Source organism: Pseudomonas sp. S4_EA_1b, assembly GCF_016307435.1.
GTDB lineage: Bacteria > Pseudomonadota > Gammaproteobacteria > Pseudomonadales > Pseudomonadaceae > Aquipseudomonas > Aquipseudomonas rhodesiae.
The window spans coordinates 1-56,834 of record NZ_JAEILC010000012.1 but is presented as its reverse complement, the minus strand read 5'-3'; the positions used below and the strand labels follow the sequence as shown (position 1 = coordinate 56,834).

Sequence of the window (56,834 nt, the reverse complement as noted above, 5' to 3'; positions counted from 1 at the left end):
TACACTATGAGCCGCGCGATTCGCCTGCGCGAACATGCCAACGCACAGCGGCGGGTGCCGATCATTGCCCTGACCGGCAACCTGGTGCATGACGACCCACAGCGTTGTCGCGACGCCGGCATGGACGCCTGGCTGGTCAAACCGTTGACCCTTGAACAACTGCATGGGGTGTTGGCGTGCTGGTTACCGGGGCCGTCCGATGTGGTGCCGGTGCTGCCCAAGACCACGGGCTGGCCGACCCGTGCGGGTCTGATCGAAGCCTTCGGGGATGCGCGGGTTGTCGACCAGATGCTCGTCAGCCTGCTGCGCGAAGCGCGGGAAGACACCCTGATGCTCGACCATGCACGCAAAATCCGCGACGCGTCGTTGACTGCCGAAAGCCTGCACCGCTTGGTGGGTAGCCTGGCTTTTCTGGGCATGGCCGAGCTGGAGCTACGCGGCATGAGCCTGATCGAGCGGGTGCATGCCGAGGGCGTGGTGTTGAATGAGGCGCACCTGGACGCCTTCCAGGCCGACCTACGTGCTTACCTCACTTACTTGGGCTCATTGTGATGCCCGCAGACATTTGTAGGGAAAGGGAAGGCTGTGTTGAGGGTAATAGCTGTAGGTATTTTCTTTTTATTTTGTAGGTCCAAAAGCGGCGGCTATCAAACATTGATCGTGAGGAAAAACGCCGAGACTTCTGCGGTTGTTGAGGGATGGCGGCGGGGGTATTTTGCGCGGAATCTAGTGGCCATCATCTGTGGGTATTTATGCTTCGCGTAATCATTGCTGACGATCATCCCATCGTACGCATCGGGCAGAGAGTGGTGATCGAGGCGAATGGACGGTGCAAAGTGGTGGGCGAGGCCGACGGTCCCGATCAACTGCTGCGTGTGCTGGCGACCACACCCTGCGATGTGCTGGTGACCGATTTCGCCATGCCTGGTGGCCAGCAGGCGGACGGCTACGGTTTGTTGAGCCTGCTGCACCGCCAGTACCCGACGTTGCCGGTGATCCTGGTGACCATGTTTGCCAATATCGCCACGTTGCGAGCCTCCTTTGCCCACGGCGCGCGAGCTATCGTGGCCAAAAGTGCGTCGGCCAAGGAGCTGCCGCTGGCGATCAAGACCGTAAGCGCGGGCCAGACCTTTGTCAGTGAATGCCTGCGGGCCCAACTGGTGGAAGCCGGGCCGGGTGACCAATCGCGACAGCCGCAATTGTCCGAAAAAGAGCGTGAGGTGGTACGCATGCTGGCCAGCGGCATGACCGTCAGCCAGATCGCGGCGCGGGTCAATCGCAGTGTGTCCACCATCAGCAAGCAGAAGAGCACTGCCATGAACCGGCTTTGCATTTCCACCGACGTAGACCTCTTCGCCTATGCCCGCAGTTGCGGCATGGTGCCCTGAGGCGGGCTACTATTGGCGCGGTGAATGTCAGTAGCCTTGGCGGCGCGGGCGGCTTATCGTGCGCCTATCTTTTTCGCCGTCGACGGAGCCTGCCCATGAGTGATGCCCACAACGCCCTGATCACCGAGTTCTATCGCGCGTTCCAACGTCTGGACGCCGACGCCATGAGCGCCTGTTACGGCGACGACGTGATCTTCAGCGACCCGGCGTTCGGTGAGCTGCGCGGTCGGGACGTCGGCGATATGTGGCGCATGCTCACCACCCGCGCCAAGGACTTCTCGCTGACCTTCGACCAAGTGCGCAGCGACGACACCCGCGGCAGCGCCCATTGGGTGGCGACCTACCTGTTCAGCGCCACCGGCAACACAGTGGTCAATGATATCCAGGCGCGTTTTGTGTTCCGTGACGGCAAGATCTGCGAGCACCACGACCACTTCGATCTGTGGCGTTGGTCGCGTCAGGCCCTGGGCACCAAAGGTCTGTTGCTGGGCTGGACGCCGCTGGTGAAAAACGCCGTACGCGCCCAGGCACGCAAAGGTCTCAAGGCATTCCAGGCCAGTCGTTGATAAGCTGGGCGCTCTTCTGGTTGACCGACTCGATCCGTGACGACTCCCACCGACCCCAAACCCTGGTTCGTTTACCTGGTGCGCGCCGCCAACGGCGCGCTGTATTGCGGCATCAGCAATGACCCGATGCGCCGCTTCGCTCAGCATCAAAGCGGCAAGGGCGCGCGGTTTTTCCAGTCCAGCCCGGCGGTGGCGCTGGTGTACACCGAGCAATGTGCAAGCAAAGGCGACGCCTTGCGTCAGGAACGGCTGATCAAAAAACTCAAGAAGAGCGCCAAGGAGTGCCTGGCCGCCAGTGGTGCATAGATTCGACTGATGGGTTCCCATCACGGCATCGCCACCCATTGCGCGCTAAGCTGGCAGCTCAACCTGACAACTGGACCCTGGCATGTCTGAGCTCATTCTTCACCACTACCCCACCTCTCCCTTTGCAGAAAAAGCTCGGCTGCTGCTGGGCTTCAAAGGCCTGTCCTGGCAGTCCGTGCTGATCTCGCCGGTGATGCCCAAACCGGACCTGACCGCGCTCACCGGCGGCTACCGCAAAACTCCGGTGTTGCAGGTCGGCGCCGATATCTACTGTGACACCGCGCTGATCGCCCTACGCCTGGAGCAGGAAAAAGCCGCGCCGGCGCTGTTCCCCCTCGGCCAGGAAATGATCACCCAGACTTTCGCCACCTGGGCCGACAGCGTGGTGTTCGCTCACGCGGTGAGCCTGGTGTTCCAGCCGGAATCGGTGGCGGTGCGCTTCGGCAAATTGCCGCCGGAAGCGATCAAAGCTTTTATGGCCGACCGCGCCGCGTTGTTCAGCGGCGGTTCGGCGAGCAAGCTGAGCGCCGACGTGGCCAAGCATCAATGGCCAGCGATCATGACGCGCCTGGAGCAACAGTTGCAGCGCGAGGCGGGGGATTTTCTGTTTGGCGAGCCGTCGATTGCCGACTTCTCCCTGGCCCACTCGCTGTGGTTCCTCAAAGCCACGCCAGTCACAGCACCCCTGGTGGACGCCTACCCGGCAGTGTGCGCGTGGCTGGGGCGCGTGCTTGGTTTCGGCCACGGCACGCCCAGCCAGATGACCGCCGAACAAGCGCTGGAGATTGCGCGCAACGCCACCCCGGCGGCGTTGCCGGACGAAGCGTTTGAAGACTTGAACGGCTTCCATCCCGGCCAGGCGGTGACCATCAGCGCGATCGACTACGGCGTCGACCCAGTGGCCGGCGAGCTGCTGTTTGCCGGGCGCGAGGAGCTGATCCTGCGCCGTAGCGACGAGCGCGCAGGCACTGTGCATGTGCACTTCCCGCGCTTCGGTTTCCGTATCCAGGCGCAGTGAATGAAATTATTTATCCACAACAGGTGAGGTAAACCATCCGCCCATCCGTGTAGTGCTTGAAACTGCGATCAATTCGCATTAACAGCGTTTTCTACACGGGTTCTCACAGCATGAAGTCGATGGCGGGCGGTTGGGTAAAACAGTGGCTGGGAGCCTCGGTACTGGCGGTGTCAGCGGTGGCTTTGCTGCCGTTGAGCGTGGCGCGGGCGCAGGAGCAGCAAAGCGCGCAGTTCGACTTTGCCCTGGCGGCCAAACCATTGCCACAGGCTCTCAGCGATTTCAGCCGGGTCACCGGAATCAGTGTGATCTACACCGATGAAGCGCCCTATGGGTTCAGCGCCCCGGCAGTGCGCGGGCAGATGAGCGCGACCCAGGCCCTGCAACGCCTGTTGGGCAACACCGGCATGACCTTCCGCCAGATCGACGCCCGTACCCTGGCCCTGGAACCCGTACCCACCGAAGGCGCGCTCAACTTGGGTGCCACCACCATCAGCGGCATTGGCCAACTTGACGACAGCACCAGCTACCAGCCGCCGCCCACCAGCTCGGTGATGCGCTCGCGCGGTCTATTGCTGGAAACCCCGCAAACCGTCAACGTGGTGCCGGCCCAGGCGCTGCGCGATCAGACCCCGCGCAACCTGGATGACGCCCTGGCCAATATCAGCGGTATCACCCAGGCCAACACCCTGGCCAGCACCCAGGACGCGGTGATGTTGCGCGGCTTTGGCGACAACCGTAACGGCTCGATCATGCGCGACGGCATGCCGGTGGTGCAGGGCCGCGCGTTGAACGCCACGGCCGAACGGGTTGAAGTGCTCAAGGGCCCGTCGTCGCTGCTATACGGCATACAAGACCCGGGCGGCGTGGTGAACATCGTCAGCAAAAAGCCTGAATTGACCCCATCCACCGCCCTGACCGTGCGCGGCTCCACCTTCGGCGACGGCAAGAACGGCAGCGGCGGCAACCTCGACACCACCGGGCCGTTGGGCGATTCAGGGCTGGCCTACCGGTTGATCGTTGATCACGAAGACGAAGATTACTGGCGCAACTTCGGCACTCACCGCGAATCGCTGGTGGCGCCGTCCCTGGCGTGGTACGGCGATTCCACTCAACTGCTGTTCGCTTATGAGCATCGTGAATTTCTCTCACCGTTCGACCGCGGCACGGCCATCGATCCCAAGACCAACCATCCGTTGGATATCCCGGCGACGCGGCGCCTGGACGAGCCGTTCAACAATATGGAAGGCCGCTCCGACCTGTACCGCTTCGAAGCCGATCACGATCTGAACGACGATTGGAAAGCTCACTTCGGCTACAGCTGGAACCGTGAAACCTACGACGCCAGCCAAGTACGCGTCAGCGCGGTGAACGCCAATGGCACCCTGACCCGCCGAATGGACGGCACCCAGGGCGCCATCACCACCGACCGGTTCGCCACCGCCAGCCTCGAAGGCAAGGTTAACGTGCTGGGCATGCAACATGATCTGGTGTTCGGCCTGGATGACGAGTACCGCAAAATCTACCGCGCCGACCTGATCCGCCAGGCCTCGCGGGGCACGTTCAATTACAACAATCCGGTATACGGCAACGAAGTGGCGGGCAGCACCTTCAGCGCCGCCGACAGCGCCCAGACCGACCTGCTGCGCAGCGACTCGCTGTTCTTCCAGGATTCGATTCACCTGACCGACCAATGGATTTTCGTAGCCGGTGCGCGCTACCAGATGTACGACCAATACGCCGGCAAAGGCGTGCCGTTCAAAGCCAACACCGATGGCAACGGCCAGGCCTGGGTGCCGCGTGCCGGGCTGGTGTATCGCTATACCGATCAACTGTCGTTCTATGGCAGTTACACCGAGTCGTTCAAACCCAACTCCACCATCGCCGCCTTGGCCGATGGCAGTACGCTCACCGGCGATCTTACGCCCGAGCAGGCCAAGTCCTGGGAACTGGGGGCCAAGCTCGACATTCCCGGGCGCATCACCGCCAGCGCGGCGTTGTTCACCATCGACAAGCGCAATGTGCTGGTCTCGGTGGGGTCCGGCGCGAACACGATCTACAGCATCGCCGGCCAGGTGCGTTCCCGTGGCCTGGAACTGGACGCCACCGGCCAGTTGAGCGACCAATGGAGCGTGATCGGCAGCTATGCCTACACCGACGCCGAGGACATCAAGGACAACGACCCGACCCTGGAAGGCAACCGCTTGCAGAACGTCGCCAAACACACCGGCTCGCTGGCGCTGGCCTACGACTTCGGCAGCCTGTTCGGTGGCGATCAACTGCGCATTGGCGCAGGCGCGCGCTACGTGGGCGAGCGGGCAGGGGACGCCGCCAACGACTTCACATTGCCGGGCTACACCGTGGCCGATGCTTTCGCCACCTACGACACCAAACTCGACGGGCAGAAGGTCAAGTTCCAGCTCAACGTGAAAAACCTGTTCGACCGCACCTACTACACCTCGGCGGCCAGCCGCTTCTTTGTATCGCTGGGGGACGCACGGCAGGTGTCGGTGTCGAGCACGCTGGAGTTCTAAGGCTGGTGGTGGGCGCGTTGGCTGCGACGATTCGACAACCCGGCTCACCACCAAGACAATTCCATGTCCCCCAGCAGCTTGCTCCACCGGCCCGCTCGCCACGGGCAGGTGGAGCTGTTAGCGTTGCCGCCACTGAAGATTTTGCGGAATTTGACACTGATGCATGTTGGACGATGGCTACCCCTGCTGTGCTTGAGCGTTTTCATGGGCGGTTGCGCGAGCGTTTCGCCAACCTCCACCCCGGCCATCCTTGACCATCTCATGGCCGACCCGGCCTTCAATGGCGCCACGGTCTCCTTGATGGTGCGCGACGCCCGCAGCGGCAGCACCCTCTACCAGCACAACCCGCGCACGCGCCTGGTGCCGGCCTCCAACCTCAAGTTGTTGACCACTGCGGCGGCGATGGATGTGCTGGGGCCGCAATACCGGTTTTCCACTCAGGTACTGAGCACCGGCAGCCGCCAGGGCGAGCGGCTGGCGGGCAATCTGTACGTGCGCGGCTTGGGCGATCCCACCGTGCAGTTCGCCGATTACCAGGCGCTGGCGGCACAGTTGGCCAGCGATGGCGTGCGAGAAGTGCAGGGCGATCTGGTGTTCGACGACACCTGGTTCGATGCCGAGCGCCTGGGCGTCGATTGGGCCCAGGATGACGAAAGCACCTACTACGGCGCGCAGATCTCCGCGTTGACGGTGTCGCCCAACACGGATTTCGACGCGGGTACCTTGATCGTCACCGCGAAAGCGCCCGTGGCCGTCGGCCAACCGGTGAGCGTTACCGTGAGCCCGGCCACCGACTACGTGCAACTGAGCAATCGCGCCATCAGCGGCCCCGGCAACACGTACGGCATTACCCGCCAGCACGGCACCAACCTGCTGCAACTGAGCGGTGCGCTGGCCCCCGGCAAGCAGAGCCGGCAGTGGGTGAGTGTGTGGGAACCAACCCAGCTGGTGGCGAACCTGTTTGAACAGGCGCTGGCTCAGCAGGGCATCAAGGTGCAGGGCCGGCGTGTGATTGGTGGCGCTACGCCAGCGACGGCTACATTGTTGGCCGAACATCAGTCGGCGCCGTTGCAGGAATTGATCACGCCGCTGCTCAAACTCTCGAACAACAATATGTCCGAGGCCCTGCTCAAGGCCATGGGCCGCAAGACTGCGAACGCAGGCACCGCGGCGGCCGGCGTGGCGGCAGTGGCGGGTTTTATGACACGCCAGGGGCTGGACCCGGCCAGCCTGAGCCAGGTAGACGGTTCGGGCTTGTCGCGGCGCAATCTGGTGTCGTCCCTGACCTTCACCGATCTGCTGTTGGCCAGCGTCAGACAACCCTGGTTCGACGCTTGGTATAACGCACTGCCGATTGCCGGTAATGCGGACCGCATGGTGGGTGGCAGCCTGCGCTATCGCCTGCGCGGGACGGCGGCGCAAAACAACCTGCATGCCAAGACCGGCTCCATGGCCGGCGTGTCGTCATTGAGTGGCTATATCACCGACGCCGACGGCCGGCGCCTGGTGTTCTCGATGGTCAGCAACAACTACCTGGGCAACGCCGCGCCGGTGCGCGCCGTGGAAAATCGCGTGGCCCAGGCCCTGGCCCAGTGGCGGGACTAGTTCAGGGCTGGTAGCCCATGCGCCAGCTTACGGCCCGGGTCGCCGCCAGTAATTGCTGGGCCGCCGGGCCGTCTTCATCGGCGTGGAACAGTGAGGTAGGGCCGACCACGGTCATTACCGCCGCCACCTGGCCGATGGCGTTGAACACCGGTGCCGACAAGGCGTCCACCCCCGGCATCAACAAGCCGTGCACAAAGTGCAGGCCACGCTGGCGGATCTGTTCGCAGGCCGTGGCGTAGGCTTGGTCGTCCGCCAGGGCGTGGGCGATGCCCGCCTCGATCTCCTGCTGGCGCAGCTCCACGGTTTCCCGCGAGGGTAGGTACGCACTGAACACCAGCCCGGTGGACGAACTGAGCAGCGGCAACACCGAGCCCAGTTGTGTCACCACCGTCACCGCGCGCACCGCCGGCTCGATCTGCACCACGGTCGCGCCCTGATTGCCCCACACCGCCAGAAAGCACGTCTCGTTCAGTTGGTCGCGCAGTTCCGCCAGGGGCAGCGCGCCGACTTTCAGCACGTCCATGCTGCCCAACGCAGCCAGACCCACGCGCAACGCTTCGCGGCCCAGTCCGTAATGGTTGGTGGCGTTGTTCTGTTCGGCGAACCCCGACGCGATCAATGCTTGCAGGTAGCGATGCACTTTGCTCGCCGGCATCTGCACATGCTCGGCCAGGCGCGACAGCGACGTGGCCGGGGATAGTTCGGCCAGGGCCTTGAGAATATCGGTGCCCACTTCGGCCGAACGGACTTTTTGTTTACCGGTGTCGCGGGGCTTTTCCATGGAGGGGCGGGGTTCCGAAAGATGAATGGGCGTCTTTATAGCTTGACGCTCGATAGTGATCAAATTACGTTATGCGTAACTGGATTACGATAAAAACAACTTCCGCTCAGAGGACGATCCATGACCCTCGAATACCTGTCGGGCTTCGGCAATGAATTCGCCAGCGAAGCCCTGCCCGGCGCCTTGCCGGTCGGCCAGAACTCCCCGCAAAAAGCACCCTACGGCCTGTACACCGAGCTGTTCTCCGGCACCGCGTTCACCATGACCCGCAGCGAAGCCCGGCGTACCTGGTTGTACCGCATCCAGCCGTCGGCCAATCACCCGGCGTTCGCCAAATTGGAACGGCAATTGGCCGGCGGTCCGTTGGGTGCGGTGACGCCCAACCGGCTGCGCTGGAACCCACTGGATATGCCTAGCGAGCCGACCGATTTTATTGACGGTCTGGTCGCAATGGTCGCCAATTCGGCGTCGGAAAAACCCTCGGGTATCAGCATCCACCACTATCGCGCCAATCGCTCCATGGAGCGGGTGTTCTTCAACGCCGACGGCGAATGGTTGATCGTCCCCGAGCAGGGGCGCCTGCGTCTTGTCACTGAACTGGGCGTGCTGGAAGTGGAGCCGCTGGAAATCGTCGTGCTGCCCCGTGGCCTTAAATTCCGCGTCGAACTGCTGGACGCTCAGGCCCGCGGCTACATCGCCGAGAACCACGGCGCGCCGCTGCGCCTGCCGGACCTGGGGCCCATCGGCAGCAACGGCCTGGCCAATCCACGGGACTTCCTCAGCCCCGTCGCCCATTACGAAGACTTAAGGCAACCGACGACGTTGGTGCAGAAGTTTCTCGGCGAACTGTGGGCCTGCGAGCTCGACCATTCACCGCTGAACGTGGTGGCCTGGCACGGCAACAACGTGCCGTACAAATACGACCTGCGCCGCTTCAACACCATCGGCACCGTCAGTTTCGATCACCCGGACCCGTCGATTTTCACCGTGTTGACCTCGCCCACCAGCGTGCACGGCCTGGCCAACCTCGACTTCGTGATTTTCCCGCCGCGCTGGATGGTGGCCGAGAACACCTTCCGTCCGCCGTGGTTCCACCGCAACCTGATGAACGAATACATGGGCTTGATCCAAGGCGCCTACGACGCCAAGGCCGAGGGTTTCCTGCCCGGCGGTGCGTCGCTGCACAGCTGCATGAGCGCCCACGGCCCGGATGGCGAAACCTGCACCAAGGCTATCAATGTGGAACTGGCGCCGCACAAGATCGATAACACCATGGCGTTCATGTTCGAGACCAGCCAAGTGCTGCGTCCCACCCAGTTCGCCCTGGACTGTCCGCACCTGCAACCTGCTTACGACGCGTGCTGGGCCTCGCTGCCCGTCACCTTCAACCCGAATCGGAGATAACCCATGACTCAGCCCACCCCTGCCCGTAGTTGGGTAGCGTCCGCCAACGGTCACGCGGATTTCCCGCTGCAGAACCTGCCGCTGGGCATCTTCAGTCGCAATGGCGAGCCCCCGCGCAGCGGCGTGGCGATTGGGGATTTCATCCTGGATCTTCACGCGACATTGGACGCATTCGACGGCGAAGCCCGTCGTGCCGTGGAGGCGACTGCCGGCGGTCAATTGAACGGGTTGTTCGCCCTGGGCCGTGGCCCACGCGTGGCCCTGCGTGAGCGCCTGCTGGAGCTGCTTGCCGAGGGCAGCCCGCTGCAAGCCCGCGAGGCGCAGGTGCTGCACCGCGCGGCTGATTGCCAACTGCACCTGCCAGCCAAAATCGGCGACTACACCGACTTCTACGTTGGTATCGAACACGCGCAGAACGTCGGCAAGCTATTCCGCCCCGACAACCCGTTGCTGCCCAACTACAAGTATGTGCCGATCGGCTATCACGGCCGCGCCTCCACCGTGCGCCCCTCGGGCATGGATGTGCGTCGCCCCAAAGGCCAGACCCTGCCTGCCGGCCAATCCGAACCCACCTTCGGTCCCTGTGCGCGGTTGGACTACGAGTTGGAACTGGGCATCTGGATCGGCCAGGGCAACGCCATGGGCGAAGCGATCGCCATCGGTGACGCGGCCGAGCATATCGCCGGTTTTTGCCTGCTCAACGACTGGTCGGCGCGGGATATCCAGGCGTGGGAATACCAGCCGCTGGGGCCGTTCCTGTCCAAGAGCTTTATTACCACAGTCTCGCCCTGGGTGGTCACGGCTGAAGCGTTGGCGCCGTTCCGCAAGGCTCAACCGGCACGCCCCGAAGGCGATCCGCAGCCGCTGCCGTACTTGCTGGATCAACGCGATCAGGCCGGCGGTGCTCTGGATATCGAACTGGAAGTGCTGCTGACCACGGCCGCCATGCGCGAACAAAACCTGCCGGCCCATCGCCTGGCCCTGAGCAACAGCCTGCATATGTACTGGACCGCCGCGCAGTTGGTGGCCCATCACAGCGTTAACGGTTGCCAACTGCAGCCCGGCGATCTGTTCGGTTCAGGCACCTTGTCCGGGCCGCAAGCCAGCCAACTCGGCAGCCTGTTGGAGATCACCGAGGGCGGTAAAAAAGTGATCGAGCTGCCGTCCGGCGAAGTGCGTAAATTCCTCGAAGACGGCGACGAAATCATTCTGCGTGCGCGCTGCAACCGTGAAGGCTATGCCTCCATCGGTTTTGGCGAATGCCGTGGCACTGTGGTCGCAGCGCGCTGAGGAGGGCGGGGGATGGAACTCTATACCTATTACCGCTCTACTTCGTCGTATCGCGTGCGCATCGCTTTGGCGCTCAAGGGGCTGGCGTTCACGGCGGTGCCGGTCAACCTGCTGGTGCCGGCAGGGGGCGCCAACCGCCAGCCGGCGTACCTGGCCATCAACCCGCAGGGCCGCGTGCCGGCCCTGCGCACTGACGACGGCGACCTGTTGATCCAGTCGCCGGCGATCATCGAATACCTCGACGAACGTTATCCACAGGTGCCGCTGCTGAGCCAAGACCTGGCGACCCGCGCCCACGAGCGTGCGGTGGCATCGATCATCGGTTGTGACATCCACCCGTTGCACAACTCCAGCACTCAGAACCTGTTGCGCCAATGGGGGCATGACGACACGCAGGTGCTGGCGTGGGTCGGGCACTGGATCAGCCAGGGCCTCGGCGCGGTGGAGCAGTTGATCGGTGATCAAGGGTTCTGTTTTGGCGACCAGCCGGGCATGGCCGATGTGTTTTTGATCCCACAGTTATACGCAGCCGAGCGGTTCAAAGTGTCGCTGGCCGATTACCCGCGTATCGGCCGTGTTGCGGCCTTGGCCAAGCAGCATCCGGCGTTTATTCAAGCCCATCCCGCTAATCAACCGGATACCCCTGAGGCCCCGTAAATCCGCTGTGCGACACCCATAAAAATAAAACAGGTACCTTGCGATGCACACTCAGATTGCCAGCTTTCGCGCGGCACTCGACGCCCGTCCGGTGTCGCGCTTCCAGTGGTTGATCCTCTTGTTGCTGGCGTTGCTGCTGGTGACCGATGGCTACGATGCCCAAGTGCTGGGCTACGTAGTGCCGGCGCTGGCCGCGGACTGGGGGCTGGAAAAAGCCGCGTTCGGCCCGGTGTTCAGTGCCAACTTGCTGGGGTTGACCCTTGGCTCACTGCTGGTGACGCCACTGGCGGACCGCTTTGGCGTACGCCGGATTCTGTTGGCCTGCGTGCTGATCTACGCCAGCCTCACGGTGCTGATGGTGTTCGCCGACTCGCTAACCACGCTGATGGCCGCACGGTTTATCTGCGGGATCGGCATGGGTGGGGCGATGCCAAGCGCCATGGCCTTGATGTCGGACTATTCGCCACCGCGCCTGCGCACCCTGATGGTGACCTTGGCCGCGTGCGGCTTTTCGTTTGGTGGCGCGGCGGGTGGGTTCGTGGCCGCAGGATTTATTGAGCATTACGGGTGGGAGGCGGTGTTCCTGGCAGGCGGTGTTACGCCGCTGCTGTTGTTTCCGTTTCTGGTGTGGCTGCTGCCCGAATCCTTGCCGCGACTATTGCGGGACGCGCCGCCTTACTGGCGTCTGCAGCGGGTCACGGCGCGCCTGTTGCCCGACTGGCAACCGCCGTTGGCAAGCACCGCCGATGACCAGCAGGCGCGGGGCAGCCAATTGACTGTGGTTGAGTTGTTTCGCAACGGTTACGCCCGCCCGACCTTGCTGATCTGGGCAACCTTTTTCGTCAGCCTGATCCTGCTGTATTTCATGATCAGCTGGCTGCCGTCGTTGCTGTTGGAAAGTGGCCTGGCACTCAAGCAGGCCAACCTGGTGACGTCGATGTTCCTGTTTGCCGGCACCTTGGGTGCCATCGGCATGGCCTGGTTTGCCGACCGCCTGAAAAATAAAGTCCGCCTGCTGTGCGGGGTGTTGTTCGCGGCCGGGCTGTGCACCGTGCTGTTGGGCTTGAACCACGATAATCCGCGCTACTTGGTGGCGTGCGTGTTTGCCGCCGGCTTCTGCATCATCGGTGGGCAACTGACGTTGAATGCCTTCGCCAGCAACTTCTACCCGGCCCACGTGCGCGCCACCGGCACGGGCTGGGCACTGGGAGTAGGGCGCTTCGGCTCGATCCTCGGGCCGTTGCTGGGCAGTCTGCTGCTGGCAATGCAGGTACCGGTGCAGCAGATTTTTTTCTACTGCGCGATTCCGGCGGTGATGGCTGCGTTGTTGATCATTCAGGTGCGCTCGCCACAAAAAACTTCGCGCCTTAACTAGAACCCAAGGTGTTGGTCAATGCACCACCGTGTTGGGCGGCAGATGCCCCAACCGCTCGGTCAGGCGCAGGCGTTGGATCGGGTCTTCGCTGAGCAGCAGCGCATGTTCCAGATCGAAGCGTTCGGCGTTGGGGCAGTCCAGGCGTTGATACAGGCTGGCCCGTGCCAGGTAATCGGCGGCGCTGGCATTGCCCAGTTCCAGCACGCGCTCGGCGTCGATCAGCGCCGCCAGTGGATCGTCATTGGCCAAGTGCAATTGGCGCAGGTTGCGCGACAAGCGTTGGAGCATCGAGCGCGGTTCGGCGGTATGCAGGTGTTCGGCCTGCAACTTGAGGTTGGGGCCATATTGGCGTTGCAGCAGTTCGCGGCAATCGTTGGTGTAGAGGCGCCGACCGCCGCAGGGGTCCAACAAGTGATCAGCGCCGGGGACGCGTAGCAGGAAATGCCCTGGGAAGTTCACGCCGACCATGGGAATGTGCAGGCGCCGCGCCAGTTCCATGGCAATCAAGCCCATGGCCAGGGGCTGCCCGCGTTTGCGCAGCAGGACTTTATCCAACAGCGCAGCGGCGGGGCGTAGGGGCGTGAAGTCATCCTGGGCAAACCCCAGATCGTTCAGGCGCCGCAGCAGCGGTTGGCCCAGTTCATCCGCCGGCAGCACGGGCATGCCTGCGCTCACCTGTTGTTGCAGCAACCCCAGTTCTTGCAGGATCTGCAACGGTTGCACCGTCGCGTCATGTTCGGCGGCAATCCACAGCGCGGCCTCGAACAGTGCAGGGGGCGAGCGTTCCAGGCAGGCGAAAAAGGCTTGGCGGGGCTTCATTGCATTCTCCGGCGGATGCCCCGTTTTAGCCTTGCTGGGAATTTTCGTCCAGTGACTTAAGAAAGATCCTGCGCGCTTATGTCGCAGAACCTACAAAATCGGACGACTTATTCCAGCGTACTTCGGCAGTTTTCTGCCGCAAGCCTATACTTGGCGACACAAGAAGTGATTCGGGAGCTCGACGATGTTTGCTCTCATGCACCGCACCCGCCTTGAATCGCTGCACCTGAGCATCGACCCGGTGACAGGCTTGAAGGCGGTCATAGCCATTCACAACAGCCGCCTGGGGCCCGCCCTGGGCGGCTGTCGTTACCTTGCCTACCCCGACGACGAAACGGCCGTGGCCGATGCCGCGCGCCTGGCCCAAGGCATGAGCTACAAAGCCGCCCTGGCCGGGTTGCCGGTTGGTGGTGGCACCGCGGTGATCCTGCGGCCCGCCCATGTTGAAAGCCGCGCGGCGCTGTTCGAAGCCTTTGGGCGTTGCGTGGAACAACTGCATGGCCGCTACATCACGGCCATCGACAGCGGCACCTCGGTGGCCGACATGGATTGCATCGCTCAACAAACCCGTTTCGTCACCAGCACCACCGCCGCCGGCGACCCTGCGCCCCACGCCGCCATGGGCGTGTTTACCGGCATCCGCGCCACGGCCATGGCGCGCTTGGGCAGCGACAACCTCGAAAGCCTGCGGGTGGCCATACAAGGCCTGGGCAACGTCGGCTACGCCCTCGCCGAACAGCTGCACGCCGCCGGCGCCGAATTGCTGGTGAGCGATATCGACCATGGCAAGGTGCAACTGGCCATGGAGCAGTTCGGCGCACACCCCATCGCCAACGACGCCTTGCTCAGCACCCCCTGCGACATTCTTGCGCCCTGCGGCCTGGGTGCGGTGTTCAACCGTACCAGCGTGGGCCAACTGCGTTGCGCCGCCGTGGCCGGTTCCGCCAGCGCCCAACTGACCAACCTGCAAGTGGCCGATCAGTTGGAGGGGCGCGGCATTCTTTATGCGCCCGACTATGTGATCAATTCCGGCGGCCTGATCTACGTCGCGCTCAAACACAGCGGCGCCGAGCTGCCCACCATCACCGCGCACCTGTCGAACATTGGCTCACGCCTGACCGAAATCTATGCCCATGCCCAAGCCGAAAAACGCTCGCCCGCACGGGTAGCGGACGAATTGGCCGAGCGCCTGCTCTACCAATGAGCGGCGATTAAAAAGGCCCTGAATCAAAGATTCAGGGCCTGTTCAATTCGGGCTTTATTCCGCCGGCGGGTTGAGCAACTCGGACAACGCGTCCGGCTGACTCTTGAATGCCTTGGCAAATACATCGCGGTTCTTCGCCATGTAGATCCCGGCTTCCTCGACCTGCTGCTCGCTCAAGGACGGCACGGCTTTTTGCAACACTTCTGCCAGCAACTCAGCGAGTTCAAGCATTTTGTCATGACGGTCAGCTTCGGCTTTATCCATGAACAAACGCTCCAGATCTCGGCTGCTGCGGTATACCACTTCGACGGCCATTCACCACCTCACATGCCTTCACGATAGTTGTCTTTTGCGACTACTGTATTTATATACAGCGAAAAGGGTAAGCCAAACCGTGGGGTTTGGGTAGCAGTTTTTTAATGTAGTTGGGAAATGGACCGTGTGGGGCGACGCATCAAGCTATCAGGCTGCCGGTGTGCCTCATGTCATGCTGACATCATCTTACTTTCCACGCTCTGGCCTTTTTTCTGCATGCAGAACAACCGTCACGTCCAACCCGCATTATCCGGTCGAACCGACCTAAGGAAGCATCATCGTGAAAATCAACTGGGCCGAAAAGTTGCGCCACCAGGTCCATGGCCTGGCCGAGTCGCTGGGGAACCTGTTTGTGGAGTCGTTCCACTACCTGGCGCTGTTCGCCATTGGCGCGGTCACGGCCTGGGCGGCGGTGATGGAGTTTCTGGGGATGCTGGAGAACGGGCACATCAAGATCGATGACATCTTGCTGCTGTTCATCTACTTGGAATTGGGCGCGATGGTCGGGATTTACTTCAAGACCAACCACATGCCCGTGCGCTTCCTGATTTACGTGGCGATCACCGCGCTGACACGCCTGTTGATCTCCAACGTGTCCCATCACAACCCGCCGGACCTGGGCATCATCTACCTGTGCGGCGGGATTCTGCTGTTGGCGTTCGCAATCCTGGTGGTGCGTTACGCATCGTCGTCGTTCCCTTCGGTGAAGGTCGAAAGCCCGCGGCGCAAGGGCGAGGCGAGCCTGGAGACCGAGAAGGGTGAGCTTTAAAGACCGACGCTGAACGGCAGGTCACGGGCCGGCGGTGGCTGCATAAGTTTGTGGTTGTCGCCGTCGGTCATGATCGCCAGGATTTCCATGGCGCTGTGGCCCTGCTCGATGGCGATGCCGAACTGGATGCTCTGCACCAGGCGCTTGAGCCGTTCGGGGTCGTTGCGTTGCTCGGCGCTGATCATGCGCTTGGCCACCACGCCCGTCTCATTCGAGAGGGTGAGCATGATGCTGCCGTCGAGCCGTTGGATGCTCAGGTTGACGCGATATTTTGGGCTGAATGTGTCGGTGATGATCTGAAAAGGATTGTCCATGGTGCGTTACCGCCTGATAAGAACATGCAGTCATTGACGACCGGTGTCTGGATTAGTTCGCATTGCCTGACCACCGGCCAATTCGTCGCTGAGGGGCACAAATTCCGTTTGCCTCAAGAGCCTTACAGCAAGGGCCGTGCCGTATAACGACCATCCCAATGTGGGAGGGGGCTTGCCCCCGATAGCGCTGGGTCAGTCAGCCCATCTACCACTGACCCACCGCCATCGGGGGCAAGCCCTCTCCCACAATTGTTTCAGACCCGTGATCTATTTCAGGGCACTACCGGGAAAACGATCTCACACAGCGCAATCAGCACTCCACCCAGCTCACCGCCAGGCCTCCCCGGGAGGTTTCTTTGTACTTGTCATGCATGTCGGCGCCAGTGTCGCGCATGGTGCGTATCACCCGGTCGAGGGAAATGAAGTGCTTGCCGTCGCCGCGCAAGGCCATTTGGGTTGCGTTGATCGCCTTGACCGCCGCGATGGCGTTGCGCTCGATGCACGGCACTTGCACCAGGCCGCCGACGGGGTCGCAGGTCAGGCCCAGGTTATGTTCCAGGCCGATTTCGGCGGCGTTTTCCAATTGCTCGGGCGTGGTGCCGAGGATCTCGGCCAAGCCGGCGGCGGCCATGGCGCAGGCTGAGCCGACTTCACCCTGGCAACCGACCTCCGCCCCGGAGATCGAGGCGTTTTTCTTGCACAGGATGCCGACGGCGGCTGCGGCCAAAAAGAAATTGACCACGTCGTCGTCAGACGCGTCGGCGTTGAACTTCATGTAGTAATGCAGCACCGCCGGGATGATGCCGGCCGCGCCGTTGGTCGGTGCGGTGACCATGCGCCCGCCCGCGGCGTTTTCTTCGTTGACGGCCAGGGCGAACAGGTTGACCCACTCCATTGCCGACAAGGTGGACGTGATGACATTCGGTTTGCCGATTTCCAACAGGCTGCGGTGCAACCTTGCCGCGCGGCGCGGAACGTCGAGGCCGCCAGGCAAGATGCCTTCATCGCGCAGGCCTTGTTCGACGCATTCGCGCATCACCGACCAGATATGCAGCAGACCGCTGCGAATGTCTGCGTCACTGCGCCACGCACGCTCGTTAGCCATCATCAGCTCCGACACCCTTAAACCGTGCTGCTTGCACAGCGCCAGTAGTTCGGCGGCGCTGGAAAACTCATAAGGCAATGCCACATCGCTGACCGGCGCGATACCCGACGCCGCCTCGGCCGCCTCGATGATGAAACCGCCGCCCACCGAGTAGTACGTATCTTCACTCACCAGACCATGGTCGCCATAGGCGTGCAGGGACATGGCGTTGGGATGGTAGGGCAAGCTCTCTTCGAGCAGCAGGAGGTCGGTGTGCCAGTTGAAGGCGATGTCCTCGGTGCCTGCCAGCAGTAAGCGGCCGCTGTCGCGCAGTTGCTGAATACGCGGATTGATCGAGGTGGGGTCGACCTGATCCGGCCACTCGCCCATCAACCCCATTACGCAGGCGCGATCCGTGGCATGGCCGACACCGGTGGCGGACAGCGAGCCATACAGGCGCACTTCGACGCGGCGGGTGCGGCTGAGCAATTGTTGTTCGGTCAGCGCCTTGGCAAAGGTCGCGGCTGCGCGCATGGGGCCGACGGTGTGAGAGCTGGACGGGCCGATGCCGATTTTAAATAGATCGAAAACACTGATAGCCATGCTAAAGCCTTACAAGCAATGGAGTAGGAATCGCTGCCATTTTTTTGTAGGACGAGCGCAATCGGCGCGATACTGAGCGCCTGTAGCACCACTGACCAACGAATTCTCCTAAGAAACCCTTTAGTAGGACTAAACCCTATGGCTCGGCCACTCCATGGTCAGACGTACGTCTGGCTGCATGTTTTCTCCTGTGCGGCGCGGCATTTGTCTTTCACCCGCTGCGCCGAAGAACTGCACATCACGCCGGGGGCGGTGAGTCAGCAGATTCGCCAATTGGAGGAGCGCCTAGGCTTTCGCCTGTTCCATCGGCGCGCCCGGGGCGTGGAACTCAGTGCCGAGGGGCAGCGATTAGCGGCGACGGTGGGGGAGGCCTACGGCAGCATCGACGCCGAGTTGCGGCGGCTGGACGCCGGCATGATCAGCGGCACCTTGCGGCTGCGGTCGATCCCGTCGTTCCTCGGTAAGTGGTTGACCCCGCGCTTGCCGCGTCTGCAGCAACGCTTTCCGGATATCCAACTGCGCCTGGTCGCCGAAGACAGCAGCGTCGCCCTGCACGAAGGCGACTTTGACCTGGCCATCGACCTCAACGACGGCAGCTACCCCGGCCTGTTATCCACAGCCTTGCTCGATGAACAGATCTTCCCGGTGTGCGCGCCGAGCCTGCTGCGCGGACGCCCGCCGTTGCATGGCCCCGCCGACCTGGCGCATTTCCCGCTGTTGCACGACATCACCGCCTGGCGTGGGAGTTATGAGTACGCCGAGTGGGAGTTCTACTTGAATGCCATCGGCTGTCACGACGCCGATGTGCGCCGCGGCCATACCTTCAACCGCAACCACCTGACCATCGAAGCGGCCATCGCCGGCATGGGCGTGGCCATTGCGCGGCGTACCTTGCTCAACGATGAGCTGGAACGCGGCACTTTGATCGTGCCGTTCGGCCTTGCCGTGCCGAACCACAAACGTTACGTGTTGCTGTACGCGCCAGGCGCGTTGAGCCACCCGGGCGTGCGCGCGGTACATGACTGGCTGGTAGAGGAAGCGGGGTTTTTTCGCAGTTTGCACCCGTTGGGAGAGGGGCAATGATGAGGATCGAGAGGACGTAAGAAGATGTAACTAACTCCCCACCCTACCAGCGTTTTTGCTTGTCGTCAGGGTTAATTTGTAATGTAGGATTTATCTTTGCAAAGGGGTTGAATTGTTTCCGCAGGTGCTCAATTGTGTAATCAAGAGGTCATGGTTTCACCACAACGGTGTTGCAGTTTGTGATCTCTCGCGAGCTAGCTGAAATAAGGGAAGAACTATGCAAATCCAAGTCAATAGCGATAACCATATTGAAAGCAGCATCCGACTGGAGGAGTGGGTACGTACTACCATTGAGAGCACGCTCGAACGTTATGAAGAAGACCTGACCCGTGTCGAGGTCTACCTGCGGGATGAGAACGGCGACAAGCCTGGCCCCCATGATCTGAGTTGCCGCCTGGAAGCGCGGCCAAAAGGCCATCAACCGCTGTCGGTTCTGCACAAGGCCGATACCTTGGAACAAGCGATCGACGGTGCAGCGACCAAGCTGGACCACGCGCTGGAACACCTGTTCGGCAAACTGCAAGGCAAGCCTCGCGCTGCCGGCAAAGGCCAGCCGACCACCAAAGTCAACGAAGATGAGCTTGAACAGGAGTTCCTGGAAAAAGAACGCGCCGTTTTCAACGGCTGATCACTGACCGTTCTGTCATCCCCTCTGGAAACGGGCCTGCACACGCAGGCCCGTTTTTCGTTACTGGACTCGTCGGAAAAAGTACCCGCTCAACAGCCCCAACCCAGCCGCTCCCAGCCCCGCGAATACCATCGCCCAGCCAGCCCCGTGGCGCAGCGCCGCCTGTGCATCCGCCGTTGTCAGCCCCGCCGCGTTGAGTTTGCCGGCCGCAAGTTGCTGGCTGATGCCCGGCCATGTCTGGGCCGAGCTGGCAGGCAGCACACTGCCCAGGTAGTGGCTGATGCCCAGCAATACCACCAGGCCCATCAGCGCAATGGCGAGCGCCAACGTAATCAGGCGCGCGCTCAGATCGATGCCCGACGCCATTCCCGCCCTATCAGCCGACACCGAACCGGTAGTGGTGTTGGTGGTCGGGGAATTGATCAGCGCCAGGCCCACGCCGGCGATCACACAACTGGCCAGTATCCATCCGACAGCGGCGTGCTCGGCTTGGTTGGCGGCGGCCATCGCCAGAAAACCCGTCCCCATCAAACCCAGGCCCAGCGGAATGATGCGCTCGGCACCATGGCGCAATGCCAGGCGCTCGGCTAGAGGCGGCACCAGCAAGGTGGGCAGGGTGTAGGCGAGCAGCGCAGCGCCGGTAGTGAGGGTGTCGTAGCCCAGGCCGGTCTGGAAATACAGCGGCAGGTAGATCATGAATGGCCAAAAACTGACGTTCATGCCGATCGACCCCATCAGCGCGCCATTGAAGCGGCTAATGCGGAACACCGAAAAATCGAACATCGGGTGCGCACTGTGCCGTTCGATCTGCACGAACAACAATAAGGCGGCCGCCGACAGACTGGCCCAGCCCAGCATCGCCGGCGTGGCGAAGCCGTTTTCGCTGCCCTGGGTGATGACATACACCAGGGCAAACACCGCCAATGTCAGGGTCAGCATGCCGCCGATATCCAGGCGGTGGGCGGCCGGATCGCGGGATTCCTGCACACTGATGCGCAACAGCAACAGGGTGAACAGTGTCAGCGGCACATGCACCAGAAACACCCATCGCCAATCCGCGACCGCGAGGATCAACGCGCCGACCATCGGCCCGAAGCCCAGGCCGATACCGGCGATCACGCCCCAGATAGCGAATGCCCGCGCCCGTGCCGCCGGTTCACGGAACAGATGCGAGAGAATCGCGAACTGGCAAATCATCATCGCCCCGGCGCCGATGCCCTGAACAAAGCGTGCCGTGATCAGGGTGGCGGCGCTGTCGGCCAGCCCGCAGGCCAGTGAGGCCAGCCCAAATAGCCACAAGCACAGCACGAGCACGCGTCGCCGCCCAAAGCGATCAGCCAGGGTGCCGGCCGCCATCAGCACGCTGGTGCAGGCCAGGGTGTAGGCATTCATGATCCATTGGGCGTCTTGGAAACCCGTGCCGAGTGCATGTTCAAGTGTGGGCAGAAGCACGGGCACGCTGGAGATTTCCAGGCCGAACATCAGCGCCACCAGGCACACGGCGGTGAGGGCGACGGCCTGGCGGGGAGCGCGCGCGGGGCTGGCGGTCAAGGTAGCGGCGGCGGGCATGGGATTCTCCTGTAAACAAATGGATTAGCCATTTTCAGGGGAATTGAATTCTTTATCCGTGATAAGTTTTCCGCCAGTTAGGGAATTAAAGGCGACAATCAAATCATGGTCACCCCCCGTTTCGATGGCGTTGAATTGTTTTTGCAGATCGTTGAGAGCGGCAGCCTCACTGAGGCCGCCGAACGTTTGCACCTCACGCGATCCGCCGTTGGCAAGGGCCTGGCGCGGCTGGAAGCGCGGCTGGGCACCTGTTTGTTACAGCGCTCCACCCGCCGTCAACGTCTGACCGAGGATGGCCAGGCGTACTACGAACATTGCTTGCGCGCCCAGGCGGAGCTGGAGGCTGCCGAATCGGTGCTGCAAAGCGGTCGGCAACAACCGCGCGGGCGCCTGCGGGCGAGCGTACCGTTGGCGTTCGGTCATCACTACGCGGCGCCGGCGCTGTGGGGCTTGATGGACCGGTATCCAGAGCTGGAAGTGGAGATTTGCTTCGCCGATCGGCTGACGGACCTGGCGCAGGAAGGGTTCGATATTGCCGTACGCATCGGCGCATTGCCCGATACCGACCGGCTCAGCGCACGACGCCTGGGCGAACAAGTGATGGGCTTGGCCGCGTCACCGGAGTACCTGCAGCGCACGGGACCGATCCATCATGTCGACGACCTTGCCAGTCGCCGTAGCATCGCCTATCGCAGCCAACCTACGCAGCGTGCCGGCATCGCCTCGCCGTTGATCATGGACGACCTACAGGCCGTGGCCGATGCCGCGATGGCGGGTGTCGGCCTGGCGTGGTTGCCGAGTTGGTTGATTGCCCATTACGTGCTGCGTGGGCAATTGCTGGCGGTGCTGCCGGACTGCCGTGAGCAGCCCGCACCGATCCATGTGATCTGGCCAACGGCCACTCACCTGCCGGCCAAGACGCGCTGTGCCATCGACGCGCTGGTGGCCGGCACGCCCTCGTGCCTGGCGGGCAGTTGATCAGAACGCGATGGAGGTCTGCACATACACCGTGCGCGGTTCGCCGACGTATTTGCCCTTGTTGTTGTCATCGAACGAGCGGGTGAAGTACTGCTTGTTGAAGATGTTTTTCACCCCGACCGCGACGTTCAGGTCCGACAGCTGCGGGCCGAAGTCGTATGCCGCGCGGCTGCTGAACAGCATGTAGCCGGGGATGCGTCCATTGGCACCGTCGGCGGTTTCGGCACGGGTGTTGGCGTTGTCGGCAAACTGGCTGCTCTGGTAGCTGCTGTCGAGGTTGAGCTTCCAGGGGCCTTCGGTGTAACCCACGCCCAGCGTGCCCTTGTGTTTGGACGAGAAGGGCACGCGGTTGCCTTTGTTTGGGCCGTCTTCGCGGATAGTGGCGTCGACATAGGCGTAGGACGCGTACACGTCGAAACCGGCCAGTGCCGGGCTCAAACCGTCGAGGGCGTAGTTCACGCTGGTCTCGATGCCCTGGTGCCGGGTTTCGCCACGGGCGATCACCGAATCGTTGGTCTGGTTGCTTTCGTACTGATTGTCGAAGTTGATCAGGAACGCGCCGATTTCCGCGCGCAGGGTGCCGTTGTCATAGCGGGTGCCCAGTTCCCAGGTGCGGGCTTTTTCCGGTTTGACTTCGCCGCTGGTCACGCGATTGGGCATCTGGCTGTATTGCACGCTGCCGAACGAGCCTTCGGTGTTAGCGTAGAGGTTCCAATCGTCGGTGACGTGATACAGCACGTTGAGCGCCGGCAACGCGGTGTTGTAGTCGCCCTTGTACTTGACGTTGGTGAGGTTGTTGGTCTGCTGGGAATCGATCATCTCGTAGCGAATGCCCGGGGTGAGGGTCCATTTGCCGATATCGATCCGGTCGTCGATGAAAAACGCGTTGGCTTCGGTGCCGCCCCGGGTGTCGCGGTCGTTGCGGCTATCGGTGTTGGGGAGCTGCTGGTTATTGGCGTTGATCGGCGTGCGGTAGCGCAGTTCGTGGCCGGCTTCGTTGATATAGCGGTAGCCGACGCCGACTTCATGGCTGGTCGGGCCGAGGTCGAAGCCTTGGGCGAAGCGGGTTTCCAGGCCGCGTACCCAGTATTCACGCGGCGACAGCGACAGGAACGTGCCCTGATCCAGGTAACCGCTGCGAAGGGTCTTGGTGAAGAAGCTGTTGACGGTGAACTCGCGACGGTCCTGCTCGTATCGGTAGCCAACGTTGAACATCGTGCGGCGACCCCAGAATTTGTCGTAGGGGCGGGTGGACTGATACGGGTCGGCCTTGTAGTCCGCGACGTTCAAGCCGCCGGGCATATCGGCCTGGCCTTCGTAGTACTGCGCGATGGCGTTGAAGCTGTTGGCGTCGTCGAGTTGGTACTTGCCTTTGAGAATCAGGTCGTCGATGCGTGTGTCGCTGTGTTCGCGCCAGTCGCCGCCCCGGGTGCCGGAGTACAGCAGCGCGCCGCCCAGGCCATTCTCGGCAGTGCCGCCGGCCAGCAGGTTGCCGGTGGTCTTGAAGCCATCGTGGCTGGAGGATGGGCTGGTTTCAGTCTGCAGGCCGCCTTTGACGGTGGGGGCGTCCGGGATCGCACGGGTCACGAAGTTGACCACGCCGCCGACGTTCTGTGGGCCGTAGCGTACGGCGCCGCCACCGCGTACCACGTCCACCGCGTCCATATTGCCCATGCTGATCGGCGCGAAGGACAATTGCGGCTGACCATAGGGCGCGAACGGCACCGGAATTCCGTCCATCAGCACAGTAGAGCGCGAGGCCAAGCGCGGGTTGAGGCCACGGATGCCGAAGTTGAGCGCCATGTCGTGGCTGCCGGTACCGTTGTTGTCCGGGGCGTTGACGCCGGGGATGCGGTTGAGCACGTCGCGGGCCTGGGTGGCACCTTGGCGTTCGAACTCTTCGCGGCGGATCACGTCGCGGGCGCCGGGGTGTTCGAATACGTTGGTCTGTGCCGCATCGCCGAGCCAGTCGCCGACCACGCTGGAAGTACCCAACTCAATAGTGGCCGGTGCGCTGGCCGGTTGCACGCTGTAGGCGTTGTCGCCCTCGGCGCGTGCTTGCAGGCCGGTGCCTTCCAGCAGTTTTTGCAGGCCGTCGGCGGCGCTGTAGTTGCCGGACAGGCCGCGACTCTGCAGGCCGGCGGTGACCTCGGAGCCGAACGAAATCAACACGCCAGCTTCGCGGCCAAATTGATTGAGCGCCGCTTCAAGGGAGGCGGGGACGATGTGATAAGGCTTGGTCTCGGCCGCCATCACCGACGGCAGCACCGTCAGGCTGAGGCTGGCGCCAAGCAGCAGTTGGCGCAGGGTGCGGGCGAGAAGGGTGGGTTGCTGGGGCATGAAGGGCGGTCCTGAGAAGGAAGGATCAAGGGGGCTTTCCTTCTCTGTCACGCGAGGTACGGAAAACGGCTCACGGTGTTTGGAAATAATTTAAGCGCGGGCCTGCACCGTGACCCAGTAGCGGGTGAAACGCCGGACTTTCACCGGCAGGCTTATTTCCAGCAGGTCGAGGATGCGCTCGCTGTCATCCAACGGATAGCTGCCGGAAATCAGCAGATTGGCCACCTGCGGATCGCAATTGAGCTGGCCGCGGCGATAGCGGCCCAGTTCGCCGAGGAAGTCCTCCAGGCGCATATGGGCGGCCATCAGCATGCCTTCGGCCCAGGCGCCGCTGTTGGCGTCGGTGGCGCGCGGCGTGTCCCAGCCCTTGCGGGTGAAATTGACCTGGCGCATCGCCTCCACCGTCAGCGGCAGGCCGCTGTAGGTGTTGGGCATCACCTCGACGCGGCCATTGAGCACCGCCACTTGAGTGTGATCGTTGAACTGGCGCACATTGACGCGCGCGGCTTGGCTGCTGAGTAGGCCCTGGCCGGTCAGCACTTGCAGCGGGCTACTGCCGGCGTTGGCGTTGAGCAGGATCTCGCCTTCGAGCAGGCGCACCAGGCGTTGTTCGCCATCGAAATGCACGTCCACCGCGCTGCCGGTGTTGAGCTGCAACTGGCTGCCGTCCGCCAACTGCACCTTGCGTCGCTGGCCGACGGGGCTGCGGTAATCGGCGGTCAGCGGCGGCAGGATATGCTGCTGGCGCAGGTTCCAGGCCGCGGCCGAGCCGGCCCCCAGGATCAACAACAACTTCAATGCCTGGCGCCGACTGTTGGAGGTTGGCGCATTCAACGCTGCGTGGGCCAAAGGCGAAGGCATGCCGCGCAGGCGTTGATTGACGCGTTGGATATGCTCCCAGGCGCGCTGGTGTTCGCTGTGGGCGTTCAGCCACTGCTGCCAGGCGGCCTGCTGACGCGGGGTGAGCGCGCCTTGCTGCATTTCCAGCAGCCAGTGCACAGCTTGTTCGGCCACCTGGTGGGAAACGTTCATAGGGCGAAGTAGCAGCGCAGCGCCGCTTTATGCAGGTGGCGTTTGACGGTGGCGATGGAGATGCCCAACTCGGCGCCGATCTGCGCGTAAGTGAGGCCGTCGAGCTGGGCCAGCAGAAAGGCGCGTTTGACCTGAACGGGCAGGCCGTCGAGCAATTGGTCCAGCTCCATCAGGGTTTGCAGGATGATTGCGCATTCTTCTTCCGAGGGCGCTACCTGCTCGGGCATCTGCGCGAGGGCGTCGAGGTAGGCGCGTTCGAGGTCCTGGCGGCGATAGAAGTTGTACAGCACGCGCTTGGCCACGGTGGTGAGGAAGGCGCGCGGTTCGATCAGCGTCGGGGTTTCGCGGGCGGTGAGCACGCGGATAAAGGTGTCCTGGGCCAGGTCGGCGGCACTTTCAGGGCAGCCGAGCTTGCGTCGCAACCAGCCGGTGAGCCAGTGGTGATGGTCGTTGTACAAAACTTCGACGGTGTTGGACGGCGACAACGCGAACACTCCGCAAGCATCGGTAGGCGTTAGAGAACAAGAATTGTTCGCATTGTAGGGGCGACGGCGGTGTTCGGCAATCGGAACGGGGAGGTGATTCATCCGTTCTGTTTTGCTTATGAGAATATTTATCATTAATATTGCGCGCTGACGAACCTGGCGCCCTCCCATGAAAAGCAAACCCTCACTGCCTCTGGCTTACCGCTTTGCCGTCACGTCGCGTGTGTTGGCGGCGGTCATTGGCGGCTACCTGATGGCCTCCCTGGCCAGCATCTGCCTGGCGCTGTGGTTGCCGACTTCTCGTGCCGACGCGGTGATCACCGGGATGATGAGTTCCTTTGTGTTCTATCTGCTGGCCGTGCTCTGGTGCTTCGCCTGCCGTAGCGCCATGCGCGCCTGGCTCGGCGTGATGCTGCCCAGTGCGCTGTTTGCCACCCTGGCGGGCCTGGGTTTTTGGATGGCGCGCACATGAAAGAGGGCTTCCGTCAGGCCATGGCCTGGTTGCACACCTGGGCCGGGTTGATCTTCGGATGGCTGCTGTTCGCGATTTTTCTGACGGGCACCCTGGCCTATTTCAAGGAAGAGATCAGCCACTGGATGCAGCCCGAAGTACAGGCGCATCCGCTGGACGACGTGCGCAGCCTGAACGTGGCGCAACAGTACTTGCAGGAAAACGCCCCGACCGCCGCGCGCTGGTTTATCAACCTGCCGGATGCCCGCGACCCCGGCCTGTCGGTGATGTGGCAAGACAAAGTCGACCCCGGCAAGCGTGGCAATTTCATACAGAAAACCCTCGACCCGCTGACCGGCCTCGCCGTGCAGGCTCGGGAAAGCATGGGCGGCGAGTTCTTCTATCGTTTCCACTTCCAACTGCAAATGCCCCATCCGTGGGGGCGCTGGTTGTCCACCCTGGCCGCGATGGTGATGTTGGTGGCGCTGATCACCGGCATCATCACCCACAAAAAAATCTTCAAGGACTTCTTCACCTTCCGCCCGCGCAAAGGCCAGCGTTCCTGGCTCGACGGGCATAACGCCGTGGGTGTGCTGGTATTGCCGTTCCATTTGATGATCACCTACAGCAGCCTGGTGATTTTCATGAGCATGGTGATGCCGGCGCCGATCCTGGCCTCCTACGGCAACGACACGCGGGCATTCTTCAGCGAAGTATTCCCGGCCACCGACAATGCCCCGGCCCTCGGCCAGCCTGGCCGCTTGCTGCCGTTGGCGTCGATGTACGAACAGGCGCGAGCGCAGTGGGCGGGCGGCCATGTCGGGCGTGTGGCGGTGAATAATCCCAGCGATGTGAATGCGTCAGTGAATGTGTTCCGCGCCGGTTCCGACAGCGTGGTGCATGACTTTGGCAGCACCGTGTCGTTCAACGGCACCACCGGCGAGCTGCTGCGGGTCAGCGGCGAGCCATCGTTGCCGGCGGTGGTCGGCGGCAGTTTCTACGGTCTGCACATGGGCCATTTCGCCGGGCCGGTGTTGCGCTGGTTGTACTTTATTTGTGGCCTGGCGGGCACGGCCATGATCGGCACTGGGCTGGTGATCTGGCTGGGTAAGCGGCAACTCAAACATGCCAAAACCGATGGGATGCCGTTTGAACTGCGTCTGGTGGAAGTGCTGAACATCGCCAGCATGTCCGGGCTGTTGATCGCCATTGCGGCGTTTTTCTGGGCCAACCGGCTGCTGCCGGTGAGCTTCGCCGAGCGTTCCAGTTGGGAGGTGCAGGCGTTCTTCATCGCTTGGGGCTTGAGCCTGCTGCACGCGATCCTGCGCCGAGGCCGCCAGGGCTGGGTCGAGCAACTGAGCGTCGCTGCACTGCTGTTAATGGCAATCCCGGTGCTCAATGCACTGACCACTTCCCATCACCTGGGGGTGTCACTGGCCAGCGGCGATTGGGCCATGGCCGGTTTCGACCTGACGTGTCTGGCCAGCGGCCTGTTCCTCGCCTGGGCCGCCCGCAAGATGCAGCGTCGCAGCGCGCCGGCGGCCAAGCCAGAGCGCCCACGAGCCTTGCCCCTTAAGCGTGAGGCCCACTGAATGTTGATCGCGCTGTTGCTGTGCTACGCCGGGTTTACCGCGTTGTGCCTGGCCACCGACCGTCACCATGGCGAACTGCTGCGCAGTAAACCGTCGCCCACTCGGCGCCTGGGCTTACGTGTGGCGGGCTGGTTGTTGCTGACGCTGTCGATAGCGCCGGCGGTCGCAGTCGCCGGCTGGGCTCAGGGCTTGGTGGAGTGGTGCGCGGTGTTGATGCTCAGCGCTTTGCTGCTGGTGTTGTTGTTGCCGTATCGGCCAAGGCTGGCCTTGATCCTGGCAGGCGTCGGCCTGCTGGCCAGTCCCGTTGCGGCCTTCGCCCTCTGAGCGTCTTTGCATGATGATCGGCACCCCACCGGATTCCCAAGACCCGCCCCAGGCCGATGCGCCGGGTGGACGCGCGCATTTTTTACAGGTGTTCCTATCTCAGCGTTCACAGATGGAAGCCCTGGTGAATCGCCGCGTAGGCTGCCGCGCCACCGCGGCGGACTTGGTGCAGGACCTGTTCCTGCGCTTCTGGCGTCGGCCCCTGGTGCAGGTCGAAGAACTCAGCACCTACCTGTTGCGTTGCGCGGGCAATATCGCCATCGATCATTTGCGCAGCGAAGGCGCGCGGGTGCGCAGCAATGAAGGCTGGCTGCCGGAACAGCATGACCACCAAGGCTGCGAACCCCAGGCGGCGCTGGAGGCGGGCAATGATCTGCGGCATGTCGAAGCGGCCTTGCGCAGCCTGCCCGAGCGCACCCGGCACATCTTTCTGCTCAACCGTATCCACGGGCGCAAATACGCTGATATAGCCAAGGCCATGGGGTTGTCCCAAAGTGCCGTGGAAAAACATATGATGCGTGCCCTCGAAGCCTGCAAGGCCAGCCTTCGCGAGCCATCGACCCCACGCACGCCAGGGAAAGCACCGTGAACCTCACCCCCACGCCCGACCAGGAAAAAGCCGCCCTGGCCTGGCTGAGCCTGCTGCACGACCAGCCCAGCAGCGGCGATCAGGCCACGTTCAGCCGCTGGTTGCGCGCCGACCCGGCCCACGTCGAAGCCTATGCCCAGGCCCAAGTGCTGTGGGAGTTGAGCGAAGTGCCCGCACGCCAGCTTGCGAATGAAGAGGCCCAAGCGCTGCAGGGCTACCTCGATGCGATGAACCGCTCGAAGCGTTCGCGGGTGGCGCGTTGGTCCGGCGCACTGGCCATGGCCGCGTGCCTGCTGCTGATGATTTGGATGGGCGCCGGGTGGCAGCCGTCGCGCTGGGTCGATGACTTCGGTGCCGATTATGTGAGCGCGCCGGGGGAGGTCAAGACCGTGACCCTGGCGGATAACACTCAAGTGACCCTGGATGCCGACAGCGCCATCGCGGTGGATTTCACCCACGGCGAGCGGCATATCCAGTTGCGGCGTGGCGCCGGCTTTTTCAGCGTGAGCCACACCGGTGAGCCATTTGTGGTGGAGGCGGGCAGCGGTGAAGCGCGGGTGCTCGGCACGCAATTTGAAGTGCGCCTGCAACCGGCGGGCGCGCAGGTGACGGTGTTGACTGGGCGTGTTGGGGTTACAGCGTCGAAACAAGGCCAGCAACAGGTACTGACCGCCGGCCAGCAGATCGCTTATGCCGATGGCATCGCCCAGCCCCTGCATGCCGTCGACAGCGCATCGCGCCTGGCTTGGCGCGACGGTTGGCTCAATTACTACAAAGCGCCGTTGGCCGACGTGGTCGAGGATCTTGGACGTTACTACCCAGGCCGCATCCTGTTGCTAAACGAAGCGATGGGCGCCAAACGCGTCAGCGGTAGTTTCCCGAGCAAAGACCCACAAGCAGTGCTGAATGCGTTGCAGGCGGTGCTTGGCTTCGAGCAACACAACCTGTTGGGACGGGTGATCGTGGTGCGCTGATTATTTCAACGCCGCCATGATCTGTTCGGGCAGGAAGTCGCGAATCAGCGTGCCATTGACGTCCACAAACGGAATCCCGCCGCCGCCCAGCGCCTCGTACGCCTTGCGCGCCTGGGCGTCTTTTTCGATATCGAACTGCTGATAGGGAATGCCTTTCTGGTCCAGGAAGCGGCGAATCTGCTTGCAGTAGCCGCACCATTCGGTGGTGTAGAGCACCACGCGCGCATTGGCGCGAACCTGCTCGGACACCACCTGGGACGGGTTGAACACTCGCTCGATCTTGCCCCAGTTCTGAAAGACCACCACCACCAGCAACACCAGCAGGACTTTCTTGAACACCCCGCCGAGCATCAGTTGCGGCGCTTGAGCTGGTCGGTCAGTTGGGTCGGCAGGCCCTTGATGATCAAGGTGCCGGCGGCTTCGTCATACTCGATCTTGTCGCCCAGCAGGTGCGCTTCAAAACTGATGGACAAGCCCTCGGCGCGCCCGGTGAAGCGGCGGAACTGGTTGAGGGTACGTTTATCGGCCGGAATCTCCGGCGACAGGCCGTAATCCTTGTTACGGATGTGGTCGTAGAAAGCCTTGGGCCGATCTTCATCGATCAGGCCCGACAGTTCTTCCAGGCCCATGGGCTCGCCGAGTTTGGCCTGGCTGCTGGCGTAATCCACCAGGGTCTTGGTTTTTTCGCGGGCGGATTCGTCCGGCAGATCTTCGCTCTCGACAAAGTCGCTGAAGGCCTTGAGCAGGGTACGTGTCTCGCCGGGGCCGTCGACGCCTTCCTGGCAGCCGATAAAGTCGCGGAAGTACTCCGAGACCTTCTTGCCGTTCTTGCCTTTGATAAACGAGATGTACTGCTTGGACTGCTTGTTGTTCTGCCACTCGGACACGTTGATGCGCGCCGCCAGGTGCAACTGGCCCAGGTCCAGATGGCGCGAGGGCGTCACGTCCAGCTCGTCGGTCACCGCCACGCCTTCGCTGTGGTGCAGCAGGGCGATGGCCAGGTAGTCGGTCATACCTTGCTGGTAGTGGGCAAACAGCACATGGCCGCCGGTGGAGAGGTTGGATTCTTCCATCAGCTTCTGCAGGTGCTCGACCGCCGTGCGGCTGAACGTGGTGAAGTCCTGGCCGCCATCGAAATACTCCTTCAACCAGCCGCTGAACGGGTGCGCGCCTGACTCGGCATGGAAGAAACCCCAGGCCTTGCCTTGTTTGGCGTTATAGCTCTCGTTGAGGTCGGCGAGCATGTTTTCGATGGCGGCGGACTCGGCAAGCTCGGAGTCGCGGGCATGGAGAACCGCAGGTGTGCCGTCGGGTTTTTTGTCGATCAGGTGGACGATGCAATGACGGATCGGCATAGGCTTCTCGGCTGGTTGAAGGGGAGCGGTTGGCCTCCCCGAAAAGTTGCCCAGTGTACCGCACCCATTGGCCAAGACACGCCTCGAAGGGGGTTTTGCACACCGTCCGACGGGGCATATGCCTTTTTTTCACGGTTTAGAGCGATAAAGCTGACCAAATGGGTAGGTAGAAGCGGATATTTCCCCGTCTCTGTGCTAGTTTTGCCCGGTCTTACGCCAAGTCTCGGCGATAAGCGTGCATTCAGCATTTGTCAGGTCGAACCAATCCCCGTTTCAAGCATCTATAACCCCGATCTCCGCGGTTATAGCCTGGGGTGCCAGACCTAGACGGTCGGGCTCGACGGCTGACACTGCACTCTGCAATCCATATGAATTTGATAGGGAAGGAACACCACAATGGCTATTACTAAAGACCAACTGATCGCTGACCTGGCTGAAGCAGTAGACGCACCGAAAACCACCGTGCGCGCTCTGCTGGACCAACTGAGCCAGGTTGTTGCCGATCAGCTGGAAAACGGCGGCGAAATCACTCTGCCAGGTGTTGGCAAACTGAAAGTGACCGAGCGTCCTGCCCGTACTGGCCGTAACCCTTCGACTGGCGCTGCCATCGAAATCGCTGCCAAGAAAGTTATCAAGCTGGTTGTGGCCAAAGGCCTGACCGACGCTGTTAACAAGTAAGACGCAGCAAAAAAACCGTGCTTCGGAGCGATCCGGGCACGGTTTTTTATTGCCTGTTGAAAAGCATAATCGGTGGGCGGCATACCTTGGGATTGATAACCACGGATCGTAATGTTTTCAGGAGAGCTTTAGCAGATTTTTGATGGTTCACCACTGTCAAAGTTGACAGTTGCGAGGTGAAAGACAAAAAACGTTAATAGCGAAGCTGCCTAGGCTAAAACCTTGGAGCAACGCCCCACGAAATATGAGGGGGCTTATTAACTCTTATTTATTGCGAGGTCATCATGTCCGCCGATAAGTTACCCGCCCCGGAAATTCTCTACTTAGTTAATGGCGCTATTACCTGTGAGAGTATAAAAAAAGAATATACGGCTCATGGTATCTGGGTGCATGTGCCCAGCATCAGCCAGAACATGAAATTTCACTGGCATGCCACTGCAGATTCGACCTCGGGAGGGACCGACGTAAAAGTAATGTTGAGTGTAACGCCCGGTCAGGATGGAGATACATTCCTCAAACCTTATAATGAGCTACTCGCTCCAGTGCGGCGTGGTGAATTGACACTGAATTACTCGTATACCGACGCGAGCGGTACTGAGTTTCACTCAAAACCTACAACAGTGGGTATTGAGCTGCTTTCAGCAGGCGGCCAACTGTGCAACCTCTCTTGAATTTATCAAGTGCGCCCCATCGATCAATAACGTTTGATCCGGGCAGGGCGCATTTAATCAATTTATCGCGGGCACTGTGAACTTAGCGTCATCCTCAATTGTTTATCTCATCCATCGAGATGTCCGCCAGATCTGCTGCTCGTTCTTGGTCTGGAAGGTCCAAGCGACGAAGCGGCTTTGTTTCTGGCCTTGGGACATCTCCACCACCTGGCTCTCCAGCGCGCCGGCTTTTTTCAGCGCGGTCTCGATGGCGGGCAGGTTCGACGCTTTCGACACCAGGGTGCTGAACCACAACACCTTGTGGGCAAAGTGCGCGCTCTCGGCGATCAGCTGCGTCACGAACCGTGCCTCGCCGCCTTCACACCACAGCTCGGCCGACTGGCCGCCGAAGTTCAGCACCGGCAATTTACGCTTGGGATCGGCCTTGCCCAGGGCGCGCCACTTGCGTTCGCTGCCCTTGGTGGCTTCGTCCATGGACGCATGGAACGGCGGATTGCACATGGTCAGGTCAAAGCGCTCGCCCGGCTCCAGTAGGCCCAGCAGGATCTGCTTGGGGTTGGTCTGCTGGCGCAGCTGGATAACCTTGCTCAGGTCGTTGGACTGCACGATGGCCTTGGCGGCGGCCACGGCAATCGGGTCGACCTCCGAGCCGAGGAAGTTCCAGCGGTACTCCATATAGCCAATCAGCGGGTAGACGCAGTTGGCGCCCATGCCAATATCCAGCACCTTGACGATCGAGCCGCGTGGGATCTTGCCGTCGTTGACACTGGCCAGCAGGTCGGCGAGGAAATGCACGTAATCGGCACGCCCTGGCACCGGCGGGCAGAGGTAATCCGCTGGGATATCCCAATGCTGGATACCGTAGAAAGCCTTGAGCAACGCGCGATTGAACACCCGCACCGCATCCGGGCTGGCAAAGTCGATGCTTTCTTTGCCATAGGGGTTGGTGATCACGAATTGCGCCAGTTCGGGCGTTGTCTTGATCAACGCCGGGAAGTCGTAACGGCCCGTGTGGCGGTTGCGCGGGTGCAGAGTCGCCTCTTTGCGCGGCACCGCAGGCTTGGCTGGGGCGGCGGATTTAGGCTTCTTGCGCGGAGGTTTGGGCGTAGTGGGGGCGGTCATGATGATTCTGGTGTTGGCTCAAAGTGGCGGCCATTGTCACACATTCCTGAGGAAAGCTCGGTCAAATGTGGGAGGGGCGGTGGCGGTGCTGCCAGCAAGGGATTGGGAAATTGCAGGCAAAAAAAGAGACCCGAAGGTCTCTTTCTCGACGCGAACCAAGCCTTAGAGGCTGGAAATCCGCGCATGCTGCTCCGCCAGTTTGCCCAGGGCCTGTTCAGCCTCGGCCAGCTTGGCGCGTTCTTTCTCGATCACTTCGGCCGGTGCCTTGTCGACGAATGCCGCGTTGGACAGCTTGCCGCCCACTCGCTGCACTTCGCCTTGCAGGCGTGCGATTTCTTTGTCGAGACGGGCCAGTTCCGCGCCCTTGTCGATCAACCCAGCCATTGGCACCAGTACTTCCATGTCGCCGACCAGTGCGGTGGCGGACAGCGGTGCTTCGGCATCGGCAGCCAATACGGTGATCGACTCCAGCTTGGCCAGCTTCTTGAGCAGTGCATCGTTTTCGCTCAGGCGACGCTGATCTTCAACGCTGGCGTTCTTGACGAACACCGCCAGTGGCTTGCCCGGACCGATGTTCATCTCGGCGCGGATGTTGCGCGTGCCGAGCATCAGGGTCTTGAGCCATTCGATATCGCTTTCGGCCGCTTCATCGATGCGGGCTTCATTGGCCACCGGCCAAGGTTGCAGCATGATGGTCTTGCCTTCGATACCCGCCAGTGGCGCCAGGCGCTGCCAGATTTCTTCGGTGATGAACGGCATGAACGGGTGGGCCAGGCGCAGCGCCACTTCCAGCACGCGCACCAGGGTACGGCGGGTGCCGCGCTGACGTTCGACCGGCGCGTTTTCGTCCCACAGGACCGGCTTGGACAGCTCCAGGTACCAGTCGCAATACTGGTTCCAGATGAACTCGTACAACGCCTGGGCCGCCAGGTCGAAACGGAACTGATCGAGTTGGCGAGTCACCTCGGCTTCGGTGCGCTGCAACTGCGAGATGATCCAGCGGTCCGCCAGGCTCAGCTCGTAGGCTTCGCCGTTCTGGCCGCAGTCTTCGCCCTTGTCCAGCACGTAGCGCGCGGCGTTCCAGATCTTGTTGCAGAAGTTGCGATAGCCTTCGACGCGGCCCATGTCGAACTTGATGTCGCGACCGGTGGACGCCAGCGAGCAGAAGGTAAAGCGCAGGGCGTCGGTTCCGTAGCTGGCAATGCCATCGGCGAATTCATCGCGGGTCTGCTTCTCGATCTTCTTCGCCAGTTTCGGCTGCATCAGGCCCGAGGTGCGTTTCTGCACCAGGGTTTCCAGGTCGATGCCATCAATGATGTCCAGCGGGTCCAGGACGTTGCCTTTGGACTTGGACATCTTCTGGCCCTGGCCATCGCGCACCAGGCCGTGTACGTACACGGTCTTGAACGGCACTTGCGGCGTGCCGTCTTCGTTCTTCACCAAGTGCATGGTCAGCATGATCATCCGGGCGACCCAGAAGAAAATGATGTCAAAACCGGTGACCAGCACGTCGGTGGAGTGGAATTTCTTCAGGAACTCGGTCTGCTGCGGCCAACCCAGGGTGGAGAAGGTCCACAGGCCCGAACTGAACCAGGTGTCCAGTACGTCGTTGTCCTGTTGCAGTGCCACGTCGGCACCGAGGTTGTGCTTGGCGCGCACTTCGGCTTCGTCGCGACCTACGTAGACCTTGCCCGACTCGTCGTACCAGGCCGGAATGCGGTGGCCCCACCACAGTTGGCGGCTGATGCACCAATCTTGGATGTCACGCATCCACGAGAAGTACATGTTTTCGTACTGTTTAGGTACGAACTGGATACGGCCGTCTTCCACGGCGGCGATAGCAGGCTCGGCCAGCGGTTTGGTGGACACGTACCACTGATCGGTCAGCCACGGCTCGATCACGGTGCCGGAACGGTCGCCCTTCGGCACTTTCAACGCGTGATCGTCGACGCTGACCAGCAGGCCGGCGGCGTCGAAGGCGGCCACGATCTGCTTGCGCGCTTCGAAGCGGTCGAGGCCGGCGAATTCAGCCGGGATCTTGCCGTCGACGCTGTCGTTAAGGGTGCCGTCCAGGTTGAACACCTGGCAGGCCGGCAAGACAGTGGCGTTCTTGTCGAAGATGTTGAGCAACGGCAGGTTGTGGCGCTTGCCCACTTCGTAGTCGTTGAAATCGTGGGCCGGGGTGATTTTCACGCAGCCGGTGCCGAATTCAGGGTCGCAGTAATCGTCCGCGATGATCGGGATGCGGCGGCCGACCAATGGCAGCTCGACGAACTTGCCGATCAGCGCCTGGTAGCGCGCGTCGTTCGGGTTAACCGCGACGGCGGCATCGCCGAGCATGGTTTCCGGGCGGGTGGTGGCGACGATCAGGTAGTCGTTGCCTTCGGCGGTCTTGGCGCCGTCGGCCAGTGGGTACTTGAGGTTCCACAGGAAGCCTTTCTCGTCATGGTTTTCCACTTCGAGGTCGGAAATCGCCGTGTGCAGCTTGGTGTCCCAGTTGACCAGGCGTTTGCCGCGGTAGATCAGGCCGTCTTCGTGCAGCCGCACGAAAGCCTCTTTGACCGCTTCGGACAGGCCGCCGTCCATGGTGAAGCGCTCGCGGCTCCAGTCGACGGACGAGCCCAGGCGACGGATCTGACGGCTGATATTGCCGCCGGACTGATCCTTCCATTCCCAGATTTTTTCCAGGAATTTCTCACGGCCCAGGTCATGGCGACTTTGGCCGGTGGCTTCGAGTTGGCGTTCCACCAGCATCTGGGTGGCGATACCGGCGTGGTCGGTGCCCGGTTGCCACAGGGTGTTGCGGCCCTGCATGCGGCGGAATCGGATCAACGCATCCATGATCGCATTGTTGAAGCCATGGCCCATGTGCAGGCTGCCAGTGACGTTCGGTGGCGGAATCATGATGGTGTAGGACTCGCCGGCACCTTGTGGGGCGAAATAATTTTCGGACTCCCAGGTTTGGTACCAGGAAGTTTCGATAGCGTGGGGCTGGTAGGTCTTATCCATGCGCGGCGGGACCCTAGTTGGCATTAATTCAGGAAAGCCGGCAAGTATAGCGGTGTGAAGCAGTTGCAAGCTATAAGCCACAAGCTGCAAGTGGAGTGCAGTGCTTTAACTTGCGGCTTGTGGCTAGTTGTTTGTAGCAGCGGCGATCAGCCGCTCCATCCGCGCATCCAACCGACGTTTGATTTCGGTTTCGATATGCGGGGCAAAATCGTCGATCACGTCTTGCATGATCAGTTGTGCGGCGGCACGCAGTTCGTTGTCCAGGTGCAGCAGCAAGGCGTCGGGGGTTTTTTCAGTGGCGGTAGCGGGTTGCGCAACGGGGGCTGGCGCGACGGGTTCAGGCGCGGCAGGTTTGCCGCCGACCATGTCGAACAACAGCGGAATCTGTACCTCGCCTGTGACCGCCTCGGTCAGCAGTGGCGGTTGCAAACCTTCATCACCCAGCAACTGACGGATCGACTCAAGGTCGTCCAGCAGGTGGTCATCTTTTTTTAACGGGTTGAAAGTGTCCATCGTGTGCTCAAAGTCGTTGTAGCCGGTGATCTTGCAAAGGATAGCCCTGTTCGCGGTAGAAACGGAAACTCTCCCGCGCAGCCTGACGAATAGCCGGATCTTCCACCACCACCTCCGCCACGCGGGCGAATGCCTGGGCAAAGGGCGGTACTTTCAGGTCCAGGTTGACCAGCAGGTCGTGATGCGCGCCGCAGCTGTCGCCCAAACCCAGTACCACCAGCCCTTCGGGTTCGGTTTCTGCGGGGCCATGGGGTACAAAGCTTTCACCCTTGAAACGCCACAGACGGGCATCCAGCTCCTCGCGTTGGGCGGCATCGCTGCAATGCAGGTAAATGCGATGGCCCATGCGCCAGGCTTTTTCCGTGAGTTTGCAGGCGAAATCCAGGCGCGCGAGGGGATCGGCGCTGGGCAATATATAGAAGTCGACTTGGGGCATGTAGGTTCCTGCAACGTCCCGTCCCACCCTTTATAGACGCAAGGGCGGGACGGGCACTGTTTAGGCTTTGGCGCGATCCAGCAGGTACTGCGTCAGCAACGGAACCGGACGGCCAGTGGCGCCCTTGTCTTTGCCGCCGCTGGTCCAGGCGGTGCCGGCGATGTCCAAGTGAGCCCAGTTGAAGTTCTTGGCGAAGCGCGACAGGAAGCACGCCGCAGTGATGGTGCCGGCCTTCGGCCCGCCGATGTTGGCGATGTCGGCGAACGGGCTGTCCAGTTGTTCCTGGTACTCGTCGAACAGCGGCAGTTGCCAGGCGCGGTCGTCGGCAGCCTTGCCGGCGCTGAGCAGTTGCTCGATCAGCTCGTCGTTGTTGCCCAGCAGGCCCGAAGTGTGGGAACCCAGGGCAACGATGCAGGCGCCGGTCAGGGTGGCGATGTCGATCACGGCCTGTGGCTTGAAGCGCTCGGCGTAGGTCAGGGCGTCGCACAGCACCAGACGGCCTTCGGCGTCGGTGTTGAGGATTTCCACGGTCTGGCCGCTCATGGTCGTCACGATATCGCCTGGGCGCGAAGCACCGCCGCTCGGCATGTTCTCGGCACAGGCCAGGATGCACACCAGGTTGATCGGCAGCTTGAGTTCCAGCACGGCACGCAGAGTGCCGAACACGCTGGCGGCACCGCCCATGTCGTACTTCATCTCGTCCATGCCGGCGCCAGGCTTGAGGCTGATGCCGCCGGTGTCGAAGGTGATGCCTTTACCCACCAGGGCGTAAGGCTTCTCGGACTTCTTGCCGCCGTTGTATTGCATCACGATCAGGCGGGGCGGCTGGTCGCTGCCCTGGCCTACGGCATAGAACGAGCCCATGCCCAGGTCCTTGATCTTCTTCTCGTCCAGCACTTCAACCTTCAGGCCTTTGAATTCCTTGCCCAATGCCTTGGCTTGCTCGCCCAGGTAGGTCGGGTGGCAGATGTTCGGCGGCAGGTTGCCTAGGTCGCGGGTGAACGACATGCCGTTGGCAATGGCCTGGGCGTGGGTCACGGCGCGGGTCACTTCAGCCTGAGCGGCCTTGATGGTCAGCAGGGTGATTTTTTTCAGGGCGCGGGGTTCGGCTTTCTGGCTCTTGAACTGGTCGAACACGTAGCCGCCGTCCACCAGAGATTCGGCCAGCAGACGGGTCTTGCCGTAGCTGTCACGGCCCTTGACGACGATTTCATCCAGCGCCAACGTTGCATCGCTGCCGCCCAGGCCCTTGAGGGTGCTGAGGATGCCGCTGATGATCTTGCGGAACGGGCGGTCGCCCAACTCGTCGTCCTTGCCTACGCCCACCAGCAATACGCGGTCGGCCTTCAGGTTGGGCAGGCTTTGCAGCAGCAGGCTCTGACCCACTTTGCCGGCCAGGTCGCCGCGCTTGAGCACCGCGCTGATGGCGCCGCCGCTCAGTTCATCGAGCTGCTTGGCGGCGACGCCGAGCTTGCGGCCTTCGCCGATGGCGACCACGAGGGTGGCGGTCTTCAACGTTTCGGGGCTAACGCTTTTTACAACCAATTCCATGTTCGGGTCCCTTATAAAGGTCTATGAGCCTGGCGTTTGTACCCAGGCTTTAAAGCGTGGCAGTCGTGTCAACCGCCAGCGACAAAGGCCGCAGTTTGAACCTCGCCGGCAGAGCCTGACAACCCTTGGCGCACGCTTTGTGCGTGTGCATGAGGTTGCGCAGTGACAGGCGCGGTCAATCACAGGATAATGCGCCATCTTTTTAGCCGGCCCTGTGTAAAAGGGGCTGACTCGGTATGCTTGCTTGTTTGGCCGCCTTAGCCTGACAACCCTGGAGTGTCTGGTTTGATTGTCTTCCGTTATCTGTCCCGCGAAGTCCTGTTGACCCTGAGTGCCGTGAGTGCGGTGCTGCTGGTCATCATCATGAGTGGTCGTTTCGTCAAATACCTGGCTCAGGCCGCTTCCGGCGCGCTCGACCCAGGTTCGCTGTTCCTGATCATGGGCTTTCGTCTGCCAGGGTTCCTGCAACTGATCCTGCCGTTGGGCCTGTTCCTGGGCATTCTGCTGGCCTACGGTCGTCTGTACCTTGAAAGTGAAATGACCGTGCTGTCGGCTACCGGCATGAGCCAGCAGCGCCTGCTGGGCATGACCATGATCCCAGCCGCCGGCATCGCCCTGATCGTCGCTTGGCTGAGCCTGAGCCTGGCTCCCCAGGGCGCCATGCAATTTCAGTTGGTGCTGAACAAGCAGGACGCGATGACCGAGTTCGACACCCTCGAACCCGGCCGCTTCCAGGCCCTCAGCGACGGCACTCGGGTGACCTACACCGAAACCATGACCGAAGACCGCGCCAACCTGGGCGGCGTGTTCATCTCCGAGAAGCGCCTGGGCCAGGACAAGAAGGACCGTGGCATTTCCGTGCTGGTGGCCGATTCGGGCCGTCAGGAAGTACGCCCCGATGGCAGCCGCTACCTGATCCTGGAAAACGGCTACCGCTATGACGGCAGCCCGGGCCAGGCCGATTACCGGGCCATCAAGTACGACACGTACGGCGTGATGCTGGCCCGTCCGGAAGTCAGTGATGAAGTCACCGACCGCGACGCCATCCCCACCGCGCAATTGATCGGCAGCCAGGAACTGCGTTCCATCGCTGAGCTGCAATGGCGCATTTCCTTGCCGCTGCTGGTGTTTATCGTGACCTTGATGGCCGTGCCGCTGTCGCGCGTCAACCCGCGCCAAGGCCGTTTCCTCAAGTTGTTGCCGGCGATTCTGCTGTACATGGCTTACCTCACCATCCTGATTTCCGCCCGCGGTTCCCTGGAAAAAGGCAAGCTGTCGCCGGTCCTGGGCCTGTGGTGGGTACACGGGATTTTCCTGGTGATCGGCCTGGGGCTGCTTTATTGGGAACCTATACGCTTGAAGATGAAGAGCCGTCGTGGCCAGAAGGAGTTGGCTCGTGGCTAAGCTCGATCGCTACATTGGTAACAGCGTACTCATCGCCATCCTGGCGGTACTGGGCATCATCCTGGGCCTGGCCTCGTTGTTTGCCTTCATCGATGAAGTGGGCAACGTCAGCGACACCTACACCGTCACCGACGTGCTGAGCTACGTGGCGCTGACCGCTCCGCGTCGCCTGTACGACATGATGCCGATGGCCGCGCTGATCGGTTGCCTGATCGGCCTGGGTAGCCTGGCCAGCAACAGTGAGCTGACCATCATGCGTGCCGCCGGGGTCTCCGTCGGCCGGATCGTATGGGCGGTCATGAAACCCATGTTGCTACTGATGCTTTGCAGCGTGCTGATCGGCGAGTACGTCGCGCCGCCGGCTGAGTCCACGGCCCAGGCCAATCGCGCCCTGGCCCAAGGTTCGGGTGACGCGCAGAGCGCCAAGCATGGCCTGTGGCACCGTCAGGGTGACGAGTTCATCCACATCAACGCCGTGCAGCCTGGCGGCTTGTTGATCGGGGTGACGCGCTACACCTTCGATAAAGAACGTCATATGTTGTCGTCCAGTTTCGCCAAACGTGCGCAGTACGACGCGGAAAAATGGCAACTGAGCGATGTCACCACCACTTATTTCCGCAACCCTGGCCAGGGCACCAAGGCCAGCACTGAAGTGATCAACGTACCGAGCGAAGCGTGGGACATCGCCCTCAAGCCGGAACTGCTCAACACCGTGGTGATGATCCCGGAAAGCCTGCCGATCTCCGGTCTGTGGAGCTATATCCACTATCTCAAGGACCAGGGCCTGAGCAATGGCCGTTATTGGCTGGCATTCTGGGTCAAAGTGTTGCAGCCGGTGGTGACCGCCGCGCTGGTGCTGATGGCGATTTCATTCATTTTCGGGCCGCTGCGCTCCGTGACCCTGGGTCAGCGGGTGTTCACTGGCGTGCTGGTGGGTTTCACCTTCCGGATTGCCCAGGATCTGCTCGGCCCGTCGAGCCTGGTGTTTGGCTTCTCGCCGCTATTTGCGGTGCTGGTGCCGACCGCCATCTGCGCTTTGGCCGGGTTCTGGCTGTTGCGCCGCGCCGGTTGATCGCGCGCTTATGAACAAAAAATGCCCCGGTCGAGAGATCGGGGCATTTTTGTTCTGGTCAGCAAAGATGACGTCTGGCCTGAGCATCAGGTACAATTCCCGGCTATTTTTCAGCGGGCAATCTGCCTGCAGCCTTTTTGAGTGTTGATCCGTGAGTGATTTGAGTCATATCCGCAATTTCTCCATCATCGCCCACATTGACCATGGCAAGTCGACGCTGGCCGATCGATTCATCCAGATGTGCGGCGGCCTTGCCGAGCGTGAAATGGAAGCCCAGGTTCTGGACTCCATGGACCTCGAACGCGAACGCGGGATCACCATCAAGGCCCACAGCGTCACGCTGTACTACAAGGCCAAAGACGGCATCACTTACCAACTGAACTTCATTGACACCCCCGGCCACGTTGACTTCACCTACGAAGTCAGCCGGTCCCTGGCGGCCTGTGAAGGTGCCTTGCTGGTGGTGGACGCCGGTCAGGGCGTGGAAGCGCAATCGGTCGCCAACTGCTACACCGCGATCGAACAGGGCCTGGAAGTCATGCCCGTGCTGAACAAGATCGACCTGCCGCAGGCTGAGCCCGAGCGCGTCAAGGAAGAGATCGAGAAGATCATCGGCATCGACGCCACCGACGCGGTTACCTGCAGCGCCAAGACCGGCCTGGGTGTCGACGAAGTGCTCGAACGCCTGGTCCACACCATTCCAGCCCCCACCGGCAACATCGAAGATCCGCTGCAAGCGTTGATCATCGATTCCTGGTTCGACAACTACCTGGGCGTTGTGTCCCTGGTCCGCGTGCGCCACGGCCGCGTGAAGAAGGGCGACAAGATCCTGGTCAAGTCCACCGGCAAGATCCACTTGGTGGACAGCGTCGGTGTCTTCAACCCCAAGCACACCGCGACCGTTGATCTGAAAGCCGGTGAAGTAGGCTTCATCATCGCCGGTATCAAGGACATCCACGGCGCGCCGGTGGGTGACACCCTGACACTCAGCTCCACCCCGGATGTGGACGTGCTGCCAGGCTTCAAGCGTATCCAACCGCAGGTCTACGCCGGTCTGTTCCCGGTCAGCTCCGACGATTTCGAAGACTTCCGCGAAGCCCTGCAAAAGTTGACCCTCAACGACTCGTCGTTGCAGTACACCCCGGAAAGCTCCGACGCCCTAGGCTTCGGCTTCCGCTGCGGGTTCCTGGGCATGCTGCACATGGAAATCATCCAGGAGCGCCTGGAGCGCGAATACGACCTGGACCTGATCACCACCGCGCCTACCGTTATTTTCGAGCTGTTGCTTAAAACCGGTGAAACGATTTACGTCGACAACCCCTCCAAGCTTCCGGATCTGTCGGCGATCGAAGACATGCGCGAGCCTATCGTGCGGGCCAATATCCTGGTTCCGCAGGAGCATTTGGGCAACGTCATTACGCTGTGTATCGAAAAGCGTGGCGTCCAACGCGACATGCTGTTCCTCGGCACTCAGGTTCAAGTGACTTACGACATGCCGATGAACGAAGTGGTCTTGGACTTCTTCGACCGTCTCAAGTCCACCAGTCGCGGCTATGCTTCGCTGGACTACCATTTCGATCGTTACCAATCGGCTAATCTGGTGAAACTGGATGTGCTGATTAACGGCGACAAGGTAGATGCCTTGGCACTGATCGTGCACAAGGATAATGCGCATTACAAAGGTCGCCAGTTGACCGAAAAGATGAAAGAACTGATTCCGCGTCAGATGTTCGACGTCGCGATCCAGGCCGCCATCGGCGGGCAGATCATTGCGCGAACCTCCGTCAAGGCACTCAGAAAGAACGTACTGGCCAAATGCTACGGCGGTGACGTAAGCCGTAAGCGCAAGCTGCTTGAGAAGCAAAAGGCCGGTAAAAAACGCATGAAGCAAGTGGGCAACGTGGAAGTTCCACAAGAAGCCTTCCTTGCGGTGCTCAGGTTGGATAGTTAGGTCCTATGTCGCTAAATTTCCCGCTGTTGCTGGTCATCGCCGTTGCCGTCTGCGGTCTCTTGGCGTTGCTCGATCTGGTGTTCTTCGCCCCGCGTAGGCGGGCGGCTATCGCGTCCTATCAAGGCAGCGTCAGCCAGCCCGATGGTGTGGTGATCGAGAAGCTGAACAAAGAGCCTTTGCTGGTTGAATACGGCAAGTCGTTCTTCCCGGTGTTGTTCATCGTGCTGGTGCTGCGTTCGTTCCTGGTGGAGCCGTTTCAGATCCCGTCGGGGTCGATGAAACCTACCCTGGATGTGGGCGACTTCATCCTGGTGAACAAGTTTTCCTATGGGATCCGCCTGCCGGTGATCGATAAGAAGGTCATCGAAGTCGGCGACCCGCAGCGCGGTGATGTGATGGTGTTCCGCTATCCAAGCGACCCGAACGTCAACTACATCAAGCGTGTGGTCGGCCTGCCGGGCGATGTGATCCGTTACACCAGCGACAAGCGCCTGTTCATCAACGGTGAGTCGGTGGCCGAAAAACTGCTCGGTTCCGAACCGAACACCCTGGGCAGCGCCGAGCTGTATCAGGAGAAGCTCGGTGCCGTGGAACACGAGATCCGCAAGGAGATGAGCCGCTATCGCGCCCAGCCTGACGGCCAGTGGAAAGTGCCTGCCGGGCACTATTTCATGATGGGCGACAACCGCGACAACTCCAATGACAGCCGCTACTGGGATGACCCCAGTATTCCCAAAGAGCTGCTGGGCATGGTTCCCGACCAGAATATCGTCGGCAAGGCCTTCGCGGTCTGGATGAGTTGGCCGGAACCCAAGCTCAGCCACCTGCCGAACTTCTCGCGGGTCGGGCTGATCAAGTAATACAAGCGGCGCTGTGAACACAGCGCCGAATGCTTTTCTGGGGCGTGGACAATTCGCGCCCCATGCAACACCCATCAGGATTTGAATTTGAACACTGCGTCAATCGTCGATGGCCGCCGGTGCCACCAACTCACTATGGATAAACCGTGACCGTTTCTCTCAGTCGTCTCGAGCGCCAGCTCGGCTACACCTTCAAGGACCAGGAATTGATGGTCCTTGCCCTCACACACCGCAGCTTCGCAGGGCGCAATAACGAGCGCCTGGAATTTCTCGGTGATGCCATCCTCAATTTCGTTGCCGGTGAAGCCCTTTTCGAGCGCTTCCCCCAAGCCCGTGAAGGCCAGCTATCGCGCCTGCGCGCACGCCTGGTCAAGGGCGAAACCCTGGCCGTACTGGCTCGCGGTTTCGGCCTGGGCGAGTACCTGCGCCTGGGTTCCGGCGAATTGAAAAGCGGCGGGTTCCGCCGTGAATCGATCCTGGCCGATGCCCTCGAAGCGCTGATCGGCGCTATCTACCTGGATGCGGGCATGGAAGCGGCCAAGGAGCGGGTCACGGCGTGGCTGACCTCCGAGATCGAAAGCCTGACCCTGGTCGATACCAACAAAGATCCCAAGACCCGCCTGCAGGAATTCCTGCAATCGCGCGGCTGCGAACTGCCCCGCTACGAAGTGGTGGATATCCAGGGTGAGCCCCATTGCCGCGTGTTCTTCGTGGAATGTGAAATCACCTTACTGAACGAAAAAAGCCGAGGTCAGGGTGTGAGCCGTCGTATTGCCGAACAGGTAGCGGCCGCTGCAGCACTGATTGCCCTGGGCGTGGAGAATGGCCATGACTGATTCAACCGCAACACGCTGTGGCTATGTTGCCATCGTCGGCCGCCCCAACGTGGGCAAGTCCACGCTGCTCAACCACATCCTGGGGCAGAAGCTGGCGATTACATCGCGCAAGCCGCAGACCACCCGCCACAACATGCTGGGCATCAAGACCGAAGGCAACGTGCAAGCGGTCTACGTTGACACCCCGGGCATGCACAAAGGCGGCGAAAAAGCCCTTAACCGCTATATGAACAAGAACGCTTCGGCCGCGTTGAAAGACGTCGACGTGGTGATCTTCGTGGTCGACCGCACCAAGTGGACCGATGAAGACCAGATGGTTCTGGAGCGCGTGCAGTACGTCACCGGCCCGTTGATCGTCGCGCTGAACAAGACCGACCGCATCGAAGACAAAGCCGAGCTGATGCCGCACCTGAGCTGGCTGCAGGAACAACTGCCGAACGCCCAGATCATCCCGATTTCCGCCCAGCACGGCCACAACCTCGATGCGCTGGAGCGCGTGATCGCCGAGCACCTGCCGGAGAACGAACACTTCTTCCCGGAAGACCAGATCACCGACCGCAGCAGCCGTTTCCTCGCCGCCGAACTGGTGCGTGAGAAAATCATGCGCCAGATGGGCGCCGAGCTGCCGTACCAGATCACCGTCGAAATCGAAGAGTTCAAGCAGCAGGGCAAGACCTTGCATATCCATGCGCTGATCCTCGTCGAACGCGACGGCCAGAAGAAAATCATCATTGGCGACAAGGGCGAGCGCATCAAGCGCATCGGTACCGAGGCGCGCAAGGATATGGAATTGCTGTTCGATTCCAAGATCATGCTCAACCTGTGGGTGAAGGTGAAAGGCGGTTGGTCCGATGACGAGCGTGCGTTGCGCTCTCTCGGCTACGGCGACCTGTAAGTACACCGCAGGGCAAAAAATGTGGGAGGGGGCTTGGCCCCGATAGCGGTGGACCAGTTAATAAATACGTGACTGAGCCACCGCCATCGGGGCCAAGCCCCTTCCCACATTAGGTTTATGTTGTTTTCACGATAGAGAACCCATGTCCCAATCCCCACCTCCCAGCCAACTCGCCTATGTCCTGCACAGCCGTGCCTATCGCGAGACCAGCGCCCTGGTGGATTTCCTCACCCCCCAAGGTCGCCTGCGCGCGGTGTTGCGCAGTGCGCGGGGCAAGGCCGGGACATTGGCGCGGCCCTTTGTGGCGCTGGATGTGGAGTTTCGCGGCAAGGGCGAGCTGAAGAACGTCGGCCGCCTGGAAAGCGTCGGCACCTCCGCCTGGCTCAATGGCGATGCGCTGTTCAGCGGCCTATACCTAAATGAACTGCTGATTCGCCTGTTGCCAGCCGAAGATCCGCACCCGGCGGTCTTCGATCACTACGCCGCCACGTTGCTGGCCCTGGCCGAAGGTCGTCCGTTGGAGCCGTTGCTGCGCGCCTTCGAATGGCGTCTGCTGGACGATCTGGGTTACGGCTTTGAACTGAACAACGACCTGCACGGCGACCCCATCGCCGCCGATGGCATGTATCGCCTGCAAGTGGACGCGGGGCTGGAGCGAGTCTACTTGCTGCAACCCGGTCTATTTCAGGGCACCGAGCTGCTGGCCATGAGCGAAGCCGACTGGACCGCGCCCGGCGCCTTGTCCGCCGCCAAGCGCCTGATGCGCCAGGCCCTGGCCGTGCACCTGGGCGGGCGGCCGCTGGTCAGTCGCGAGTTGTTTCGAAAGCCCTGACATCCCCGTGTATGCTGTGCAGCGTTTCTTCCCCCTTTTCAGGAGCGCTTCCGTGACCACCAGCAATCGCATTCTTCTTGGCGTCAACATCGACCACGTCGCTACCCTGCGCCAGGCCCGGGGCACTCGCTACCCCGATCCGGTCAAGGCCGCGCTGGACGCCGAAGAAGCGGGCGCCGACGGCATCACCGTGCACTTGCGCGAAGACCGTCGGCACATCCAGGAACGCGACGTGCTGCTGCTCAAGGACGTGCTGCAAACCCGCATGAATTTCGAAATGGGCGTCACCGAAGAAATGATGGCGTTCGCCGAGCGCATCCGCCCGGCACATATCTGCCTGGTGCCGGAAACCCGCCAGGAACTCACCACCGAGGGCGGCCTGGATGTGGCCGGCCAGGAAGCGCGGATCAAGGCCGCGGTGCAGCGTTTGTCGAAGATCGGCAGCGAAGTGTCGTTGTTTATCGACGCCGACCCGCGCCAGATCGAGGCCTCGCGCCGCGTCGGCGCGCCCGCCATCGAACTGCATACTGGCCGCTACGCCGATGCCACCACGCCGACGGAGGTCGCAGACGAGCTGCAACGCATTATCGAAGGCGTGAACTGCGGTCTCAATGAAGGCTTGATCGTCAATGCCGGCCACGGCTTGCACTACCACAACGTCGAGGCCGTCGCCGCGATCAAGGGCATCAACGAGCTGAACATCGGCCATGCCCTGGTGGCCCACGCGCTGTTCGTCGGTTTCAAAGGCGCGGTTGCCGAAATGAAGGCCCTGATCCTGGCCGCCGCCAAGCACTAAAAACAGCCAAGCCGCAATGTGGGAGGGCGTCACCTCCCACATGAGAACCCTTACTGTTTAGCCCGTGTAGGTGTATCGTATCCGCCCTTTGCAGGCTATGCGCCTGCGGCCGATACGCGAGGTTGTTGTGTCCCGATCCTTTTCCCGTCGACAAATCCTGGGTGGTCTGGCCGGCCTGGCCGTAGTGGGCGCCGGTGCCGGTGGCGCCTACCGCTACTGGCTGGGGAAAGTCGCCGAGGCCGAGGCGGGGCACGATTACGAACTGATCGCGGCGCCGCTGGATGTTGAGCTGGTGCCGGGACACAAGACCGAGGCCTGGGCGTTCGGCCCGTCGGCGCCGGGCACCGAGTTGCGTGTGCGCCAGGGTGAGTGGCTGCGGGTGCGCTTTATCAACCACTTGCCGGTCGCCACCACCATCCACTGGCATGGCATCCGCCTGCCGCTGGAAATGGACGGCGTACCCTACGTCTCGCAGTTGCCGGTGCTGCCTGGCGAATACTTCGACTACAAGTTCCGCGTGCCCGACGCCGGCAGCTACTGGTACCACCCTCACGTCAACAGCAGCGAAGAACTCGGCCGTGGCCTGGTGGGCCCGTTGATCATCGAAGAGCGCGAGCCCACCGGTTTCAAACACGAATGCACCCTGAGCCTCAAGAGCTGGCACGTGGACGAAGAGGGCGAGTTCGTCGCCTTCAGCATCCCCCGCGAAGCGGCGCGTGGCGGTACGGCCGGGCGCTTGTCGACAATCAACGGTGTGTCCCAGGCGGTGATCGACTTGCCGGCCGGGCAGATCACCCGTGTGCGTCTGCTCAATCTGGATAACACCCTGACCTATCGCATCAATATTCCCGACGTCGAAGCGCGCATCTATGCGTTGGATGGCAACCCTATCGAACCGCGCCCGCTGGGCAAGGAGTACTGGCTGGGCCCGGGCATGCGTATCTGCCTGGCGATCAAGGCGCCGGCGGCGGGTGAAGAACTGTCGATTCGCAACGGCCCGGTGCGCCTGGGTACCTTCCGCTCGGTGGCCAATACCGACGCGCCCACCGACTGGCCGCCGGCGCTGCCGGCCAACCCGATCAGCGAGCCGGACCTGGCCAATGCCGAGAAACTCAACTTCAATTTCGAGTGGGTTGGTTCGGTCTCGGTCAATGTGGACAACGGCAAGCCGCCGAGCCTGTGGCAGATCAACGGCCAGGCCTGGGACATCACCGACAAAACCTGCGCCGACCGCCCGATCGCCAAGCTGGAAAAGGGCAAGAGCTACATTTTCGAATTGAAGAACATGACCCAGTACCAGCACCCGATCCACCTGCACGGCATGAGTTTCAAGGTGATCGCCTCTAACCGCCATAAGGTGATCCCGTACTTCACCGACACCTACCTGCTGGGCAAGAACGAGCGCGCCCGGGTGGCGTTGGTGGCGGATAACCCTGGGGTGTGGATGTTCCACTGCCATGTGATCGACCATATGGAAACCGGCTTGATGGCCGCCATCGAGGTGGCGTGATGCGTCAGTTTCGCCCCACCGCGATCATCGACCGCAGCCGGGACCAAGACTTTATGCGTGAAGCCCTGGCCCTCGCCGCCCAAGGCGCAGCGCTGGGTGAGGTGCCGGTCGGCGCGGTGCTGGTGCAGGACGGTGAAATCATCGGACGAGGCTTTAATTGCCCCATCAGCGGTAACGACCCTAGCGCCCACGCCGAGATGGTCGCCATCCGCGCCGCCGCCCAGGCCGTCAGCAACTACCGCCTGCCCGGCAGTACGCTGTATGTGACCCTGGAGCCGTGCAGCATGTGCGCCGGGCTGATCGTGCATTCACGCATCGCACGGGTGGTGTACGGCGCATTGGAGCCTAAGGCGGGGATCGTGCAGAGCCAGGGGCAGTTTTTTACCCAGGGCTTTTTGAATCATCGGGTGTTGTTTGAAGGCGGTGTACTGGCTGAAGAGTGCGGCACGGTGCTGAGCGAATTCTTCAAAGCCCGCCGGACCAAGTCCCCCCTCTAAAGAACACTGCAGATCAAATGTGGGAGGGGGCTTGCCCCCGATGACGGCGGGTCAGCTAAGGCTATGCTGACCGACACTCCGAGATCGGGGGCAAGCCCCCTTCCACATTTTGAGCTTCATTTTTTCAGCGGGATCGGGGCTTACTTTTTGGCGATGATGACGGCCCGCATAGGCGCCGGCAGCCCTTCAATGGTCTTGCTGTGATCATCCGGATCGAGGAAATCGCTGAGGGATTGATACTTCATCCATTCCGTCCCCCGTTGTTCCTGCACCGTGGTCACACTCACATCCACACACCGCACATCACTGAACCCGGCACGCCGCAGCCATAGCATCAACGCCGGCACCGAGGGCAGGAACCACACGTTGCGCATCTGCGCGTAGCGATCTTCCGGCACCAGCACTTGCTGCTGATCGCCTTCCACTACCAAGGTTTCCAGTACCAGCTCGCCGCCCTTGACCAGTGTGTCCTTGAGCGCCAGCAAGTGCTCGATGGGCGAGCGACGGTGGTAGAAAACGCCCATGGAAAACACCGTGTCGAAGCCTTCCAGGTTGGGTGGCAGGTCTTCGAACGGGAACGGTAGGTGCCAGGCTTTGGGCTCGGACAGGTAGCGTTGCACCGCCTGGAACTGGCAGAAGAACAACCAGTTGGGGTCCACGCCGATCACGCTGTCGGCACCGGCGCCGAGCATGCGCCACATGTAGTAGCCGTTGCCGCAGCCGACGTCGAGGATGCGCTTGCCCTTGAGGTTCAGGTGCGGCGCCACTCGCGACCACTTCCAGTCCGAGCGCCATTCGGTGTCCACATGCACGCCGAACAAATGGAACGGGCCTTTGCGCCAGGGGCTCAGGCCCATGAGCGCGGTGTGCATCTGCGCGCGGGTGGCGTCGTCGCAGTCGGCGTCCAGGGTCAGGCCGTTCAGCAGGTCGACGTGGTCGGGCGCGAGGGTCGGCAGTGCGTCCAGCGCGCTCTGCCAGCGCGCGAGGTCGCCGTGGCCTTTCTCCATTTTGCTGTCGAGTTGCGCCTGCAGGCCCTGGGCCCAGACGGCCAGGGGCGTGCCGACCAGATGGCGGGCGAGGGGGGACAGATCAATCATGGCAAGGCAATCAACGAGGCAAAGTTAAGACACTGGAACCACGGCACGACTTTCGAGAACCCGGCCGCCAGCAGGCGTCCGCGGTGTTCTTCGAGGCTGTCGGGCTTCATGACGTTTTCGATGGCGCTGCGTTTTTGGGCGATTTCCAGTTCGCTGTAGCCATTGGCGCGTTTGAACGCCACATGCAGGTCGGTGAGCAGTGCGTGTTCTTCCAGGTCATTGAAGCGCAGCTTTTCCGAAAGGATCAGCGCGCCGCCCGGCAACAGCGCCTGACGAATACGGCCGAGCAACGCCAGGCGCTCCTCGGGGGCGATGAACTGCAAGGTGAAGTTCAGCGCCACCACCGAAGCCGGCTGGAACTGCAACGCGAGGATATCGCCCTCGACCACCTGCACCGGCAGCAACTCTTGAAACATCGAGTCCTGGCCATTGAGGTATTCGCGACAGCGTTCGACCATCGCCGCCGAATTGTCCACCGCGATCACCGAGCAGCCCTCGGTGCGCACATGGCGCCGCAGAGCCTGGGTCACCGCGCCGAGGGATGAGCCCAGGTCGTAGAGCACGCTGTGGGGTTGGGCGAACTGCGCGGCCAGCACGCCGAGGTTCTCGACAATGGTCGGATACCCAGGCACCGAGCGTTTGATCATGTCGGGAAACACCCGCACTACATCCTCGTTAAAGGCGAAGTCCGGCACCTGGGGCAGGGGCTGGGCGAACAGGCGATCGGGTTCTTGGCTCACGGTTGTTCCGGCGACGGTGGGGGAAAGGCCGGCATTTTAGCCAAGTTGCCCCTCGGATGCCCGTGTTGTCTGATGGAAAGCCGAGGCCGTGATACCCCACTGGCCAAGCCAATAGGTAGTAATCAGCAAATACGGCGCGGCCTCGAACGCGACCACGAACCGATTGATGCCGATCAGCGTGTCGGAAAACACAAAGGATGCGGCCCCCGCCGCGGCCAGCAGCGCCGAACGCTTGGGCACATCACCGCCCAAGCGGGCCAGCGCGCGCCAGAGCATGGCGCTGATCACCAGGGCATAAACCACCACAGGTATCAACAAATCCCCCAGGCCATGGGAGATCAGGATGCTCAACAGCACCGCTCCCACGCCCAGCGCGAGGATCAACGGCAGCGGCGCCAAGCGGCGGCAATCGCTGAAGTAGGCCTTGAGGTACGCCAAGTGCGCCAACAGAAACACGCCCAGGCCAAAGATAAACAGGTCCCCCGGCCAGGCCAGCAGAACATCCCCCACCAGCGAGAAAATCAGCCCCAGGCTGATCCAGCGGCGATAGTCGGTGGGCGGCGCATCGTGCAGCCAGCCCAGCAGTGCCAGCACCGGCAAGGGTTTGACCAGCAGGCACAGCAGCGTGGCGTGGGTGGTCAGGCCGTAGATAAAAGTGCCGGCGCCCATCAGCGCAAGAATCAGCCACGGCATATCAGTTCACCGTAATGGCGCAGTCGAAGGCTTCAACGGGTTCGGCTTCCGGCTCCCAGGGCTGCTGGGAGGTCAGGCGCAAGCGACCCTGACCCGGCGCGAAAGCCTGGAACCGCCAGGTCGACTGGCCGCCGCCGCCGATCACCCCGGATTCGCTGCTGCTGTAGACCTCGGGGCTCAGCGCACGCAGCACGCCGCCAGCCGAATCCTGGATGGCCCAGCGGTAACCGGTGGTGGGGTTGCTGGGCAGGGTGAGGATCAGGTTTTGCCCGGTTTTCAACTGGAGCGGGCAGGCGCTCTGGTTTTCCACGGTGACGTTTTGCTTGGGAGCGCTGGCGCAGGCGGCCAGCAGGGCAAGGCTCAAGGGGAGAAGCAGGCGGGCAGCGGTCATAAGGGCTCCGTTGTTTGGCGACGAAGACCGAGCATAACCGAAGATAAGACAGGGTGTTACAAGGTGGATACAGGTTGCGGCCAGTTACGCCATCGGGGGCAAGCCCCCTCCCACACTTGAGTATGTTCACAAATCAACCTGTGGGAGGGGGCTTGCCCCCGATGAGGCCGGTGCAAGCGCTAACGGTCTATCAGAACAGCACCTTCGCCACATCCGCAAAGCGCTTGGCGAAATGCACCGTCATGCCTTCCTTCAGGTACTCCGGCAACTCTTCGAAACTGCCGCGATTGGGCTCTGGCAGGATCAGTTCATGGATCTTTTGGCGCCGCGCGGCGATTACTTTTTCGCGCACTCCGCCAATTGGCAGCACATGCCCAGTCAGTGTCAGTTCGCCGGTCATGGCCACGCCTTTCTTCGGCGGTTGGTTACGTGCCAGGGACAGCAGGGCGCTGGCCATGGTCACGCCAGCACTTGGGCCATCCTTCGGCGTGGCGCCTTCCGGCACATGCAGGTGCACAAAGGCTTCGTCGAAGAACTTCGGGTCGCCGCCAAAAGACTTCAGGTTCGAACTGATGTAGCTGTAGGCGATTTCGGCGGACTCCTTCATCACCTCACCCAACTGGCCGGTCAGCTTGAAGCCACGGTTAAGGGTGTGAATGCGCGTCGCTTCGATCGGCAGGGTGGCACCGCCCATGCTGGTCCACGCCAGGCCGGTGATGACGCCAATGCCGGACAACACTTGTTCATTACGGAACACCGGCGTGCCCAGGGAGCTTTCCAGGTCTTTGTTGCCGATCTTGATCACACTGTCCGGCGCATCCAGCAACTTGACCACCGCCTTGCGCACCAGTTTGCCCAGCTGTTTCTCCAACTGGCGCACCCCAGCTTCACGGGCGTAACCGTCGATCAGCGCGCGCAGGGCGCCATCGCTGATGGTCAGGCTGTTTTTTGCCACGCCGGCTTTTTCCAGCTGCTTGGGCCATAGATGGCGCTTGGCGATGGCGACTTTCTCTTCGGTGATATAGCCCGACAGGCGAATCACTTCCATACGGTCGAGCAGTGGGCCGGGGATGGAATCCAGGGTGTTGGCGGTGCACACGAACAGGACCTTGGACAGGTCCAGGCGCAGGTCCAGGTAGTGGTCGAGGAATTCGACATTCTGCTCAGGGTCCAGGGTTTCCAGCAGCGCCGACGCCGGGTCGCCCTGGAAGCTCTGGCCCATCTTGTCGATCTCGTCGAGCATGATTACCGGGTTCATCACCTCCACGTCCTTGAGCGCCTGCACCAGTTTGCCGGGCAGGGCGCCGATGTAGGTGCGGCGATGGCCCTTGATTTCGGCCTCGTCACGCATGCCGCCGACGCTGAACCGATAGAACGGGCGGCCCAGGGACTCGGCGATGGATTTGCCGACACTGGTTTTGCCCACGCCCGGTGGGCCCACCAGCAGCACAATGGAACCGGCGACTTCGCCTTTATAGGCGCCCACCGCGAGGAATTCGAGGATGCGGCTCTTGATGTCGTCGAGGCCCGCGTGGTGTTTATCCAGCACCTTGCGCGCGTGCTTGAGGTCGAGTTTGTCCTCGCCATACACGCCCCAAGGCACCGACGTGGCCCAATCCAGATAGTTGCGGGTGACCGCGTATTCCGGCGAGCCGGTTTCCAGGATCGACAGTTTGTTGAGTTCTTCATCGATGCGTTTTTTCGCCTGGGCCGGCAGTACTTTGCCTTCCAGGCGTTGCTCAAATTGCTCGACGTCCGCGCTGCGGTCGTCCTTGGTCAAACCCAGTTCCTGCTGGATGACTTTGAGCTGTTCCTTGAGGAAGAACTCGCGCTGATGCTCGCCGATCTTGCGGTTCACTTCGGCGGACAGCTCTTTTTGCAGGCGCGCGACTTCGACTTCCTTGCGCAGCATCGGCAGCACTTTTTCCATGCGCTTGAGCATGGGCACGCAGTCCAGCACTTCCTGCAGTTCGTTGCCGGTGGCGGAGGTGAGGGCGGCGGCGAAGTCGGTCAGCGGCGATGGGTCGTTGGGGCTGAAGCGGTTGAGGTAGTTCTTCAACTCTTCGCTGTACAACGGGTTGAGGGGCAGCAGCTCCTTGATCGCGTTGATCAGCGCCATGCCGTAAGCCTTGACCTCGTCGGTCGGCTCGGACGGCTGGTGTGGGTATTCGACTTCCACCAGGTACGGCGGGCGATGGTGCTTGAGCCAGGTGCGAATCCTCACGCGGGTCAGGCCCTGGGCGACGAATTGCAGCTTGCCGTTTTCGCGGCTGGCGTGATGCACCTTCACCAGGGTGCCGTACAGCGGCAGGCTGGAGGTGTCGAAGTGGCGCGGGTCTTCCGGCGGCGTGTCCATAAAGAACAGGGCCAGGGAGTGGTGCTCGGACTTGCTCACCAGTTCCAGGGTTTCGGCCCAGGGCTCTTCATTGACGATCACCGGCAACACTTGCGCGGGGAAAAACGGCCGATTGTGGATCGGGATTATATAGACCTTGTCCGGCAGGTTCTGCCCAGGCAGGGCCAGGCCGGTATTGGACGAGTGGGATTCAGCGTTTTCGGGGTCGGCGTAATCGTTGAGGTCGTAATCGGGAAATTCTTGCTGGTCGCTCATGGGGCACCTGCATCAGGAAGTATGGTGCTTAGATGGGGCGAGGTAGCGGTGGTTTCAATGGTGGGGGTGAGATAGCAACATATTGCATAAAATTACGGCGGCGATCCGGCCATGGGGGTCAGCTGATTTTATGAAGGTAGGCCGGGAGCGGCTGTTCTGGCAGCACCGAGAGTACTTTCAAGCGCTGCAACATTCGCTGTCGCGCCCGCTGCAAGTGCTCGCGCAGGTTCAGCGCGGCGGCATCGAAGGCACCGTGCAGCAGCAGTTCGAGAATCAAGCGATGTTCGGCAAGCATCGACGGATCGGCGCCGATCCCCAGCAAACCATGGAATATCCGGCTGATGATCATCGGGCTCTGGCCCTGGCGGATCAACGCCGCGATCTTGCGGTTTTGCAGACCGGCCAGGCAGTGCTGGTGCAAGTCCTCTTCGATGCGCTCGATGGCTTCCAGGCTGCAGTGCGCGGTGCTCTGGGCGTCCAGTACCCGTTGCAGCATGGCTTGCAGCACCTCGCGGTCGAGGTTCGGCGCGCTCTGGCGCAAGGCTTCGGGCTCCAGGCAGGCGCGCAGTTCGTAGTCCTCGGTCACTTCCCGGGCCGTCAACGGGCCGGCCAGCCATTGGGAATAGGGCTCCTTTTCCACCAGGCCACGGTCGCGCAGACGCATCAGCGCTTCACGCACCACCGCGCGGCTGACGCCGTAGTGTTCGGCGGCCGCCTGTTCATCCAGGCGGTAATGGCCGAAGGCGATGCAGGTGGACAGCGCCGCGCCGATTTCATCGACGATCCGTTCGCCCAACGGTCGCGTGTCCACCAACTCATCTTCGCCGTTCAAGCCCAGGTGCGCAGCGCTCAAGGGCAGGCGCAGCGGCTCCATGGCCAGGCCTTCGGGATTGATCAAATAACCGCGGCCATTGAAACGGCAAATCAGCCCTTCTTCATGCAGCAGGTCCAACGCCCGGCGTACCGGCACGCGGCTGGTGCCGAACAATTCGGCCAGGGGCGCTTCCAGCAACACCAGCCCATGGCGGGCGGTGCCGTTGACGATCGCATCACGCAACACCTGGTGAATCATCGCGTAACGGGAGGCCGAGGCAGACGCTGCTTTCATCGATTTCTCAAGAGCATGTAGGACGATGGCCGGGGATTCTCTCATAGATGTGGGTGTCACTCTGCGCCACGTTGTGGGCACTTTTTTGGGGCCTGAAACGGATCGTTGTTACTTTTCTGCACCAAAATGTAC

The 56,834-nt window shown here is 61.7% G+C and carries 55 protein-coding genes (1 of these 55 running past the window's edge); 33 read left to right on the top strand and 22 right to left on the bottom strand.

The annotated features are described in order from the left end of the window. The 7 genes from YA0848_RS04345 to dacB all read left to right on the top strand — a co-directional run. Window positions 1–552, top strand: partial view of a response regulator gene (locus YA0848_RS04345; protein ID WP_034111851.1) — the 3' portion only. The gene continues 258 nt to the left of window position 1, outside the view; the window shows 552 of its 810 coding nt (coding positions 259–810); its start codon lies off the left edge, out of view; it ends in the stop codon at window positions 550–552. Between the two features lie 200 nt (window positions 553–752). Continuing rightward, window positions 753–1,388 carry a response regulator transcription factor gene (locus YA0848_RS04340; protein ID WP_034096018.1) on the top strand — a complete coding sequence of 212 codons (636 nt, stop codon included), beginning with the start codon at window positions 753–755 and terminating at the stop codon, window positions 1,386–1,388. A 95-nt stretch (window positions 1,389–1,483) separates the two neighbouring features. Continuing rightward, window positions 1,484–1,954: a nuclear transport factor 2 family protein gene (locus tag YA0848_RS04335; RefSeq protein WP_169902766.1), complete on the top strand. Its 471-nt coding sequence runs from the start codon at window positions 1,484–1,486 to the stop codon at window positions 1,952–1,954. Between the two features lie 36 nt (window positions 1,955–1,990). Beyond that, window positions 1,991–2,260, top strand: a complete 270-nt coding sequence (locus YA0848_RS04330) for a GIY-YIG nuclease family protein (protein ID WP_034096020.1) — start codon at window positions 1,991–1,993, stop codon at window positions 2,258–2,260. Between the two features lie 82 nt (window positions 2,261–2,342). Continuing rightward, window positions 2,343–3,278, top strand: a complete 936-nt coding sequence (locus tag YA0848_RS04325) for a glutathione S-transferase family protein (RefSeq protein WP_169902764.1) — start codon at window positions 2,343–2,345, stop codon at window positions 3,276–3,278. Between the two features lie 110 nt (window positions 3,279–3,388). Then, window positions 3,389–5,809 carry a TonB-dependent siderophore receptor gene (locus tag YA0848_RS04320; RefSeq protein ID WP_047881611.1) on the top strand — a complete coding sequence of 807 codons (2,421 nt, stop codon included), beginning with the start codon at window positions 3,389–3,391 and terminating at the stop codon, window positions 5,807–5,809. A gap of 159 nt (window positions 5,810–5,968) precedes the next feature. Continuing rightward, window positions 5,969–7,414: a D-alanyl-D-alanine carboxypeptidase/D-alanyl-D-alanine endopeptidase gene (dacB, locus tag YA0848_RS04315; protein WP_047881625.1), complete on the top strand. Its 1,446-nt coding sequence runs from the start codon at window positions 5,969–5,971 to the stop codon at window positions 7,412–7,414. Between the two features lies 1 nt (window position 7,415). Here the strand turns inward: dacB and YA0848_RS04310 are convergent, their stop codons facing one another. After that, entirely contained in the window at window positions 7,416–8,195 is a 780-nt protein-coding gene (locus tag YA0848_RS04310; RefSeq protein ID WP_169902763.1) for an IclR family transcriptional regulator, read from the bottom strand. Window positions 8,196–8,315: 120 nt separating this feature from the next. Between YA0848_RS04310 and hmgA the strand changes: the two genes are divergently transcribed. Genes hmgA through YA0848_RS04290 form a run of 4 tightly spaced genes read left to right on the top strand, consistent with a single transcriptional unit; the run spans window position 8,316 to window position 12,921 of the window. After that, a complete protein-coding gene (gene hmgA, locus YA0848_RS04305) occupies window positions 8,316–9,599 on the top strand; it encodes a homogentisate 1,2-dioxygenase (RefSeq protein WP_034096024.1) in 1,284 nt (427 codons plus the stop codon). A gap of 3 nt (window positions 9,600–9,602) precedes the next feature. Next, window positions 9,603–10,889 (top strand): fumarylacetoacetase, encoded by a 1,287-nt coding sequence (gene fahA / locus YA0848_RS04300; protein ID WP_034096025.1) that lies wholly within the window; start codon window positions 9,603–9,605, stop codon window positions 10,887–10,889. A 12-nt stretch (window positions 10,890–10,901) separates the two neighbouring features. Then, window positions 10,902–11,546, top strand: a complete 645-nt coding sequence (maiA, locus tag YA0848_RS04295) for a maleylacetoacetate isomerase (protein WP_034096026.1) — start codon at window positions 10,902–10,904, stop codon at window positions 11,544–11,546. A gap of 43 nt (window positions 11,547–11,589) precedes the next feature. Continuing rightward, window positions 11,590–12,921, top strand: a complete 1,332-nt coding sequence (locus YA0848_RS04290; RefSeq protein WP_034111861.1) for an MFS transporter — start codon at window positions 11,590–11,592, stop codon at window positions 12,919–12,921. A gap of 15 nt (window positions 12,922–12,936) precedes the next feature. Here YA0848_RS04290 and YA0848_RS04285 read toward each other — a convergent pair whose 3' ends face one another. After that, a complete protein-coding gene (locus YA0848_RS04285; protein ID WP_169902761.1) occupies window positions 12,937–13,740 on the bottom strand; it encodes a SirB1 family protein in 804 nt (267 codons plus the stop codon). Between the two features lie 184 nt (window positions 13,741–13,924). Between YA0848_RS04285 and YA0848_RS04280 the strand changes: the two genes are divergently transcribed. Further along, a complete protein-coding gene (locus YA0848_RS04280; protein WP_034096029.1) occupies window positions 13,925–14,944 on the top strand; it encodes a Leu/Phe/Val dehydrogenase in 1,020 nt (339 codons plus the stop codon). 54 nt (window positions 14,945–14,998) lie between these two features. On the opposite strand, the gene YA0848_RS04275 is transcribed toward YA0848_RS04280, so the two are convergent. Further along, window positions 14,999–15,259 (bottom strand): YebG family protein, encoded by a 261-nt coding sequence (locus YA0848_RS04275; protein WP_010564043.1) that lies wholly within the window; start codon window positions 15,257–15,259, stop codon window positions 14,999–15,001. Window positions 15,260–15,539: 280 nt separating this feature from the next. Here YA0848_RS04275 and YA0848_RS04270 point away from each other — a divergent pair, with 280 nt between their 5' ends. Then, a complete protein-coding gene (locus YA0848_RS04270; protein WP_034096030.1) occupies window positions 15,540–16,028 on the top strand; it encodes a phosphate-starvation-inducible protein PsiE in 489 nt (162 codons plus the stop codon). On the opposite strand, the gene YA0848_RS04265 is transcribed toward YA0848_RS04270, so the two are convergent. Further along, the gene (locus YA0848_RS04265; RefSeq protein WP_034096031.1) at window positions 16,025–16,342 is read right to left on the bottom strand and encodes a DUF3509 domain-containing protein; all 318 of its coding nucleotides are present in this window, start codon (window positions 16,340–16,342) and stop codon (window positions 16,025–16,027) included. The two genes, YA0848_RS04270 and YA0848_RS04265, sit on opposite strands and share 4 nt — an antisense overlap. Before the next feature lie 310 nt (window positions 16,343–16,652). Beyond that, window positions 16,653–18,029: an L-serine ammonia-lyase gene (locus tag YA0848_RS04260; RefSeq protein ID WP_169902759.1), complete on the bottom strand. Its 1,377-nt coding sequence runs from the start codon at window positions 18,027–18,029 to the stop codon at window positions 16,653–16,655. Window positions 18,030–18,167: 138 nt separating this feature from the next. Between YA0848_RS04260 and YA0848_RS04255 the strand changes: the two genes are divergently transcribed. Together YA0848_RS04255 and YA0848_RS04250 are read left to right on the top strand one after the other, a co-directional pair. Beyond that, the gene (locus tag YA0848_RS04255; RefSeq protein WP_034096033.1) at window positions 18,168–19,112 is read left to right on the top strand and encodes a LysR substrate-binding domain-containing protein; all 945 of its coding nucleotides are present in this window, start codon (window positions 18,168–18,170) and stop codon (window positions 19,110–19,112) included. A 217-nt stretch (window positions 19,113–19,329) separates the two neighbouring features. Continuing rightward, window positions 19,330–19,740, top strand: a complete 411-nt coding sequence (locus YA0848_RS04250) for an HPF/RaiA family ribosome-associated protein (protein WP_034096034.1) — start codon at window positions 19,330–19,332, stop codon at window positions 19,738–19,740. Window positions 19,741–19,800: 60 nt separating this feature from the next. Here the strand turns inward: YA0848_RS04250 and YA0848_RS04245 are convergent, their stop codons facing one another. After that, on the bottom strand, window positions 19,801–21,309 hold the full coding sequence (locus YA0848_RS04245; protein ID WP_169902757.1) for an MFS transporter: 1,509 nt from the start codon (window positions 21,307–21,309) through the stop codon (window positions 19,801–19,803). A gap of 105 nt (window positions 21,310–21,414) precedes the next feature. On the opposite strand from YA0848_RS04245, the gene YA0848_RS04240 reads away from it, so the two are divergent. Then, window positions 21,415–22,287: a LysR family transcriptional regulator gene (locus YA0848_RS04240; protein WP_034111869.1), complete on the top strand. Its 873-nt coding sequence runs from the start codon at window positions 21,415–21,417 to the stop codon at window positions 22,285–22,287. On the opposite strand, the gene fecA is transcribed toward YA0848_RS04240, so the two are convergent. The 3 genes from fecA to YA0848_RS04225 form a co-directional block, all read right to left on the bottom strand. After that, window positions 22,288–24,627, bottom strand: a complete 2,340-nt coding sequence (gene fecA, locus YA0848_RS04235; protein WP_169902755.1) for a TonB-dependent Fe(3+) dicitrate receptor FecA — start codon at window positions 24,625–24,627, stop codon at window positions 22,288–22,290. It abuts the gene before it with no gap. Window positions 24,628–24,717: 90 nt separating this feature from the next. After that, complete coding sequence (locus YA0848_RS04230; RefSeq protein WP_169902754.1) at window positions 24,718–25,659, bottom strand: FecR domain-containing protein; 942 nt, start codon at window positions 25,657–25,659, stop codon at window positions 24,718–24,720. Continuing rightward, on the bottom strand, window positions 25,656–26,144 hold the full coding sequence (locus YA0848_RS04225; protein ID WP_169902752.1) for a sigma-70 family RNA polymerase sigma factor: 489 nt from the start codon (window positions 26,142–26,144) through the stop codon (window positions 25,656–25,658). The genes YA0848_RS04230 and YA0848_RS04225 overlap by 4 nt, the downstream gene beginning before the upstream one ends. Window positions 26,145–26,313: 169 nt before the next feature. Between YA0848_RS04225 and YA0848_RS04220 the strand changes: the two genes are divergently transcribed. Genes YA0848_RS04220 through YA0848_RS04200 form a run of 5 tightly spaced genes read left to right on the top strand, consistent with a single transcriptional unit; the run spans window position 26,314 to window position 30,074 of the window. Then, the gene (locus tag YA0848_RS04220; protein WP_034096040.1) at window positions 26,314–26,616 is read left to right on the top strand and encodes a DUF3649 domain-containing protein; all 303 of its coding nucleotides are present in this window, start codon (window positions 26,314–26,316) and stop codon (window positions 26,614–26,616) included. After that, the gene (locus YA0848_RS04215; RefSeq protein WP_099312797.1) at window positions 26,613–28,187 is read left to right on the top strand and encodes a PepSY-associated TM helix domain-containing protein; all 1,575 of its coding nucleotides are present in this window, start codon (window positions 26,613–26,615) and stop codon (window positions 28,185–28,187) included. The genes YA0848_RS04220 and YA0848_RS04215 overlap by 4 nt, the downstream gene beginning before the upstream one ends. Next, a complete protein-coding gene (locus YA0848_RS04210) occupies window positions 28,188–28,511 on the top strand; it encodes a DUF3325 domain-containing protein (RefSeq protein WP_034096042.1) in 324 nt (107 codons plus the stop codon). 13 nt (window positions 28,512–28,524) lie between these two features. Continuing rightward, window positions 28,525–29,100, top strand: coding sequence for an RNA polymerase sigma factor (locus YA0848_RS04205; RefSeq protein ID WP_371263979.1), 576 nt, complete (start codon window positions 28,525–28,527; stop codon window positions 29,098–29,100). Beyond that, window positions 29,097–30,074, top strand: coding sequence for a FecR family protein (locus YA0848_RS04200; protein WP_169902750.1), 978 nt, complete (start codon window positions 29,097–29,099; stop codon window positions 30,072–30,074). The genes YA0848_RS04205 and YA0848_RS04200 overlap by 4 nt, the downstream gene beginning before the upstream one ends. On the opposite strand, the gene YA0848_RS04195 is transcribed toward YA0848_RS04200, so the two are convergent. After that, entirely contained in the window at window positions 30,075–30,425 is a 351-nt protein-coding gene (locus YA0848_RS04195; RefSeq protein ID WP_034096045.1) for a glutaredoxin family protein, read from the bottom strand. Continuing rightward, window positions 30,425–31,429 carry a nucleoid-associated protein YejK gene (gene yejK / locus YA0848_RS04190; protein WP_010212893.1) on the bottom strand — a complete coding sequence of 335 codons (1,005 nt, stop codon included), beginning with the start codon at window positions 31,427–31,429 and terminating at the stop codon, window positions 30,425–30,427. Before yejK ends, YA0848_RS04195 begins: the two co-directional genes overlap by 1 nt. A 396-nt stretch (window positions 31,430–31,825) precedes the next feature. On the opposite strand from yejK, the gene YA0848_RS04185 reads away from it, so the two are divergent. Both YA0848_RS04185 and YA0848_RS04180 read left to right on the top strand, forming a co-directional pair. After that, on the top strand, window positions 31,826–32,107 hold the full coding sequence (locus YA0848_RS04185; RefSeq protein WP_003188840.1) for an HU family DNA-binding protein: 282 nt from the start codon (window positions 31,826–31,828) through the stop codon (window positions 32,105–32,107). A gap of 284 nt (window positions 32,108–32,391) precedes the next feature. After that, entirely contained in the window at window positions 32,392–32,778 is a 387-nt protein-coding gene (locus tag YA0848_RS04180; RefSeq protein WP_169868855.1) for a hypothetical protein, read from the top strand. Window positions 32,779–32,880: 102 nt separating this feature from the next. Here YA0848_RS04180 and rlmF read toward each other — a convergent pair whose 3' ends face one another. The 5 genes from rlmF to YA0848_RS04155 form a co-directional block, all read right to left on the bottom strand. Then, a complete protein-coding gene (rlmF, locus tag YA0848_RS04175) occupies window positions 32,881–33,900 on the bottom strand; it encodes a 23S rRNA (adenine(1618)-N(6))-methyltransferase RlmF (protein WP_040267366.1) in 1,020 nt (339 codons plus the stop codon). A 162-nt stretch (window positions 33,901–34,062) separates the two neighbouring features. Beyond that, entirely contained in the window at window positions 34,063–36,909 is a 2,847-nt protein-coding gene (locus YA0848_RS04170) for a valine--tRNA ligase (protein WP_169902748.1), read from the bottom strand. A gap of 123 nt (window positions 36,910–37,032) precedes the next feature. Then, window positions 37,033–37,422: a hypothetical protein gene (locus YA0848_RS04165; RefSeq protein WP_034111887.1), complete on the bottom strand. Its 390-nt coding sequence runs from the start codon at window positions 37,420–37,422 to the stop codon at window positions 37,033–37,035. A gap of 7 nt (window positions 37,423–37,429) precedes the next feature. Next, window positions 37,430–37,858, bottom strand: a complete 429-nt coding sequence (locus tag YA0848_RS04160) for a DNA polymerase III subunit chi (protein WP_034137116.1) — start codon at window positions 37,856–37,858, stop codon at window positions 37,430–37,432. Window positions 37,859–37,918: 60 nt separating this feature from the next. Next, entirely contained in the window at window positions 37,919–39,409 is a 1,491-nt protein-coding gene (locus YA0848_RS04155; protein ID WP_034111889.1) for a leucyl aminopeptidase, read from the bottom strand. 285 nt (window positions 39,410–39,694) lie between these two features. On the opposite strand from YA0848_RS04155, the gene lptF reads away from it, so the two are divergent. The 10 genes from lptF to tadA all read left to right on the top strand — a co-directional run bounded on the left by lptF (window position 39,695) and on the right by tadA (window position 50,062). Then, window positions 39,695–40,813 carry an LPS export ABC transporter permease LptF gene (lptF, locus tag YA0848_RS04150; protein ID WP_034111890.1) on the top strand — a complete coding sequence of 373 codons (1,119 nt, stop codon included), beginning with the start codon at window positions 39,695–39,697 and terminating at the stop codon, window positions 40,811–40,813. After that, a complete protein-coding gene (gene lptG / locus YA0848_RS04145) occupies window positions 40,806–41,885 on the top strand; it encodes an LPS export ABC transporter permease LptG (RefSeq protein WP_169902740.1) in 1,080 nt (359 codons plus the stop codon). Before lptF ends, lptG begins: the two co-directional genes overlap by 8 nt. Window positions 41,886–42,036: 151 nt before the next feature. Continuing rightward, window positions 42,037–43,836, top strand: coding sequence for a translation elongation factor 4 (lepA, locus tag YA0848_RS04140; RefSeq protein WP_034096053.1), 1,800 nt, complete (start codon window positions 42,037–42,039; stop codon window positions 43,834–43,836). Window positions 43,837–43,841: 5 nt separating this feature from the next. Then, on the top strand, window positions 43,842–44,696 hold the full coding sequence (gene lepB / locus YA0848_RS04135) for a signal peptidase I (protein ID WP_034096054.1): 855 nt from the start codon (window positions 43,842–43,844) through the stop codon (window positions 44,694–44,696). Between the two features lie 146 nt (window positions 44,697–44,842). Continuing rightward, the gene (gene rnc / locus YA0848_RS04130; RefSeq protein WP_033902449.1) at window positions 44,843–45,532 is read left to right on the top strand and encodes a ribonuclease III; all 690 of its coding nucleotides are present in this window, start codon (window positions 44,843–44,845) and stop codon (window positions 45,530–45,532) included. Further along, the gene (gene era / locus YA0848_RS04125; protein WP_184315957.1) at window positions 45,525–46,427 is read left to right on the top strand and encodes a GTPase Era; all 903 of its coding nucleotides are present in this window, start codon (window positions 45,525–45,527) and stop codon (window positions 46,425–46,427) included. Before rnc ends, era begins: the two co-directional genes overlap by 8 nt. A gap of 142 nt (window positions 46,428–46,569) precedes the next feature. Next, a complete protein-coding gene (gene recO, locus YA0848_RS04120) occupies window positions 46,570–47,259 on the top strand; it encodes a DNA repair protein RecO (protein WP_034096055.1) in 690 nt (229 codons plus the stop codon). 52 nt (window positions 47,260–47,311) lie between these two features. Next, complete coding sequence (pdxJ, locus tag YA0848_RS04115) at window positions 47,312–48,055, top strand: pyridoxine 5'-phosphate synthase (protein ID WP_034096056.1); 744 nt, start codon at window positions 47,312–47,314, stop codon at window positions 48,053–48,055. Between the two features lie 127 nt (window positions 48,056–48,182). Then, on the top strand, window positions 48,183–49,565 hold the full coding sequence (locus YA0848_RS04110) for a multicopper oxidase family protein (protein ID WP_040267678.1): 1,383 nt from the start codon (window positions 48,183–48,185) through the stop codon (window positions 49,563–49,565). Continuing rightward, entirely contained in the window at window positions 49,565–50,062 is a 498-nt protein-coding gene (tadA, locus tag YA0848_RS04105) for a tRNA adenosine(34) deaminase TadA (protein WP_034111892.1), read from the top strand. The genes YA0848_RS04110 and tadA overlap by 1 nt, the downstream gene beginning before the upstream one ends. 140 nt (window positions 50,063–50,202) lie before the next feature. Here tadA and cmoB read toward each other — a convergent pair whose 3' ends face one another. The 6 genes from cmoB to YA0848_RS04075 form a co-directional block, all read right to left on the bottom strand. Next, entirely contained in the window at window positions 50,203–51,159 is a 957-nt protein-coding gene (cmoB, locus tag YA0848_RS04100; RefSeq protein ID WP_034111893.1) for a tRNA 5-methoxyuridine(34)/uridine 5-oxyacetic acid(34) synthase CmoB, read from the bottom strand. Further along, window positions 51,156–51,899 carry a carboxy-S-adenosyl-L-methionine synthase CmoA gene (cmoA, locus tag YA0848_RS04095; RefSeq protein ID WP_034111894.1) on the bottom strand — a complete coding sequence of 248 codons (744 nt, stop codon included), beginning with the start codon at window positions 51,897–51,899 and terminating at the stop codon, window positions 51,156–51,158. Before cmoA ends, cmoB begins: the two co-directional genes overlap by 4 nt. Window positions 51,900–51,935: 36 nt before the next feature. Next, complete coding sequence (locus YA0848_RS04090; RefSeq protein ID WP_169902738.1) at window positions 51,936–52,592, bottom strand: lysoplasmalogenase; 657 nt, start codon at window positions 52,590–52,592, stop codon at window positions 51,936–51,938. A gap of 1 nt (window position 52,593) precedes the next feature. Next, window positions 52,594–52,983: a protease inhibitor I42 family protein gene (locus YA0848_RS04085; protein ID WP_034096061.1), complete on the bottom strand. Its 390-nt coding sequence runs from the start codon at window positions 52,981–52,983 to the stop codon at window positions 52,594–52,596. Window positions 52,984–53,173: 190 nt separating this feature from the next. After that, complete coding sequence (lon, locus tag YA0848_RS04080; protein ID WP_034096062.1) at window positions 53,174–55,594, bottom strand: endopeptidase La; 2,421 nt, start codon at window positions 55,592–55,594, stop codon at window positions 53,174–53,176. 118 nt (window positions 55,595–55,712) lie between these two features. Continuing rightward, entirely contained in the window at window positions 55,713–56,702 is a 990-nt protein-coding gene (locus tag YA0848_RS04075; protein ID WP_169867384.1) for a GntR family transcriptional regulator, read from the bottom strand. Window positions 56,703–56,834 lie beyond the last annotated feature (132 nt).

Bases quoted from the DNA above. Each gene is read 5' to 3' on its own strand.
- YA0848_RS04290 (WP_034111861.1), top strand. From the start codon at position 11,590: ATGCACACTCAGATTGCCAGCTTTCGCGCGGCACTCGACGCCCGTCCG.
- hmgA (WP_034096024.1), top strand. From the start codon at position 8,316: ATGACCCTCGAATACCTGTCGGGCTTCGGCAATGAATTCGCCAGCGAA.
- YA0848_RS04220 (WP_034096040.1), top strand. From the start codon at position 26,314: ATGAAAAGCAAACCCTCACTGCCTCTGGCTTACCGCTTTGCCGTCACG.
- fecA (WP_169902755.1), bottom strand. From the start codon at position 24,627: ATGCCCCAGCAACCCACCCTTCTCGCCCGCACCCTGCGCCAACTGCTG.
- YA0848_RS04205 (WP_371263979.1), top strand. From the start codon at position 28,525: ATGATCGGCACCCCACCGGATTCCCAAGACCCGCCCCAGGCCGATGCG.
- YA0848_RS04335 (WP_169902766.1), top strand. From the start codon at position 1,484: ATGAGTGATGCCCACAACGCCCTGATCACCGAGTTCTATCGCGCGTTC.
- YA0848_RS04325 (WP_169902764.1), top strand. From the start codon at position 2,343: ATGTCTGAGCTCATTCTTCACCACTACCCCACCTCTCCCTTTGCAGAA.
- tadA (WP_034111892.1), top strand. From the start codon at position 49,565: ATGCGTCAGTTTCGCCCCACCGCGATCATCGACCGCAGCCGGGACCAA.
- YA0848_RS04285 (WP_169902761.1), bottom strand. From the start codon at position 13,740: ATGAAGCCCCGCCAAGCCTTTTTCGCCTGCCTGGAACGCTCGCCCCCT.
- YA0848_RS04185 (WP_003188840.1), top strand. From the start codon at position 31,826: ATGGCTATTACTAAAGACCAACTGATCGCTGACCTGGCTGAAGCAGTA.
- YA0848_RS04085 (WP_034096061.1), bottom strand. From the start codon at position 52,983: ATGACCGCTGCCCGCCTGCTTCTCCCCTTGAGCCTTGCCCTGCTGGCC.
- YA0848_RS04255 (WP_034096033.1), top strand. From the start codon at position 18,168: ATGGCTCGGCCACTCCATGGTCAGACGTACGTCTGGCTGCATGTTTTC.
- YA0848_RS04230 (WP_169902754.1), bottom strand. From the start codon at position 25,659: ATGAACGTTTCCCACCAGGTGGCCGAACAAGCTGTGCACTGGCTGCTG.
- YA0848_RS04240 (WP_034111869.1), top strand. From the start codon at position 21,415: ATGGTCACCCCCCGTTTCGATGGCGTTGAATTGTTTTTGCAGATCGTT.
- YA0848_RS04090 (WP_169902738.1), bottom strand. From the start codon at position 52,592: ATGCCGTGGCTGATTCTTGCGCTGATGGGCGCCGGCACTTTTATCTAC.
- lon (WP_034096062.1), bottom strand. From the start codon at position 55,594: ATGAGCGACCAGCAAGAATTTCCCGATTACGACCTCAACGATTACGCC.
- recO (WP_034096055.1), top strand. From the start codon at position 46,570: ATGTCCCAATCCCCACCTCCCAGCCAACTCGCCTATGTCCTGCACAGC.
- YA0848_RS04160 (WP_034137116.1), bottom strand. From the start codon at position 37,858: ATGCCCCAAGTCGACTTCTATATATTGCCCAGCGCCGATCCCCTCGCG.
- YA0848_RS04280 (WP_034096029.1), top strand. From the start codon at position 13,925: ATGTTTGCTCTCATGCACCGCACCCGCCTTGAATCGCTGCACCTGAGC.
- YA0848_RS04250 (WP_034096034.1), top strand. From the start codon at position 19,330: ATGCAAATCCAAGTCAATAGCGATAACCATATTGAAAGCAGCATCCGA.
- YA0848_RS04075 (WP_169867384.1), bottom strand. From the start codon at position 56,702: ATGAAAGCAGCGTCTGCCTCGGCCTCCCGTTACGCGATGATTCACCAG.
- YA0848_RS04155 (WP_034111889.1), bottom strand. From the start codon at position 39,409: ATGGAATTGGTTGTAAAAAGCGTTAGCCCCGAAACGTTGAAGACCGCC.
- YA0848_RS04215 (WP_099312797.1), top strand. From the start codon at position 26,613: ATGAAAGAGGGCTTCCGTCAGGCCATGGCCTGGTTGCACACCTGGGCC.
- cmoB (WP_034111893.1), bottom strand. From the start codon at position 51,159: ATGATTGATCTGTCCCCCCTCGCCCGCCATCTGGTCGGCACGCCCCTG.
- dacB (WP_047881625.1), top strand. From the start codon at position 5,969: ATGCATGTTGGACGATGGCTACCCCTGCTGTGCTTGAGCGTTTTCATG.
- maiA (WP_034096026.1), top strand. From the start codon at position 10,902: ATGGAACTCTATACCTATTACCGCTCTACTTCGTCGTATCGCGTGCGC.
- YA0848_RS04165 (WP_034111887.1), bottom strand. From the start codon at position 37,422: ATGGACACTTTCAACCCGTTAAAAAAAGATGACCACCTGCTGGACGAC.
- YA0848_RS04245 (WP_169902757.1), bottom strand. From the start codon at position 21,309: ATGCCCGCCGCCGCTACCTTGACCGCCAGCCCCGCGCGCGCTCCCCGC.
- era (WP_184315957.1), top strand. From the start codon at position 45,525: ATGACTGATTCAACCGCAACACGCTGTGGCTATGTTGCCATCGTCGGC.
- YA0848_RS04210 (WP_034096042.1), top strand. From the start codon at position 28,188: ATGTTGATCGCGCTGTTGCTGTGCTACGCCGGGTTTACCGCGTTGTGC.
- YA0848_RS04265 (WP_034096031.1), bottom strand. From the start codon at position 16,342: ATGGACAATCCTTTTCAGATCATCACCGACACATTCAGCCCAAAATAT.
- YA0848_RS04340 (WP_034096018.1), top strand. From the start codon at position 753: ATGCTTCGCGTAATCATTGCTGACGATCATCCCATCGTACGCATCGGG.
- YA0848_RS04180 (WP_169868855.1), top strand. From the start codon at position 32,392: ATGTCCGCCGATAAGTTACCCGCCCCGGAAATTCTCTACTTAGTTAAT.
- YA0848_RS04260 (WP_169902759.1), bottom strand. From the start codon at position 18,029: ATGGCTATCAGTGTTTTCGATCTATTTAAAATCGGCATCGGCCCGTCC.
- lepB (WP_034096054.1), top strand. From the start codon at position 43,842: ATGTCGCTAAATTTCCCGCTGTTGCTGGTCATCGCCGTTGCCGTCTGC.
- rlmF (WP_040267366.1), bottom strand. From the start codon at position 33,900: ATGACCGCCCCCACTACGCCCAAACCTCCGCGCAAGAAGCCTAAATCC.
- fahA (WP_034096025.1), top strand. From the start codon at position 9,603: ATGACTCAGCCCACCCCTGCCCGTAGTTGGGTAGCGTCCGCCAACGGT.
- YA0848_RS04170 (WP_169902748.1), bottom strand. From the start codon at position 36,909: ATGGATAAGACCTACCAGCCCCACGCTATCGAAACTTCCTGGTACCAA.
- YA0848_RS04275 (WP_010564043.1), bottom strand. From the start codon at position 15,259: ATGGCCGTCGAAGTGGTATACCGCAGCAGCCGAGATCTGGAGCGTTTG.
- YA0848_RS04310 (WP_169902763.1), bottom strand. From the start codon at position 8,195: ATGGAAAAGCCCCGCGACACCGGTAAACAAAAAGTCCGTTCGGCCGAA.
- yejK (WP_010212893.1), bottom strand. From the start codon at position 31,429: ATGCCGATCCGTCATTGCATCGTCCACCTGATCGACAAAAAACCCGAC.
- YA0848_RS04320 (WP_047881611.1), top strand. From the start codon at position 3,389: ATGAAGTCGATGGCGGGCGGTTGGGTAAAACAGTGGCTGGGAGCCTCG.
- YA0848_RS04195 (WP_034096045.1), bottom strand. From the start codon at position 30,425: ATGCTCGGCGGGGTGTTCAAGAAAGTCCTGCTGGTGTTGCTGGTGGTG.